Below are 56,273 nucleotides of genomic sequence, written 5' to 3' on the forward strand. Positions count from 1 at the left end.
CTGATCACGGTGGCACAGAACACCCGGCTGATGGCGAGCCTGCGGGCGACCCAGCGCGGACTGCGCTACCAGGCACTGCACGACCCACTGACCGGCCTGGCCAACCGCGTCCTGTTCACGTCCGAGATCGACCAGGCCGTCGCCGCGCACCAGGCCGACGGCCGGCCGCTGGTGGTGCTGTTCTGCGACCTCGACGACTTCAAGGCGGTCAACGACACCCTGGGCCACGGCGCCGGCGACGAGCTGCTGCGCGCGGTCGCCGGGCGGCTGCGCGGCGCCGTCCGCCAGGAGGACCTCACCGCCCGCCTCGGTGGCGACGAGTTCGCCGTCCTGATGCATGACCCGTCCGACGATCCGCGCGCGACCGGCGAGAGCACCGCGTGGCGCATCCAGGAGGCGATGCGCCCGGGGTTCCAGGTGCACGGGCGGCGACGCGACGTCCAGGCCAGCATCGGCGTCGCCGTCGCCGAGGCCGGCTCCCCGGCCACCAGCACCGAGGAGCTGCTCCACCGCGCCGACCAGGCCATGTACGCCGCCAAGAACCGCCGCCGTCGCCGCGCCCGCCGGACCGTCCGCGAGCCACGCCGATCCGCTCACCGCTGAGGCCCTGCCCGCGGGCGCCCTCCCCGCGGCCCGCCGGAGTCGCCGTGAGCAGCCGCGCGGCGGGTGACGGCAACCGGTGACGGCAACGGGTGACAATGGAGGCGTGCCAGAGCCAGTCGAGGTCCGCCGCGCCGTGACGGCCGACGCGGCCGAGATGGCCGGACTCGCGGATCGGTCATACAGGCCGTACGTCGCCCGGATGGACGGGCGACGCCCGGGCCCGATGGACGCGGACTACGCCGCCACCATCGACGACGCCGAGGTCTGGGTCGTCGACGGGCCGGCGCACCGGCTGCGTGCCTTCCTGGTGCTGGTCCCCGGACCGGACGGCCTCCTGCTCGAGAACATCGCGGTCGACCCGGTGGCGCAGGGCCGGGGGCTGGGCGGCGCGCTACTGCGCCTCGCGGAGGAACAGGCGTTGGCGCACGCCCACACGTCGATCTGGCTCTACACCCACGTCTCCATGGTGGAGAACCAACGGATCTATGCCGCCCGCGGCTACGTGGAAACCCACCGTGCCACCGACAACGGCCTCGAGCGGATCTTCTACCGCAAGACCCTCGACTGAGCCAGGGGGCACTCGGCGCCCGACAGGTGTCGCGGTGGGGGGGGGGGGGGGGGGCGCCCCCCCCCCCGCGCCCCCCCCCCCGGGGGACGTGGCGGGGGGGCCCCCCCGCCCCCCCGCGGGGGGGGGGGGGGGGGGGCCGCCCCCCCCCCCCCCCCCCCGCGGCGCCTCAGACCCGGTAGAGCTTGGCGGCGTTCCCGCCCATGACCTTCCGCTGGGTCTCCGGGCGCAGGGTGGAGATCTTCTCGCTCACCATCCCGACGGGGTCCGGGTGCAGCGAGGTCGGGTGCGGGAAGTCGGTCTCGAACATGATGTTGTCCTCGCCGACCTGGTCGACCAGGTGCTGCAGGTCCCCGCGGCCGGTCTCGAACCAGAACGTGGCGTACCAGTTGCTCTGGAAGTACTCCGAAGGGCGCTTCTGGAGCTTCTTGGCCCACTTGGGCGCGTTCTCCAGCAGTTCGTAGTCCATCGCCTCGAGCATGAACGGCACCCAGCCGATGCCGCTCTCGACGGAGACCATCTTCAGGTCGGGATTGCGGTCGAACATCCCGGAGTAGCAGCTGTTGAGCAGCAGCTGGGAGTTGTTCTGGAACAGGGACGCGCCGCCGATCGCCGGCTTGACGTAGTCGTCCTGGCTGGGCCAGTACGTCGTGCCGAAATAGCTTAGCGACGTCTGGCTCGCGCCGATGTGGAAGTGCACTGGCAGGTTCAGACCGGCGCAGACGTCCCAGAGCGCGTCCCAGGCCGGGTCGCCGAGATCGGGCGAGCCCGAGTCCTGCGGGTGGGCCGTCATGTTGATGCCGCGAGCGCCCATCGCGGCACAGCGCTGCGCCTCGCGCACGCAGCCCTGGAGGTCCCAGGCAGGCATGATCGGCATCGGCAACAGCCGGTTGCCGGACTCCGCCTGAATCTCCTGCATCGCGTCGTTGTAGATCTCGACACAGAGCCGCAGGAGGTCCGTGTCCTGGACCGAGTTCCGCAGGTTCTGGCCGCCGAGGCCGATCGCGTTCGGGTAGAGGACCTGGGTGTCAATGCCCAGCTCGTCCATCAGGCGCAGGCGCTCCGTCGGGTCCCACGCCGCCGGGTGCACGTCCTCGATGCCCCACGGGCCGCCCTGGGAGTCCCGGTGCGGGTGCTTCTTCCCGTCATGGTCGATGGTGCCGCCCGAGCCGGCCCTGCCGAACGTCTTCCCTTCGATGACCCACATGTCGAGGCCGTCGATCCGCTCGACGTGGGGCATCCGGTCCTCGTAACCCTTTGGCGCCCGCTCAGTAAAAAGATCGTGACGCTCGGTCATGTGAGCGTCCGCGTCGATCACCCGCAGACCTTCAGCCAACCTGACCACTCTGGCCTCCTTGCGCCGTTCGACCACACCGTCCCGATGCCGAGCTGAGCGTACGCTCACTTCGCGGCGCCCGCAATCTCCAATTTTTTATTTTTGATTGACGCGTGCCAGCCGTGACGGTCACGATGGCGACGTGGCGGCCCAACCATTGTTGCGACGGGCGAAGACGAGCGCGGCGGTCGTCGAGTACGTCCAACGCGAGATCTTCGAAGGCCGCCTGCGCTGCGGCGACCGCGTCGACGTCGAGCGCATCAGCTCGGCGCTCGACGTGAGCCCCACCCCGGTCCGCGAGGCCCTCGTGCTGCTCGAACGGGATGGCCTGGTCTCGACCCGGGTGCACCGCGCGACCTTCGTGCAGCACTTCGACGCCCGCACGCTGCGGGCGGACTTCCACGTCCTCGGCCTGCTCGGCGGCGTCGCGGCCGCCCGCGCCGCGACGGACCGCGACCCGGAGGTCATCGCCCAGCTCCAGAGCCTCCTGGGGGAACTCGGGAGAAGCGGGACGGCCGTCGCCCGGCGCGCCGATCTCGCCACCGAGATCGTCCGCGTCCAGCACCGGGCTGGCGCCACGCCGCGCCTGCTCGCCGAGCTGCACGGGCTCGGCGGCTTCCTGGAGTGGGCGGCCCGCCAGAGCGACCGGCGAAGCCATGAGGACATCGTCGAGGCCCACGCGCGCGTCGTCGACGCGATCGTCGCCGGGGATCCGCGCCAGGCGTCGCAAGCCCGGTTGGCGGACGCCAGGGCCGTCGCCGAAGAAGTGATCAGTGAGCTGATCCAGCGCGGCGTGTTGCGTGCCGACGGCAGCAACGCCGCGGCGGGCGGCGGGGCCAGCCCGGCCCAGGCGGCTCGCCGGCAGGTCAGCAGCGTCGCCAACGCGTAGCCCGGCGCCACGCCGCCGCGGGTCGGCATGTCCGAGCCACGATCAGCGCCCGCGCCACGTCGTCACGATCCACGTGCGCCGTCAGGGCCCTGGCCGCGCCCTGGCCACGCGGCTCGCGCCCGATCCGCGCCGCTCGCGGGCGCGGCTCTCGTTGGCGCCGCGGGTGTCTATTCGAGGTAGTCGCGCAGCGCCTCGGAGCGGGCGGGATGGCGCAGCTTCGCCAGCGTCCGCTGCTCGATCTGGCGGATGCGTTCGCGGGTCAGCCCGAACTCGCGGCCGATCTCGTCCAGCGTGCGACTGCGGCCGTCCGCCAGGCCGAACCGCAGCTGGATCACTCGTCGTTCCCTGTCCGGCAGCGCGCGCAGGACGGCCCCCAGATGGTCCGCGCGGCCCGAGATCATGGCCGCCTCCATCGGCTCGACCGCCGCGGTGTCCTCGATCAGGTCGCCGAGGTGGGTATCGGCGTCCTCACCGACCGGGCTGTCGAGGGACACCGGCTCCCTGGAGATCCGGTGGAGTTCGTCGACCCTGGCGGCGGTGACGCCGAGGGCGACGGCGATCTCCTCCCGGGTCGGCTCGCGGCCGAACTCCACCAGCAGCTCCCGGCGCAGGCGCGCCACCTGGTTGAGCAGCTCGACGAGGTGCACGGGGAGGCGGATGGTCCGGGACTGGTCGGCGAGGGCCCGGGTGATCGCCTGCCGTATCCACCAGGTCGCGTATGTGGAGAACTTGTAGCCCTTGGTGTAGTCGAACTTCTCCACTGCCCGGATGAGGCCGAGATTGCCCTCCTGCACGACGTCGAGGAAGAGCATCCCCCGCCCGGCGTAGCGCCGCGCGATCGAGACGACCAGCCGCAGGTTGGCCTCGACGAGCTGCCGGCTGGCCTGCTGCCCGTCCCACTCGACGGCCTCGAGGTCCTGGCGTTGCCTCGCGGACATCTCATCGCCGCAGGTCGTGAGCTTGTGGCCGGCGAACACCCCGGCCTCGATCCGCTTCGCGAGGTCCACCTCGCCCTCCGCGGTCAGCAGCGGGGTCTTGCCGATGCTCGACAGGTACATCCGGACCGGGTCGTGCGCGGCTGACGGCGCGACCCGCGAGTCCGCCGCCCGTCGCCGGGCGGGCGACGCCGGCGCCTCGGCCGGGTCAGCATCGCCGGGGCGGGCGTCCTCCCGCTCCTCGTCATCCCCGCCATCGACGCCCAGGCGGTCCCCGGCGGCGGCGTCCGCGCCGAGACCGTTCTCACCCGGGTCTCCGGGGTCTCCCGGGTCTCCGGCGATAAGGACATCGCCTGGCTCTCCCACGATACGAACGTCGCCCGGCTCGCCGGCGATGCGGACAGGGATCGTGGCTGTCCGCGAACCCGTCGCGCTACCGGGCCGGGTCTTGCTGCCCATGGCTAGCTCCAGCCTGTCGGAGGTTCTGAGCGGTTGGAGTCACCAAAGTCATGGGTCATGACCCTGGGGGCGCCTCATGCCCGTCGGCGCATCGGCCGCGGCGGCTCGCGACTGGCGCCGACCAGAGGGTGTAGTTGGGTGCGCCGCCGCCCGACAACGGTCGTGTCGGGCGATGGAACGTGTCGGGCGACTTGCGTCAGGCTACGCCATCATGCAGCGGCGGCCGGGAGCCGCGACCAACCACCTCATGGTTCTCGCCGCCAGGTGAACCACTCTGGCGGCCCCGGTGACGCCCAATCGGCCACGGGCGCGCTCTCCGGCCTCACACCAGCCGCGCGACCCGCGTGACCCGCGCGAACTCGCGGTGCGGGGACCTGGACGCGGTGGGATCGTCGGCGCCGGTGGCGAGTAGGGTGGTGCCGTTGCCTGTTCTCCGCTGTGTGAGCGTCATGCATCGTCGAACGGAACGGCCGGATGCGGAGCGATCCGTGGCCGGCGCGAGACCGGGAGACGAGAGACGTCTACCGGGAAAGTAGCAAGGAGAACGCTCGTGGCTCAGGGCACCGTCAAGTGGTTCAACGCGGAGAAGGGTTTCGGGTTCATCTCCGTGGACGGTGGCGGTCCGGACGTGTTCGTCCACTTCTCGGCGATTGTGGCGGATGGCTACAAGTCGCTCGACGAGGGGCAGAACGTGCAGTTCGAGATCGTGCAGGGCCAGAAGGGCCCACAGGCCGAAAACGTCCAGCCCGTCTGACGACGCTTCGACCTCACACGGAACAGCGCGCGGCCATCGGCCGCGCGCTGTTCTGCGTCACGCCATACGGCATCCCCCGGCCCCGGGAGGGCACGGGCAACCATCACGGCGACGTGATGGCGGCGGCCGGGCGACAGGCTACTTCTCCTACTGCCGCGGTATCACCGCCGTCCTGCCGCGCAGACCCAGACGGAGCGCGCGGGGACCCAGCGCCTGTGCCCGTTCACCCAGTCCCAGTGGCCGGGGTCATGACGCCAGAAACAGGCGGCCGCGGCGTTGGTGACATGGCTCGGTGCCAGTACGGCCTCGGCCGGAGCCGCGGACAGAACCGAGCCCAGCACAGCCGCGGCGATCAGCAGGGAATATTTACGACCATTTCGGTACTCCATGCCCGCTCCCCCCGGCGCATTGCGCCGTCTCATTGAGGAAGTTCCGGATGGGTTATGGGCGAAAGATACCCACGATTACCCAGAGTCAACCAGGTCGGTGACGTACGGTAATACAAGTCAGAACCATCGGACGCGTTTTCCACCGGCCCGCCGCGCGGTGCGTCGGGGAACGGCTCCTCGACGCGGGCGTGTTGCCGGACGGTGATCCGCCTTACCGCTTGTTGAGCAGGCCGGCGTCGACGGGCACGACCGTGCCGGTCACGTAGCGCGCGTCGTCGGACACCAGCCAGGCGATGGCGTTGGAGATGTCGATCGGTTCCACCAGGTCGACGGGCATCGCGTTGGTCAGCGCGCCCGCGAGCGCCGGCGACCTCTCCAGGATGGCGGCCAGGTTCCCGTCGCCGGCCATCGGCGTGCGCACCGCCGTCGGGGCGACGCTGTTCACCCGGATGCTGTACTTCGCCAGGTAGTTGGCCCACGACCGCATCAGCCCGATGACGCCGTGCTTGGCGGCGGTGTAGCCCAGGAATCCCGCCACGGGGATGCCCACGCCGATCAGCCCGCCCGTGGAGCTGGTCAGCACGATCGACCCGCCCTGGTTCCGCTTGACCATCGGTGGGATCGCGACGCGGCCGGTGTTCCAGACGCCCGTGAGATTGACGGCGACGACGTCATCCCACTCCGCCTCCTCCGACGCGCTGCCGCCGCCAGCGCCAATGCCGGCGTTCGCCACCACGATGTCGACCGGCCCCAGCTCGGCCACGCCCTCGTCGTAGGCCTTCCGCAGCGAGGCCACATCGCGCACGTCGGCCTGCCGGGCGACGATACGCCGGCCGGTCGCCTCGACCTCCTTCACCGTCTGCGCGAGCTCCTCCGCCGTGCCCATCGGGTACGTCACCGTGGCGATCTGGGCGCAGATGTCCACCGCGATGATGTCGGCGCCCTCCTGCGCCAGCCGGATCGCGTGGCTGCGGCCCTGGCCGCGCGCGGCACCGGTGATGAACGCGACCTTGCCGTCCAGTTTTCCCATTACCCATCCTTAGCTCATGGTGCGGAGGTCAGGGCCGGGCATTCCGCGATGACAAGCGGGCGCCCACGCTAGCCGACGGTGATCGGCAACGTTTCCCAACCGCGCATCGTCGACGTCGACGACAGCGCGACGTTGTTCCAGTCGACATCCCACGTCGGGAAGCGCCTCACGAACTCCTCGAGCGCGATCCTGGCCTCGAGCCGGGCGAGTGAGGCTCCGAGGCAGTAGTGGGTGCCGAACCCGAAGGTGCGCAGGTTGCTGACCTTGCGGTGAATGTCGAACCGGTCGGGCTCCGGCCAGCAGTCCTCGTCGCGGTTCGCCGACGCGACGAGCAGCATCATGGCGCTGCCGGCGGGCACGGTCTGGCCGTGCAGCTCGACGTCAGCCGTGACGTACCGGGCGACGGCATGGCCGGTCGGCTCGAACCGCAGGGTCTCCTCGATCGTGTTCGGGACGAGCCCAGGATCGGCCACCAGCTCGGCGCGCTGGTCGGGGTACCGGTCGAGCAGCGCGGCCAGCCAGCCGATCAGCCGGGCCGTGGTCTCGTTGCCGGCGCCGGCCAGGACGGTGACGTAGGTCAGGATCTCCGCTCGGGTGAGCGTGCGGGTCGTGCCGGCGGTATCCACGAACTCGGCGCGCAGCAGCTCGGTCATCAGGTCGTCTGAGGGGTGCTCGGCGCGCCAGTCGATGTAGTCGGCGAACAGGTCGGTGTCCATCAGCGCCTTCTCGGACACCTTCATCTGCTGCCCCGGCTCGGTGCGCAGTTTCGCGTCCGCGCGCTCGCGGACCGCCAGCTGGTCCGATTCCGGGATGCCGAGCAGCATCCCGATCACGCGCATCGGCACCTCGTTCGCGAACTCCGCCATGACGTCGAAGCCGTCGGCGCCGTCGAGCCGGTCGAGACAGCGCGTGCAGAAGTCCCGGATCTCCACCTCGAGCGAGGCGACCCGCCGCGGCGTGAACACCCGCGCGAGAAGACCGCGGTGGATGTCGTGGGCCGGCGGGTCCTCCATCAGCAATGTGCCTGGCGGAATCCGGATGTTCGCCTTGATGACTTCCAGGATCGGGCCCCGGGCCGACGAGAAAGTCTTCCAGTCGATCAGGCCGCGGTTGATGTCCTCGTAGCGGCTGAGGGCGTAGAAGTCGTGCTTGTCGTTGTAGTAAAGGGGCGCCTCGGCGCGCAGCCGTTGGTAGACGGGATAGGGGTCCGCGGCGATATCACGGTCGAACGGATCCCAGTAGACCGCGCCGTCACGACTCACCTGGCGGGCCTCCTTCGATGGCCGCGGCACGGCGGCTGGCAACGCCCGGTCGAACGTGCCAAGTTTTAACAGCTGTTCTAGCTGGGCGAGTGCCCAGTGTCAACCAGTACCGCCCTCCAGGAATGCGTTCACGAACCTGGCCCACGGACCTGGCACACGATGCGATCACCCGATCGCCCGCCGGAGTCACGACCCACGGCGCCGGGTAGCCGTCGGTGACCCGGGCGGATCCCGCTCGGCCCAGGCCCAGGCCGTCCGGTCGCCTGTCAGGCCATCTGTTCCGGCGTGCTGGACCGTTCGACCATCCCGACGGCCGACTCGCCGTCCCAGGTGTAGCGGGCGAGCCCCTGGTGCAGCTGCATGCCGCCGCCGACCTCGGGAGGCATCACCATGAACGTCGAGACCAGCGTCTCACCGCCGATCTCGAACGTTCCCCTCGCGGTTTCCAGCACCACCGACACGTCCTCGCCCTTCGGCTCGATGGCGCGCAGCCAGGGCGCGCGCACGACGCGGGCCGGGACGAGCTCGCCGCCGTCGACCACATAGCCCTCGTTGTAGGTGGCCTTGCCGTCTGTGCGCGGCGGGTAGATCGTGAAGCCGAAGCCGCGGCCGCTGGGGAAGAGCGCCGCCTGCCACACGTGGCCCCAGAACTTCGCCAGCCGCCGGATACCCTGCCGCCGGATCCTGTCCGCGCCGCCGTCCAGCCGGTGCACGTCGTCGCCGATGGTGAGCGTGCCGCTGGCCCGGCACAGCTGCTCGAACCGCCAGGGGTAGCCCATCAGGTCGCCCTCCTCCTGCGTCGCCAGGATGCGTCGGGCCTCCTCGCTCGTCGAGCCGTTCTCCCACGGCGGCGCGGCGGGGTAGATGTCGATCTCGGCCCTGACGGGTACCTGCTCGCCGCCGTCCCGAGGCGTCCAGCCCTCGGCCTGTGCCTGGGAGGTGGTCGCGAGCGCCGTGCCGTCGAGCTTCAGGCGCAGGTGGCGGTACGGCTCCACCAGCTCGAACGACAGCGGCCCGGCGCCCAGGATGCGCGCCCGGCCGTCGGCCGCGATGGGGTCGTGCACCGGCCACGGGCCGAACATGCTGTACACCCGTCCGTCAGCGAACGCGATGTTGACCTGGATGTCGTGCGTGTCCCACTGGTCGGCCACGGCCTCGACGCCGATGCGCGGGATGCCGAACGTCCCGCTGTCATCCCAGATCCACGCGTTGACCGACTCCCGCGCCTCGGGGTTGTCGGGCTGCTTGGCGTAGACGAACTCCCACTCCTCGGCGAGTCCACCCGTCAGGTCGATGGCCACAGTGCTGTCTCCTCTGTTCGGCGGACGCGTTCGCGGCGGGGGCGTCCGGTCGCGGTCGGATCAAAACCTGCGCCAGGCGCCTCACGCGTCGTTGTCACCTGTGGCTGGGCGGGGCCAGGAGGCCCTCTTCGCGCGAGTGAGTCAGCTGTCGGCGCGGCGACCATGGCGCGATCATGCGGTGTGTGCGTCTTCCCGGGCGGTCCACCGGGCCGCCCTGCCGACGTAGTCGGCGAACAGCGGCCGTGCCTTCTCCAGGTCGAGGCCAAAGGCTTCCGCGTCCGGATGGACGTTCTGCTCGCGGTTCTCGGCGTTCTCACGCCACCAGCGCCGCATCCCGGCTTCGAACTCGGGCGTGACGGGCTCGCCGAGCCAGGTGTAGAGGCGGCGGACCTCGCCCACGGGGTCACGTTGTACGGCGCGGAAGTCCAGGTCAAAGAAGCGGTGGTCGTGGCCCGCGTCGCGGAACGCCAGCGCGCGGCGCATCCCGACCGACCAGTGCTCGACGTTGAGAGCCGCGAGGTAGGACCGGTCGACCTCGTCGCTGTACATGGAGACCATCACCGCGTAGACGTCGGCGACGGAGACGAGCACCTCGGTCGGGTCCCGGTGCGTCATCACGAAACGCGCGTCCGGGAACGCCTCGACCAGGTGGTCGAGGAAGATCAGGTGCGTCGGGCACTTCAGCCGCCATGGTCTGGGCTCCGTCCCCCACTGGAGAAGCTTCAGCACCCGGCGCTCGTAGAGGTAGGTCGGCGTCAGGTCCGCGTCGAGCAGCCAGGACGAGTAGGACGGGATGTACGCGAACGCCTGGAAGTAGTGCGACTTGAAGTCGAGGCCCATCAGGTCGTGGCACTCGTAGGGCCCAGTCGGTGACGACGGCACCAGCGCGGCCATCCGTGGCGCCATCTCGAGCGTCATCTTCGCCCTCGCCTCGGCCCGGGCGATACGGGGATCCGGGGCGGGCACCGTCGAGGGCGGCGGGCACGGCTCCTCTGCCTGCCACCGCATCAGCGAGCGTGCCAGCGGGTCCTCCCCGAGCAGCGCCGCGAGCGCCGTCGAACCCGTGCGGGGTAAACCCAGCCCGACAAGCGGTCCCTGGATAGCCTCGTCGTCGATCTCCGGATGGCGGCGGTACCAGTCCTCGACCTGCAGGCGGCTCTTCAGGAGCTGGACAATCAGGGCGCGGATGGATAACTCGCCGAGGGCGTTCAGGCTCGCTTCCGTGCGTAACGAGTCCACCAGCCGCTCGAGGCCTTCCCTGAACGTGTTCTCGCCGAAGTCGTCCAGGCCGGTTTCCTTACGTGCCGCCGCGAGCAGGTCGTCGACGTCAGTCATGATGGTCTCCCGTGTGGCTGGGTGTGCGCGTCCGGCACCGGGCAGGCGTTCTCGGCGTCGTGGGGGCGAAGACAGAGGCGAGGGTGGCGGCCGGTTCGGCCTCGGCAAGGGGAGAGGGACGCCCGGCCTGGCTCGGCCCGGAGCGTCGGTGCCACGTTCGCGGGAGCAGACTCCCACGACAATTCGCGGCAGTAGACTCCCGCTAATATGGGACCCGAGTCAAGCTCCGCGGACACGGCCACCGCGGGCCCGACCGCGCGGCGCGCCTATGACAGCCCGGTCAGGCGCCAGCGCTCCGCGGACACCCGGGAGCGGATCGTGTCCGTGGGCGCGGACCTCGCCCACACGTTCCGGACCTGGGACTGGCGGGAGCTGACGTTCCGGGCGGTCGCCGAAGGCGCGGGCGTCAGCGAGAGCACGGTCTACCGGCACTTCGCCAACGAACGCGAGCTGCACACCGCCGTCATGCAGCGCCTGCAGGAGCAAGCCGGCGTGACCTACCAGGGGATCGCTCTCGACGAAGTCGCCGACACCGCGGGCCGCGCGTTCGCGACACTGTCCTCGTTCGCGGCGTCGGGGTATACCACCGCGGTCTCCGACCCGACGATCACGTCCGCCGGCCAGGCGCGCCGCCGCGCCCTCCTCGACGCTGTGGAGGCGGCGACGCCGCACTGGTCGCCGGATGAGCGCGCGTCCACGGCCGCCGTGCTCGACGTGCTGTGGAACCCCGATTCCTACCAGCATCTGGTCGAGCACTGGCACATGGACCACGACCAGGCGAGCAACGCGATCCAGGGAGCCATCGAGGTAATTGTCGCGAGCATTCAGGACAGCGGGCCCGCGGACGGCTCCGGCGAATCCAGGGTGTCCGCGTAGCCCTGAAAGCGGAGCGGAAGAGGCGGTCGGTAGGCTGCCCGCACGATGGTGACGGAATCACATCGTTGGTCGCGAACCGACTTCTCCGACGCCCTTGACCTGGTCGGCCTCTCCTCGGGACAGGGGTGTACAGCCAGCCGAACTCGTCCCAGTACGTTGCCGTGCCGCGCCCGTTGGTCATGAGCGACGCAACGGCACAGTGACGCGGCTACCGGGACGTCGAGGAGCTTCTCACCGAGCGTGACATTGCGGTCGATCATGGCCGGGTACGCGCGGCGCGTATCACGGGCCGAAATCCCGAGTAGGGTCATACCGGTGATAAAAACGACCTTCTGCGCCCTTTTCGCATTTTTCATGCGTAGCTGAAGAATTTTTGGATGCGAGGCGGTTGAGCAGGGTGATCGACATGGCGACGCGGATCATAGAATGAAGGTCGCGATGCTGGCGCCGGTGGCGTGGCGCACCCCGCCTCGGCATTACGGCCCGTGGGAGCAGATCGCCAGCCACCTCGCGGAGGGCCTGGTGGCGCGCGGCGTCGACGTCACCCTGTTCGCGACGCTGGACTCGCGCACGGCCGGGAAGCTGGACGGCGTGTGCCCGCACGGGTACGCCGAGGACCCAGCGCTCGACGGCCGGGTGTGGGAGGCGTTGCACGTGGCCCACGCGCTGGCCCGCTCCGGCGAGTTCGACCTCGTGCACAACCATCTTGACTGGCTGCCGCTGGCGTTCGCGGCGCATGTCCGGGCACCGATGGTCACGACGGTCCACGGATTCTCCGACCCGCGGATCGTCCCCGCCTATGCGCGGGCGGCCTCCACCTACGTCTCCATCTCCGACGCCGATCGCAGCCCGGAACTGGACTATGCCGCGACGGTGTACCACGGCGTCGATCTGGCCGCCCTTCCGTTCTCGGTCGCTGGTGGGGAGGACCTGGTCGTCCTCGGCCGGATCCATCCCGACAAGGGCACCGCGGCGGCCGTCGAGATCGCCCGCCTGGCCGGCCGGCGGCTGGTGATCTGCGGGATCGTTCAGGACGAGCGTTACTTCGTCGAACAGGTGCGGCCCCACGTCGACGGGGACGCCGTGAGCTACCTCGGGCCGGTCGGGCCGTCCAGGCGAGCGGAGGTGCTCGGTTCCGCCGCGGCGCTGTTGCATCCCATCGCGTTCGACGAACCGTTCGGCCTGGCGGTCGTCGAGGCGATGGTGTGCGGCACGCCGGTTGTCGCCTACCGCCGTGGGGCCATGCCGGAGGTCGTGGACGAGGGAGTGACCGGGTTCCTGGTGGACGATCCGGCGGCGGCCGTTGCGGCGGTGGACCGCGCCGCGGATCTCGACCGCGCCGCGTGCCGGGCCACCGCGAGCCGGCGGTTCTCGATGGCTCGTATGGTCACCGACTATCTCGCCGTCTACGAACGCATCCTGCGCTGACCTGTCCGATGGTTCGGGCCCGTCAGGCCCGTCAGGCCCGTCAGCCCTGTTCGACGGGTCGGGCGGTTGCCCGGGTCATCCGCGCGAGCAGGGCGTCGACGGGCACGCTCGCCATCCCGACCCGGGAGTCACCGATCCCGTAGGGGAGCCACAGCCGCCCGTCATGGACCAGCCCGCCGCAGGAGTACACGACGTTGGGGACATAGCCGTCGGTCTCGGTCAGGGTCGGGGTGAGCAGCGGCTCGGGCAGCGTCGCGACCACGGTGGACGGGTCCGCCAGGTCGAGCAGGATCGCTCCCACTGTGTACGTGCGCATCGGCCCGACGCCGTGGGTGAGGACGAGCCAACCCGCTGACGTCTCGATGGGTGAGCCGCAGTTGCCGACCTGAATGAGTTCGAACGGCGCCCTCGGTTCATGGACCGATCGGGACGGTTCCCAGACCAGCCCGTCATCGGACGCCGTCAGACCGGTGGTCTCCCCGTCGGATCGGCAGAGCGCGAGGTGACGGCCGCCGACAAGCCGGGGGAACAGCGCCATCCCCTTGTTCCGGGCCGCCGGGCCGGCCAGCGGAGAGGACGTGAAGATCCGCAGGTCGGGGCTGGTGAGCAGTCTCGGCAGGATGTGGGTGCCGTCATAGGCCGTGTATGTCGCTCGGTAGTCGACGGTTCCGTCCGGTGCGGTGAAGCGGACGAACCGCGCGTCTTCCATTCCCTTGCTCTCGCTGGCGACAGTGGGCCACAGCACCCGTTGCGTGAGGGCGCTGTCCACCGGGAACTCGACTCCCCGCAGCGATCCGGCGACGGACCGGATCCCGGCCAGGATGCCGGCGGCCTGCGGACGGCGCAGGAGTTCCGCGGGCATGCTGGCGAAGGCCCTTTCGAGCCCATCGCCGGCCAAACTCCTGTCGAGGGCGTCGAGGACAGAGCGTGTGACCTCATCGTCGAGGCCATGGTCGGCGAGCAGGGAGCGCAGCCGGCCGCGCTCCCACGCGACCGGTACGACCATGCCGGTGGTGAGCGGACCGGTGCGTGACTCCAGCCGTACCGTCGGGCCTGGGCCCAGCATGCCGACGGCGAAGCCGATCGAGGACATGTGCCCCTCGCCGACGGCGCGCAGGCTGAGCACCAGGCGCAGTGCGCCGGGTGGCAGCCCCGACTGGTCGGGGTGCGCGACCGCCGATGGATTGGTGACGGCCGCGCCTTCCACCGCGTACTCGGCGGTGAAGCTCGCGCCGAGCAGCAGCGTGCGCGCCGGCGAGAGCTCGGCCGGCGCCCGGACGCGGGGAGCCACGATCGCCGCGTGCCGCGCCAGGGTGCCCCGGTAGTCCCGGTGACGGGGCTCGAACCGGTCGAGCAGGGCGTCGACGAGGCCGTCGACCTCGTCGTCGGTCAGGGCGAGTACCCGGTCCACGATGCCCGCGGCCCGGGAGTGCCCCTCGGCGCCCTCCTCGCCGGGGAGGAAGAGCTTCGCGATGACCCTGCCGGGATCCGCGGCCAGCGTGAGCGGAAGCCGGGTGACCAGGTCCAACTCAAGGGTCACGGTGTACTCGGCGACAGCAGCCGGCGGGCGTGCTGCTCCGTGGAGAGCAGGGCGAGCGCGGACTCCGCCCCCTGGTTGGCGTTGCGTCCCCCGGGTTCGAGGCCGTCGTGGCAACCGCCGGTCGTGGTGTCGACCAGCGGAGTGCTGGCGTCGTTCTCGCCGAGGAACCATCCGTGCGCCTGCCGGAGACCGGTGAGCCACCGGTGCTGGCTGGTCGCCGCGTGGGCCCGCGCGCAGGCGTCCGCGATGGCCGCCGCCTCGATGGGCTGCTGGTCGAAGCCAGGCCTGGGATCGCCCCGCGGACGCCGGCCGCCGACGGGGGTCGGTGACAGCGTTCCGCCCCGGGTCTCCACGTGGAGCAGCCAGGCCAGCAGCCGCAGGCCGTCCGCGCGCGCCGTCCGGTCGGACAGGCACATGCCGGCCAGGATCAGCGCCTCCGGCACCGCCGCGTTGGCGTAACGTAGCGTGGGCTCCGGCCAGGGCCATCCGGGATCGTCGCCGATCGGGCCGATCGCGGTGACGGCGTCGGCGAGCAGAGCACGAGCCGACCCGTCGTCCGGATGGGCGAGCAGCAGCTCGCCCGCTCCGAGGGCGGCGAACGTCATGGCTCGCGGCCAGGGGGAACGGCGGGTGGCGCTGGCATGGAACCCGGCCCGGGCCAGTGCCCGCAGCCGGTGGGTGGGCGCCAGGGCCGCCGCGGTGCCCAGCCCCCACAGGGCTCGGCCCCAGCAGTCGCCGAGTTCGGGGTCGTCCCGCCACCGGCCTTCGGTGTCGCGCCGGTTGACGACCCTCCCGTCCGGCGCCTGCGCCGCCAGAACAAAGTCGAGATAGAGCTGGAGCAGCCGGATGAGGTCCAGGGGTGGCGACGGCTCGCGGGAGAGGACGACCAGCCCGCGCGCGACGTCGTCCACGCAGTACCCGTACTCCCGACGCGGGACCGAGCCGAGAGCGTGCTCGAAAAGGCCGATGTCGTCGCTGAGTCGGAAGAGATGGGCAAACGAGATCGCGGATGTCACCGGGTCGCCGTCGCCGTCGCCGTCATGGGCGTGGGCACCGGCGCGGGCGCCCGCTGGGGCGCGGGTAGGGGTGCGACGCCGAGCCTGCTCCCGGTGCGGGCGGCCAGGCCGGCGGCCAGTCGGCGGTAGCTCCGCGCCACCGCGGGCCACAGCAGCTCGGGTGCGTGGGCGGAGGCTGCGCTCGTCAGCCCGCGGGCGACGCCGTCATCGGTGACGATGCTGCGCACCGCCGCCGCGATGGCCGCCACGTCACCGTGCGGCACGAGCAGGCCGGCGCCGTCGCCGAGCAGTTCGACCGCGTGCGGGAACCGGGTGGCGACGACCGGCCGCAGCGCCGCGACCGCCTCGATGAGGATGCCCGAGGTCACCTGGTCGACGGAGTCGTAGGGCAGCAGGACGACGTCGGCGCCGCTCACGAGCTCGGCGAGCGACCCGCTGTCGAGGTAGCGGGGGTCGAAGGTGACGGAATCGGCCACGCCGAGTCGACTGGCCAGCGCGGCCAGCCTGTCCCGGTACTCCTCGCCATCCCGGGCGAGGACCTTGGGATGGGTCTGCCCCGCGACGAGGTAGCGCACAGGCGGGTCGAGGTCCGTCAGTTCCGCCATCGCCGCGATGCCCCACTCGATGCCCTTGCCTGGTCCGAGCAGGCCCCAGGTGAGGATGGTCGGCCGGGCGGACCGCGCGGGCGCGGCCCGGCGGTTGTCCGCCGCGCCGTGCGGGATGACCGAGACCCGGTACGGGTGGACGCGGTACCCGTCGACCAGCCGGGCCCGCGCGGTCTCGGTCATCACGACAACCGCGTCCGCGGACGCGACCAGCGCCTCCATGACCTCGCGCTGGTGCTGGGACGGGCTCACGAGCACGGTGTGCAGGACGACCACCACCGGCACCTCGACATTGTCGAGTACCTCGATCACCTCGTCGCCGTCCGGGCCGCCGTAGACCCCGTACTCGTGCTGCACGACCGCGATGTCGAAACCGTTCAGGAGCCGCGCGGCGCGGCGCGGGCCACCCGGGGTCCCGGCCACCAGGTCCCCCACGACGGCCCCTGGTCGCGGGCCAGGCCCCGCTGGTGCCTCGAGCAGTCGTACCACCCCGCTGGCGGCGCCGGGCGCCGCGCTGGTCAGTTCGTCGAGAAGGGCCGCCGTGAAGGTGGCGAGGCCGCACTGCGTCGGGGAATAGGTGCTCAGAAAGCCGTAACGGAGGGGCACGAAGGCCCACCTTCCGGTAGTTGCCGACACCGAGTCGGCCGGCGGTCACGCGAGCGCTGTGCTCCGTGGATGCGCGACGCGGGGCTCGTGCCCGCGGGGAGGAGCGCCGGTCACCGGCGGGGCCCAGAAACGAAAACGATAGGTCACGTAGGCCTAGGCATCCGTCACACCAGCGGTTGGCACTCGACCTTACTGAGTGCTAACCCATTTGTAGCCCTCTCACACCTCAAAAGCAAACGCGGACCGGCCCCGGGTCTCGCCACGCCACGTCATTTGGTGCACCAGATCGCTACTTCCGCCGGCCCCCGAATGGGTGGTCCCAGCGCCGTCGGGTACCCACACGCGCGCCGTCGGATTCCATGACCGTCGTCGCCCGTAAGCACCCGCAAACGTGAGATTGCATACTATTACTTTCCGTCATTGTATGAGCGCGAATTAGGAATTCTTCTTCCGGGCGAGGCCGTACCACCCGCCGCCCGCTGGTCGCCGGTGGTCTCGACGGTCCGCCGATATGTTTGGTGCCGCGCCCGCTGTCATGATCGGCTGCGGCAGCCTGGACGTATCCGAGCAGCTGCCGGACGGGAGCGTCGCCATGGATTCGAGCGACTACTGACCCAGCTCAACGCCAGCATCCAACAGCGGCTACAGACCTGGCCCCCGACCCCGAGGACATCGTCCCGGCCGACCGCCGACATCCCGGGGGCGTCGAGGGATGTCGGGGGCTGGTCGCCACTGGTAGATCACCACCACCGTGTCGCCACCGTCGTGGATCCGGCCAAATCACGACAGCGACGACACGCCCACGGTGATCATGAACGATTCTGGGCGAAACCAGACCTTGCTGCCGCAGCGCTGGGTCCCGAACCACGTGGTCTGCGAGGCTAGTGGCTGTGGGACGGATTGGTGCGCTGGTGCGAGCCTGCCATCCGGAGCCGACCGCGGCGGTGACGCTGTTCGCCGCCGCGCTGGCGGTCGCCGTTGGACGGCCGGCGGCCGGGGTCGCCGCGGTTGCGGGGGCGGTCGTCACCGGGCAGCTGTCAGTGGGCTGGAGTAACGACCTCGTCGACCGTAGCCGGGACGCGATCGGCGGACGGGCCGAGAAACCCGTCGCCGCGGGCGACATCACGCCGAGAACCGTGGCGCTCGCGGCCGCCGTCGCGCTGGTCGCCTGCGTCCCGTTGTCGTTCGCCTCCGGTTGGCGGGCGGGATGGGTCCATCTGGGCGCGGTCGCGAGCGCGTGGGCGTACAACCTCGGCCTCAAGGCGACGCCGCTGTCCGTCGTGCCCTACGCGGTGTCGTTCGCGCTGCTGCCCACCTTCGTCGTTCTCGGGCAGCCGGGGCATCCGCTGCCGCCGTGGTGGCTGCCGCTGGCGGGCGCCCTGCTCGGGTGCGGAGCGCATTTCGCGAACACGCTGCCCGATCTCGCCACCGATGCCCAAACCGGCGTACGTGGGCTGCCGCAGCGCCTCGGGGCCGTCGGCGCGCGCTGGTCGGCCGTGCTGCTGCTCGTCGCGGGCTCCGTCGTCGCCCTGCTCGGCCCCGTCGGGCCCAGCGCCTGGCGCCTCGTCGTCCTCGGCATCGTGGCCGTGCTGACGGCGTTCGGTCTCCGGCTGGGCGACCGGCACGCGTTCCGCGCTGCGATGGCGATCGCCGCGATCGACGTCGCCCTGATCATCGCCAGCGGCACCCGGCTGCGCTGACGCGGCGTCCCGGCCTGCGCAAGATCGGTCGGGCGTGGACCGGCGCGCGACCGACAGACTGGCCTCATGCCGCAACCCGGACGTGACCGCCTGCGCGAGCTGCTCGACGCGGTGCTCGCCGGCGCCGACGAGGGCGTCCCGCGTTCCCTTGGCGAGATGGCCGGTGAGGCCTTCTCCTCGCCGTTCCACTTCAGCCGGCTGCTGTCACGCGGCGCGGGCGAGCCGCCGGTGGCGATGCGGCGTCGGGTGATGCTGGAGCGCGCCGCCTGGCAGCTGCGGCGGGGATCGACGGTCACCGACGCGGCCTGGGCCGCGGGTTACGACTCCGTCGACGGCTTCACCCGCGCCTTCACCCGCGCCTTCGGCCACCCGCCGAGCCTGCCCGCGCCCAGCCACTGGCTGCCCGCGCCGAACGGCATCCACTACCACCCACCGATGTCGCTGTGGGTGCACTCCACGGAGCACACGATGAACCCCCTCACCGAACAGCTGGTCAGCCACGACCTGGACGACACCCGGGCCCTCCTGGAAATCGCCAAGGGGCTGCCCGACGCCGAGCTCCGCGCCGAGCGGCTTCCCTTCCCGACCGTGACGTCCTGGGAGGGCCCCGAGAGGTCGATCGCCGCGGTGCTGGAGCACCACATCTGGACGAAGGAGGTCTGGCTGGCGGCGGTCGAGGGCCTCGACCTGCCGCCGCGGGACGAGAACGACGGCGTCGCGCGACTGCTGGAACGCCACGACGCCACCGCCGGCCGGTGGCTGGCGGTGGTGCGCGACATCGAGGCCCGCGGGGCGTGGGACGACCGGCTCGTCGACGCGCTGTGCGACCCGCCGGAGAGCTTCGTCCTGAGCGGCGTCGTCGCGCACGTCCTCACCTACGCGGCGCACCGCCGCCAGCTGGTGCGCCACCTGCTGCGCGCCGCGGGACGCGAGGTCGACGACGGCGACCCGATCATGTGGCTGCGCGCCGTGCGCGGCGAGGCCGCCAACGGGCCGGCCGGCCAGCCGAACGACGGGCCGGCTGACGGCACGGGCGACGGCACGGGCGACGGCAGCGGCGACAACGCGGGCGAAGCGACCGACAACTACACGGCAACCGGGACGGAAGGGAACGACCGATGAGTCGCACGACCTACTACACCGCGACCACCCTCGACGGCTTCATCGCCGACGAGCACCACTCGCTGGACTGGCTGGTCACCCAGGACATCGACCCGGCCGGCCCCATGAACCACAACGAGTTCATCGAGCACGTCGGCGCGCTCGTGATGGGATCGTCGACCTACCAGTGGCTCCTCGACAACCACATCTCCACCGGCGGCACCTGGGACTACCAGCAGCCGACGTGGGTGCTGACCAGCCGCGACCTCAAGCCGGTCGACGCGGCCGACATCCGGTTCGCCCGGGGCGACATCCGGCCGGTGCACGCCGCCGCTGTGGCGGCCGCCGGGACGAAGGACGTCTGGGTGGTCGGCGGCGGCGACCTCGCCGGCCAGTTCGCCGACCACGGCCTCCTCGACGAGCTGATCGTTTCCCTCGCCCCGGTGACCCTCGGCGCGGGCAAGCCGCTGCTCCCCCGCCGGCTCGACCTGCGCCTCGTCGAGGTCACCCGCAACCGGGCCTTCGCCTGCGCCCGCTACGACGTCGTCGGGCTTCGCGCCTGACCGGTTGGCGGGCGCTGTCCCGCCAGGTGCCGTCCAGCCGGGCCAACACGACTTGTCGCGAGCAAAGGCCGCGGCTCGGGACGGCCGTCTGGGCGGCCGCGGCTACGACGGCTTGCACTGCGGGGTCGCCTCCGCCTTCGGCAGCACGAGATTTGTGGCGATCGCCGACAGCGACAGACCCGACGCGTCGGTCGACGCCTTGGTGATGTCCAGCTGGAAGGGCAGCTCGCCGACCGGGATCGGGATCGACGGGATCAGCTCGCCGAGACCGCCCAGCGGAATGTCGAGGTTGAGCAGCCCGCGCAGGGTGATCTCGGTGGGAACCAGGATGAGCTTGTTGTCGCGGACCTCGAACGTGGTGATCCCGCCGACCTGCTGGGCTCCGAGCAGCGGCACGTCCGCGGTGCCGGTGATCTCGACGCGCCGCCCGTTGTCCTTGGGGTTGATCCGGAGCCCGCCCGGCTGGCTGGCCAGGAAGGTGTTCAGGTCGTCGTAGCGGACCCGGACCGTCGCCTGCGCGCTGTCGACACGCACCTCACCGACGTTGTTGCTGATGATCTGGCTGAGCGGGACGTGGATGCCCTTGAGGTTCGCCTGGATCGAAGCGATCCGCAGCTGCGGGGTGGAGAGGTCCTCGACGGTCACGCCGATGTTCTGGAACTTCCCGAACAGCACCTGGGTGAGGAACGGGAAGCCGCCGATGCTCACGCCCTTCACCGTCGGCGGTGGGGCGCCGCAGGCCACGTTCTCAACCACACTCGTCTTGAGCTGCTTGGCCATCTCCCCTTCGGCGACCGAGACCGTGACCCGGTCGACCACCACGAACAGCAGGATCAGCACCAGCGGGAGCGCGGTGAGTATGAGGACGCGACGCCGGGGCGGGCGCCACCGCGTCGGCGGCTCCACGCCGACCCCGGACCCGGCCCCTTCTCCTGCCCCGGAAGCGTCTTCCGGCGGCCGGCCGTCGCCCGCGCCGGGCGGTGTGGCGTCGAAGCCGCCATGCGCCGCGGCCGGGTACATCACCTCGTAACCGCTGTCCTGGTAGCCGCTGTCCTGCCCGGTTGGCCGGGCCCATCCCCGGGTCTCGTCCCATGGTTCGGCGGCGGCCGTCGGCGCGGCCCACCCCGGGCGGTAGGAGCTGGCGGGCGGCGGCGGCTCGGTCGGGCCGAACGTGCCAGGTGGCTGCGCCGGCGCGGGCGTCGAGCGGGGCGGAATGGTCCGGCGAGGGATGTTCTGGGTCGCGGATCCATCGGCGTCGGAGGTCTCCGGCCATCCCTGAGAGGCTCCGGGTCGCGGGACACGGGTGACGTCTCCGGGCTCCCGCCCGTCCTCGCCACGTTCCTGGTTCACCGAATCTTCTCCCGCTCCCGCACGCCAGAATCCCTGGCGTCGCGCCAGCCGCCTCACGGCGGGCCGTGCCCGTCCGTCCCCCACGTCGCTGTCCGTGGCGGACGCCGTCCCCTGGCTCCCAGCTGGTTTCGCCAGCCCCAGCGACCACTCTCGCACCCGGCCGTCGTGTCGGCTCCGAAGCGTCGCGCTTCGTACTACGCCCGAGGCGGATGCGCGTCCTCAGCCTGGTCCGGGAGGGGCCGGTCCGGGCTCAGGCGAGCCTCCGTGTCGAGCTCGATCTGGTCCGGATCCGGGTCCGCGTTGGTCAGCGGGTGTCCGGGCAGCGGGTTTCTCGCGGTGAGCTTCAGCGCTGTGCTCGGCGCCACTGTGGTCACCACCACCAAAACGGAGGGATCTCATCCGTTTGCGTTACCGTAATCGGAAGAAGTCCCTCCAGTAGGTGGATGGGCACGCCAGCCACGCTCCCGCCCACCTCTTTGATCTTGACCCGAAGGGTGACGCATGACCGAGCTGTCCGAAAAGGCGGTGGACCGTCCCACGCAGGCGACGGCGCGCTCGGCGGAGGCGGCGATCCGCGCCCGCACGTCCCCCGGCCGCGCGAGGCTGGAGCTTCTGGCGGTCGGCCTCGCCGCGCTGATGGTGTCGATGGCGCAGGGGCTGCTGGTGCCGGTGCTGCCGATCCTGCCGGCCGAACTGCACACCAGCCAGACCAACGCCGAGTGGCTGCTGACGTCGACGCTGCTTGTCGCCGCGGTCGCCGTGCCGGTGTTCGGACGGCTGGGCGACATGTTCGGCAAGCGCCTGATGCTGCTGATCGCGGTCGCGGCGCTGACGGTCGGATCGCTGATCTGCGCGCTGACCAACGACGTCGGCCTGATGATCGCCGGCCGCGCGCTGCAGGGGGCGTCGGGAGCGGCGATTCCGCTCGGGATCAGCCTGCTCAGCTCGCTGCTGCCCCGGGAACGCGCCGGTTCGGCGATCGCGCTGATCAGCGCGATGCTCGGCGTCGGCACCGCGCTCAGCCTGCCGGTGGCCGGCGTGATCGGCGAGCATGCGGACTTCCACGTACTGTTCTGGATCACCTGCGTGGGCGGCGTGATCGCGTTCGCCAGCGTGCTCGGGCTGGTGCCCGAGGCGCCCAACCGCAGCGGCGGGCGCGTGGACCTGGTGGGAACCGCGCTGCTGAGCGCCGCCCTCGTCGCCCTCCTGCTGCCGCTGGCGGAGACCGCCAACTGGGGCTGGGGCTCCGCCCGGGTGCTCGGCCTGTTGGCGCTCGCCGTGGTGCTGCTCGTGGCGCTGGTCGTCGCCGAGCGCCGGGTCCGTGGGCCACTCGTCGACATCGCGACGCTGCGCCGCCGGCCGCTCGTCCTGACGAACCTCGCCTCGCTGCTGTTCGGGTTCGCCCTGTTCGCCTCCCTGATCGGGACGTCGTCCTACGTCCAGGCGCCCGAGGCGACCGGGTACGGCTTCGGGTCGTCGATGCTCGTCGGCGGGCTCACGCTGCTGCCCAGCGGCATCTGCATGCTCGTGCTCGCGCCGGTCTCCGCCCGGCTGGTCGCCATGCGCGGCGCCGGGCAGACCCTCGCCCTCGGCGCGATCATCGTCGCCCTCGGGTGGGGGATGCGCATCATCCTCACCGGCTCGCTCTGGGAGATCATCCTCGGCGCCTCCGTGGTCGGCATCGGCACCGGCATCGGATACGCCGCCATGCCCTCCCTCATCAACGCCTTCACCCCACCGGCGGAGATCGCCGCGGCCAACGGGATGAACACCCTGTTCCGGGCCATCGGCAGCTCGCTGGCGAGCGCCATCGGCGGCAGCATCCTCGCGGCGCAGACGATGTCCCTCGGCTCGGCCGAACTCCCCTCCCTCGCCAGCTACCGGGAGCTGTTCGCGCTCTGCGCCGGAGCCGGCATCGCGGCCGCGATCGCCGCGCTGTCCATCCAACGCCGCGGCTCAGCCGGCGATACCACCGCCTAGGTCGCCCGGCAGGTGAACAGGCTCGGATCGGCGCCCGCCCTGGTGAGCAGCGCCCGCAGGCGCAGCTGCTCGTCCGGGGCGGGCACCGACCGGTGGCTGTCGTTCTCGTCCAGGATCTCGTTCGCCGACCTCGCTGACTTCATGCTCGCCCAGCTCACCCGGGACGACCTCGTCCGCCAGGCCGTCGCCGTCACCTCGTAGTCGCCAGATCCGACGTCAGCACGCACTGGGCCGCGGCGTGGGGCCGGGCCCGGGGGGGCCCGGGCCCCCCGCGGCGGGGGGGGGGGGGGGGGGGGGGGCGCCAGTCCCGCCGTCCGCCCGCACGGGGCCGCGGCGTGGCCCGGAGCCGGGCGGCTCCGGGCCACGCGGCGCGGAGGGCTGTCGTCAGTTGCGCTCGAAATCCGCCCGGTGGGTTTCGACCCAGGAGCGAAACGGTCGGGCGGGGTGGCCGGTGATGCGTTCCACGGTGTTGTTGACGGGGGCCGCCTGGCCGATGCTCGCCGCGGCCACGTCGAGCAGGGTTTCGAGGATCGGGCGAGGCATGCGGCCCTTCGCCTGCTCGAGTGCCTGGTCGCGCGTCAGGTCATCGACGGGTATCTCGACGCCGAGCACGTCGCCGACGGTCGTGACCACGTCCCGAAGGTGGAGCGAGCGCGGTCCGGTGAGGATCTGCATCCGGGCGCGGTGGGTGCCGCGGGTGAGCAGGTCGGCGGCGACCTGCGCGACGTCGTCAGGATGGATCGGCGTGACGGTCGCGTCGCCATAGGCCATGGCCACCCGTCCGGTTGTCCGGATCTGGTCGGCCCAGTCGCGCTGGGCGTTCGTCGCCAGCCAGCTCGGGTAGAGCACAGTGTGCTCGAGACCGGCCCCGGCGACGGCCCGCTCGACCGCGCGGTGGACCAGCCCGATCGGCCGGTCGAACTCCCCGGCCTCGTAGGCCGCCGGCGAGGACAGCAGCACCAGGTAGCGCACGCCGGCCGTAGCCGCCGCCGCCAGGAACGCGTCCACCGAGCCGATGACCGGGTAGAGGAAGACCGCCTCGACGCCACGCAGCGTGTCCGCCGCGGCCGGCCCGGGGTCGGTGATGTCGAGTTCGGCCGGCTCGGCGCCGGCAGGCAGCCGTAGGGTCGTGGCGTCACGGGCCGAGCCGCGGACCGGGCAGCCGGCCGCGGCCAGCGTCGCGACCAGGCGTGACCCGAGGTTCCCGCGCGCGCCAGTGACGAGGATGGTCATAACACTCCTACGGTGAGCTACGAAGACGCGACAAATAGCGTTTGCTAGCAAAGTAGTTTTGCCGACAAAGCTAAATACGGCGAGGAGGGCGATGTCAACCGGGCCCGGGCGCGGCGGCGAGCTCGACGTGGACGAGGCGGTCCGCGCGTTGTTGCTGTTGATGCCGCAGCTGGTCGGTCGGGCCAAGCGGACACCGCCGCCGGCCGAGCTGGCCGGGCTGGCCCTCGGCCCACGGCACCTGTCGTTGCTGTCCTACCTGCTGTTCGACGGACCCATGACCGTCAATGCCCTGGCCGCGCGGTTGGAGGTGGCGCCGACGACGGTCAGCCTCATGGTCGCCGACCTCAGCCGGGGCGGAGTCGTGGAACGCCGCGAGGACCCCGACGACCGCCGACGACGGATCGTGAGCATCACCGAAGCCGGTCGCCCGGCGATCGAGGGATGGCTCGGCCGAGGCGCCACCGCATGGCGGGAGGCACTCCAGCCACTGACCCCGGCCGAGCGACGGCTGGTCGTCGACACCCTGCGTGCCTACGAACGTGCCACCGCGGGCGAGCCGCAGCCGCATGGTGAGCAGGCTCCCGCTTCCACCTCACGCTGACCGGCGACGCCCGTCCGTCGTCGTCATCAGGCCCGGCCCCGACCCCGGCCGCGGTGACCGGCGATTCCGTCGGTTGTCACCAGGCACGTCCTACGATCGGCCGTATGACCTCGCCGTTGGCCGTGCCCGCCGCCAGTGCCGTGTTGCTGCGCGACCGGCCGTCCGGGCCGGAGGTGCTGTTGCTGCGGCGCAGCCCGACGGCATCCTTCGCGCCCGGTGCGTGGGTGTTCCCCGGCGGGCGGGTCGATCCCGGCGACCTCGGCGGCGAGATTCCGGGCGGTGGGTCGGCCGAGCTGGTGGCCGCCCGCCGGGCCGCCGCGCGGGAGACGGCGGAGGAGGCGGGCATCAGCATCGACGGCGCCGAGCTGACCCCGCTGTCGCACTGGTGCCCGCCCGCCGTGGCCGCGCGTCGGTTCCTGACCTGGATGCTGCTCGGCCGGGCGCCCGAGCAGGACGTCGTCGTGGACGGCGCGGAGATCACCGAACATCGCTGGATACGCCCGGCGGACGCCCTGGCGGCGCGCGACCAGGGCATCCTCGAGCTGCTGCCACCGACCTGGGTGACGCTGTGGACGCTCGCGCCGCACGCCGGCGTCGCCGACGCCCTGACGGCCGCGGCGGGCGCACCGCCCGAGCTGTTCGAGACCCAGTTCACCCAGGTCCCCGGCGGACTACTCGCGATGTGGCACGGCGACGAGGGGTACGCCGGCCCGGCGCCCGGCGCCCGGGAGGGCGCCCGCCACCGGCTGTGGATGCTCGACACCGGCTGGCGGTACGAACGCGTGGCCTGATCCCCGGGCCGGAAACCGACAACGCAAAAAATGAGCGCGGCCGCCTGGTTCGGCGGCCGCGCTCCCGCACTTCCTGACCCTCAGCCGGACGGCGACCACGGTCCGTCTCCAGGCCGTTCGCCTTTGCTGATGCGGTGGCGCGGGTGCCGCGGCCGGCGCCGCCGTTTCGACCGGCCGAGCCAGGCTGACCAGTGCATGTTCACCCGCGCTTCATCGGTCAGTTCTACGGTTCTGGGATGACTACCGCCCATCACGTGCCCAGCTGGATCCAGCTAGCCGGGGCCCACAACGTGCGGGACCTCGGCGGGCTGCCCGCAGCCGGGGGGACCGTCCGCCCCCGCGTGCTGCTTCGCGGTGACAACCTGGACAGCCTCACCACCGAGGACATCGCGTTACTGCGTGACGACGTCGGGCTGCGTGGCGTCGTGGATCTGCGCGCGCCCTTCGAGAACCCCAAGGAGGCCGAGTGGTTCCCCCAGCTCGGCGTCACCTGGCTGCACGAGCCGCTCATGGACTTCACCGGTCTTAGCAACCAGCAGGCGATGCGCGACCGTATCGGCAACGACTACACCTCGTTCTACGGCGTCATGCTCGAGGGGTCCGGTGCCGGGTTGGCCCGTATCCTGGAGTTCCTCGTATCGGGCCCGCGCACACCCGCTCTCGTGCACTGCGCGGCCGGCAAGGACCGCACCGGCATCGTGACCTCGGTCCTGCTCGCCGTCGCCGGCGTCGAACGCGACGCGATCGTCGCGGACTACCTGGCCACGGAACAGCGGATCCAGGCGGTCCGGGAGGCGCTGGCCCAGCGGGAGGAATACCGGCACCTGCGCGAACAGGCCGCCTCGAACCAGTCCACCGGGGCCACCGGGGCCACCGGGTCCCTCGGGTCCCTCTCGCTCGACCCGCGCGCCATCATCCACGTCCTGGACACCGTCGAGGCCGCGCCCGGTGGCGTGGCCGGCTTCCTCATCGCGAACGGCGTGACCCAGGAGCAGATCGACCGCTGGCGCGAAATGATCATCGAGCCGAGCTAACCGAAGAGAACGCCGCCGTGGGTTTCCGCCCACGCCATGTGTCATCCGCGGGGCCCGGGCGGGCGCGCTGCCCGCCCGGGCCCGGCTGGACCGCGCGGGACTCGGCTGTGCGCGCACGTCGCGTGTCGCCGCCGTCGCGATTTGGCCGAATCCGCGACTGCGACGACACGGAGGTAGTGATCTGCCCGTTGACCTCAACCTCACTTGAGGTCCTACGGTGAGGGCATGATCTTCAGCGACGCCGAGCAGCGGTTTCTGCTCCGCCAGCCCCGAGGCCACCTGTCGACCATCGGACCGGACGGCGTGCCGCAGGTCAAGCCGCTCGGGTTCACCTACAACCCCGCCCTGGGAACGATTGACATCGCGGGGTACAGGATGGCCTCCAGCGCCAAGTACCGCAACGTCCAGGCCAATCCGCGGGTGGCCTTCGTCATCGACGAGGTGACCGAGGCGACCATGCAGGGCGCGCACTTCCTGGAGATCCGCGGGGTCGCCGAGATCGCGACGCTCCCGTCCGCCGACCCGCATCTCGCGGCGGAGATCATCCGGATTCACCCGCGGCGCGTGGTCGCCTACAACGTCGACCCGGACAGTCCCGGCCTGCACACGCGCGACGTCACGCACGGCGTCACGCACGACAGCGCCTGGCCGGGCCGGGTGTGAACACCATGCGCGCGATCGAGGTGGCCCGCTTCGGCGGCACGGAGGTTCTCGTTCCCACCGACCTTCCCGACCCGGTTCCCGGCCCCGGCGAGGTCCTTCTCGCCGTCACCGCCATCGACGTGATGTTCGTGGACATCCTGGTCCGGTCCGGGCTGGGCAAGGACTTCTTCCCGATCCGACCCCCTTACGTGCCAGGCAACGGCGTCGGCGGGCAGGTCGTCTCGGTGGGCGACGGCGTCGAGGACGGCTGGCTGGGACGACGGGTCATCGCCCACACGGGCGGCCCCGGCGGCTGGGGCGGCTACGCCGAGCGGGCCGTCGCCCCGGCGGACGAACTGGTCGCGGTACCCGACGGTGTCGACCCGCTCGAGGCCGTCGCGGTGCTGCACGACGGGCCCACCGCCCTGCGCATCGTCGAGCTCGCCCGCGTCGAGCCCGGGCAGCGAGTCCTGGTCCTGGGTGCCGCCGGAGCGATGGGCATCCTGCTCGTCCAGCTGCTGCGCGCCCGCGGCGCGCGGGTCGTCGGCGCGGCCCGCGGCAAGGCCAAGCTCGACGCGGTGGCGGCCGTGGGCGCCGAGGCCGTCGTCGACTACAGCCTCCCCGGCTGGACGGACCAGGTGCTGGAGGCGACGAGCGCCGCCCGCCCCGACGTGGTGCTCGACGGCGTCGGCGGCACCCTCGGCCTGGACGCCTACGGACTCGTCGCCGACGGCGGCCACTTCTCCGCCCACGGCACGCCCAGCGGATCCTTCGCCCAGGTCGATCCCGACGAGGCCCGCCGACGTGCCGTCACGATCACGGGCATCGGTGACCTGCGGATCCCGGCGGCCGAACGGACCCGGCTCGCCCGCGACCTCCTGCCCGCCCTGGGTCGTCGGCTACACCCCGTCATCGGGCAGACCTTCCCGCTCGACGAGGCGGCGCGGGCCCATGCGGCGCTGGAGAACCGGGACTCGGTCGCCAAGACCGTGCTGACCGTGGGCTGACCGTCGGCGGGACGCACACGGGCGACGCGGAAAGCCCGCGTGCCTGTCACCCGCTCGGTGGCCGCGTCACGCGGTCGGTGGCCGCGGCCCGCTCTCGCCGAGCGGGAGGACGACGGTGACCACGGCGCCGCCGTCGGGATGGTTGGCGGCGGTCACGTGGCCACCGTGGGCGGTCGCGATCGCGGCCACGATGGCGAGGCCTAGACCGGCGCCGCCGTCGACCCGGCCGCGGGCGGCGTCGGCGCGGGTGAACCGTTCGAAGGCATGCGGGAGGAAGTCCGGCGGGAAGCCCGGGCCACGATCACGAACCTCGATCATCACCGCGGGTAGCGCCGTCGCGCCGTTGGCGCTGAGGTCAGTGAGCTCGGCGCGGACGTCGATGGATGAGCCGGCGGGCGTGTGCCTGATGGCGTTGCTGAACAGGTTGTCGACGGCCTGCCGGACCCGGTCCGGGTCGGCGTGGAGGACGACGGCCTGCGTGGTGGCGAGCCGAAGCGTCGTCCCGGCGCCCTGGGCCGCGGGCATGGCGGCCTTGACGGCGCGTTCGAGAAGCGGCGTGAGAGGCATCCGCTCTCGGTAGACGAACTGGTCGGGATCGGCGTCGTAGCGGGCGAGACCGAGCAGCGTCTCGGCCAGACGGATGAGGCGGTCGGTTTCGACGGCCGCGCTGGACAGCGCCTCGGTAAGGTCCTCGCGGGTCCGACCCGGTCGCTGGGCCAGGTCCAGCTCCGCCTTGAGGTTGGTCAGCGGGGTGCGCAGCTCGTGGCCCGCGTCGGCGACAAAGGCCCGGTCGCGGGTGCGCGCGGCATGGAGGCGATCCAGCAGGTCGTTCATCGTCGCGGCCAGCGCGGCGAGCTCATCGCGGGTGGGCGGGATCTCCAGGCGGCCACCGAGGTCGGCCACGCCCAGCGCGGCGGCCTGCCGGCGCATGCGCTCGACGGGCCGCAGCGCCGCGCCGGAAAGCCACCACGCCGCCAGGGTGGACAGGGCGACCAGGGGGACGCAGGCGATCGCCATCACGTCACGGATGCGGTCCTCGGCGTCGTCGGTGATGTCCCGGGGCGCGGCGACGACAAGCACCACCGGACCGACGGACAGGACGTTGACGGGCTCCGCGAGAACTCTCGCCTTCTCCCCCTGCATTCGGACGGTGACCAGCGTCGTCCTGTGCTGGGCCGCTTGGAGGACGTCGGCGCCGACCAGCGGCCGGGTCTCGGTGCTGGGGGACGCCGCGAGCACCCGGCCGTCGGCCGTGACCAGCTGGGTGAGCGGGCTCGCGGACGCCAACGCGCGCTCGGGTGACGTGCCGGTCACGGCGATGCGGGTGCGCAGCGCCTCGGCGCGAGCCGAAAGGGTCGCGTCCAGCGACCGCCACAGACTGGCCCGCAGCTGGAGGTAGAACAGCACGCCCGCGCCGGCGAGCACGAGCGTCGTGCCCAGCCCGAACAGCGCCGCGAGCCGAATCCGAAGGGACATCGACCGACCGTTCAGGCCGCCCGGCCGCGGAGCGGTCGTTCCACGGTCCGCGTCTCGTCATCCACCAGCATGGCCGCACGATAGGACCACCGAGATGTGGATTCGATGTATGCCCGCGTCGACCCACCGTCGGCCGTTCGCTTTCCACCCTCCACCGCCGGCTTTCGGCCACGGCCGGGCCGACGTGGTCCGCCGTTGGCGCCGGTGGCGCCGGTGGCGCTCACACAGTCCTCACATCCCCGGCCCGATAACGTCCACTTCGTCATGTCAAGGCCGCGCGGCCCCTGGCGTGGGCGGCTGGCGGACGGGCTCCCGGATGCATCTCCGTACTGTGAACGGCTTCGAGGCCGTGGCCGCCTCGCCTCGCCGGCGCGGGAGCGGCGCGAGTGCGCCGGAACCAGCGGAGGATCCGATCACGTGAGTGCGATCAGTGCCGGCCAGGCCGTCGTCCTGGGGATTGTGGAAGGGCTGACGGAGTTCCTGCCGGTATCGTCCACCGGCCACCTGAAGATCACCGAAGGCCTGATGAACATACCGGTCGACGACAACTCGGTCGTCGGTTTCACGGCGGTGATCCAGGCGGGCGCGATCCTGGCCGTGCTCGTGTACTTCTTCAGCGATATCCGGCGCTTCGCCGTCGCCTGGGGGCGTGGCCTCGCCAGCGCGCCCGCCCGGCGCGACCCCGACTACTCGTTCGCCTGGTGGGTCATCCTCGCGACCATCCCGGTCGTGCTCGTCGGGCTCGCGGCCAAGTCGCTCATCGACGGCCCGCTCGGCTCGCTGTGGGTGGTGGCCGGCTCGCTGCTGGTCGGCAGCGCGTACATGTGGGCGGGTGACCGTTTCGGTCGACACAAGCGCGGCGAGGGGGACATCCGGCTACCCGACGCGATGATCGTCGGCTCGTCCCAGATCCTCGCGCTGCTGTTTCCCGGGTTCTCGCGGTCCGGCGCCACCATCACCACCGGCCTCTTCCGCGACCTTGACCGGGTCGCCGCCACCCGGCTGTCGTTCTTCCTCTCGATACCGGCGTTGACGGGCGCGGGGCTGTACGAGCTGAAGGACGCCACCAGTGGCTCGGTGTCCACCACCGCCCTCGCGGTGGGAACCCTGGTGTCCTTCGTCGTCGCCTACGCCTCGATCGCCTGGCTGCTGAGGTTCGTCGCCGGCCACACCTTCCGCGCGTTCGTCGTCTACCGCGTGGTCATCGGCGTGCTCCTGTTCGGGCTTCTCGCCACGGGCGCCCTGAACGCCTGACCGCCGCGCGGGCCGGAGCCAGCCAGGCCCGGATCCGTTCCCCCGGCGGGCCGCTCGTCGGGCTCGGGCCCCGGCCGCCGCCAACGGCGCCCGCCCAGCCGGCCCGTCGGACAGTCGCCACCGACCCCGCCCAGTCGTTGTTCCCAGGCCCACCCCTCAGCATCGTTCTCGAAGGGACATCCACCATGCCAGGCCCACTGGCCGTCAACTTTCTTGACCCAGCTTCGCTCGCCTCGACCTTTGGCCTGACCGGGCTCATCCTGATCATCTTCGCCGAGACCGGCCTGCTCATAGGGTTCTTCCTGCCCGGCGACTCGCTCCTTTTCCTCGCCGGCGCCTACAGCGCGACCGCCGCCACCGGTGACCGCCCGCATTTCAACATCGGCGCCGTGCTGGTCGGTGTCGCCGTGGCGGCGCTTCTCGGCGCGCAGACGGGCTATTTCATCGGCCGGCGGACCGGCCCCAGGCTGTTCAACCGACCGGACTCCCGGCTGTTCAAGCAGGAGAACGTCGCCCGGGCCCAGGAGTTCCTCGAGCGATACGGCTACGGAAAGTCGATCATCCTGGCACGGTTCGTCCCGATCGTCCGCACCTTCATGAACCCGGTCGCCGGTGTCATCGGCGTCCCGGCCCGCACCTTCCTGCTTTACAACATCGTCGGCGGCCTGGTGTGGTCTGTGGGCGTGACGCTGCTCGGGTACGGCCTCGGCCGGTCGGTTCCGATCGACCACTACATCATCCCCATCACCCTGGTCATCGTCCTGCTCTCGGCCATCCCGGTCCTGCGGGAGCTGGCCAGCCGGCGCTCGGCCAGCGGCAGGCACCGCTCCCCCGAGCACGCCGAGGACACCGACCCCCGGCCGACCCGCTGAGCTCGGGCGCGAAATCGCCGAAACCAGTCGGGCCACCGGGCGCGCCGCTCCCACGCGCCCAGGCGTCCGCGCCTCCAGGAGTCCATAACCTCCAGGCGCCTACGCGCCGCCGCGGTGTTCGGAGGGCTGGGGGCCGAGGGGAAGCACCCGGGGCGCGCCGAGCAGGTAGGCGAGCGCGACGGCGGCGATCGTCTCCGCCGTGAGCAGGCCCGTCAGGATGACGATCTGGAAGCGGGCCGCGTCCCCGGGGCTCGCCCCACCCAGCAGCGCCCCGACGAACGCCCCGGGCAGGGTCACCAGTCCCGTGGTGCGGGTCTGGTCCAGCGCGGGCACCAGCGCCTCACCGACCGACCTGCGGGCGATCGGCGCGCAGGCCTGCCGGGGCGTGGCACCGAGCGCGAGCCAGCCCTCGACCTCGTCACGACGTTGCGCCAGCCCGTCGGCAAGCCGGCGGCCGACCAGGGTGCAGGCCGTCATCGTGCCGCCGAAGACGCTGCCGGACAGCGCGATCAGGTGGCGCGTAGACAGGTCGAGAACCGGAACCGCGAACACGATGCCCAGCGTGACCGCGGCGCCGGCCACACACGAGCCTGCGACGGCCAGGAACGGCCGCCGGAAGGCCGTCAGCCTGCGCGTGGAGGTGATCACGGCGGCGCCCAGCATCACGGCCAACGCCGCCGCGGCGGCCGGCGGGGCCGAGAACACCCCACGCAGCGCGAGGCTGACGAGCGCGAGCTGGACGACCGCGCGCACCACCGCCGTCACCGCCGCCGCGGCCCCGTCGACCCGCGCCCACAACAGGCACCCGACCGCCACCGCGAGAAGGCACCCAAGCCCGACAATCATGCGTACGTCCACCGGCACCGACGAGATTCTCCTCGCGCTGGCGGGCAGCGAACCGGCACGCCCGGCGCCGCACTGGCCGGGTGCACATCGAATTCACATCTTGGTGGTCCTATCGTGCGGCCATGCGGGTGCTGGTTGTCGAGGACGAGACGCGCACCGCCGCGTTGCTGCGCCGGGGGCTGACCGAGGAGGGGTTCGCCGTCGACATCGTCGCGGACGGCGCCGACGCGGTGTGGCAGGCCAGCGAGGTCGCCTACGACGTGATTGTTCTCGACCTGATGCTGCCGGGGCTCGACGGGTTCGAGGTGTGCAAGCGCCTGCGGGCCGCCGGCCGCTGGGCCCCGGTGCTGATGCTCTCGGCCCGAGGTGACGTCACCGACCGGGTCCGCGGGCTGAACGTCGGCGCCGACGACTACCTGCCCAAGCCCTTCAGTTTCGACGAGCTCTCGGCCCGGGTACGGGCGCTGATCCGGCGCGGATCCCACGAACGCCCCGTCGTGCTCGACGTCAGCGGGCTGCGCCTGGACCCGGCGGGCCGGGCCGCGAGCCGCGACGGCGTCGGCCTGGACCTGTCCCCGAAGGAGTTCGCGCTCCTGGAGTACCTGATGCGCCATCCCGGCGAGGTCCTCAGCCGCACGGCCATCCTCGAACACGTCTGGGACTTCGCCTACGACGGCACCTCCAACGTGGTCGACCAGTACATCGCCTATCTCCGACGCAAGATCGACAAACCGTTCGGGGTCTCGCAGCTGGAAACAGTGCGCGGGGCCGGCTATCGGCTGAGGACGAGCGCCCAGGCCGACTGACCCACCGACACGGCGCTGGTCACAGCTTGTTCGGATGAAGTCACGGGCACGCTGTCGACGGCAGGGGAGCCCGGGTGCGGGCCGGTGCGCGACCGGGCTCGATCGTGAACATGCACTTCGGCCATCCGGGAACGGTCCGCGCGTTTCCTCGGATCGTCGCGAACCTGCGCGCGGCCGGTCTGGCTCCGGTCCTGGTGCACGACCTCCTCGCCTGACCTGCCCCCTGGCCGCACGCGGCGGCGGGCCAGGTGGGCACGGGCGTCGAGGCCCGGCGTCGGGAGCCGGCGTCGACGGCGCCGTGGCCGTCCTCACAGCTCCCGCAGCAGGGTCAGGGCGGGGCGGCGAGCGAGGTGGCTTGCCACGACGGCAACGCCGAAGAGGGTGACGACGGCGGCCGCGAGGGCGCCGAGAAGGTAGGCCCAGGGCACCGCGAGCGCCGACGGCGGCGGGTCGAAGACGCCGGTGAGGACCTTGGCCAGCATGAGGGACAGACTGGCGCCGGTCGCGACGCCGGCGACCAGCCCCCCGATGGACACGGCCGCCGCCTCGCTGAGGATCATGGCGCGCAGGTGCCGCGGACGCGCGCCGAGCGCGGTGGCCAGGGCGAAGGTGCGCCGGCGCTCGCTCAGGCCGAGCCCGAAGACCAGGCCGCCGGCGGCCGCGGCGAGCACCAGGGCGAAGGCGAGCTCGACGCGGGTCAGGCCGGCGAGGTCGACCGAGGTCAGGCTGGAGCCGACGCTCCCCCGCACGGTCGCGATGTCGGTGACGGTGGCGGCCGACCCGAGCAGGGACGCCGCCGTGTGCGCCACCGCCGTTGTGTGGTGCCCGCCGGTGTCGATCAGGAACGCTCCGGCGGCGCCGTTCCCGGTCCGCTGGGCGACGTAGTCGGCGTTGGCGACGAAGAAGCTGTCCTTCGGCGCCGTCGGGAACTCGGTCACGACGCCGACGTACCGGAACCGGACGGGAACCTGGCGGCCGGAGCCTCCCTCGAGCAGCCGCAGGGTCAGCGGGTCACCCGGCGAGAGCTGGTAGTCCTTGACCGTCTCGGCCGAGACGAGGATGGCATCCGGCTCGGTCGCGAGCCGGTGGATCAGGTCGGCGGCGGTGCCGCCGCGGAAGTAGGCGTCCCGCAGCGCCGTGGCGCGCGTGATGGTGCCCGGCCGCACGCCGTAGAGGTCCTGCAGGTCGGGGCCGATGTAGGCGAACCGGTGCTGGATCGGTTCGACGGCGCGCACGCCGTCGATGGCCGCGAGCCGGTCGGCGAGGCCCGCGGGCGGCGTCGTGCCCGGCACGGGGGTGGCGGTGACGTCGGCCCCGTTGGTGAGCTGGGCGTCGACCTCGGCCTGCTGCCGGTAGGTGGCGTTGAACACGGCGGTCGAGACCGCGAAGGACAGTGCCAGGGCGAGCAGCACGACCGCCCTGGCCAGCGGGCGGCGCTGCCGGGCCATGCCGCTGGCGATCGTCGCGTACAGCCGGCCGGTGAACGGGCGCAGCGCGGCGGCGACGACCCGGCGCCCGGGACCGAGGAGCAGGTCGCTGACCCGCCACGCCAACAGGCCCGCGCCGAGCCAGAGCAGCGCCGGGCCGGCGAACGCCCAGTACGAGACCGAGAGGGTGGGCACCCCTTCCGGGGCAACGACCAGCTGGTACCCGTTGCGGCTGGTCGCCGAGAACACCAGGCCGGCGACGAACAGCAGCACGGCGTCGAGGCCGTACCGCGCCCACAGCGGATACCGCGGCGCGGCCAGCCGCCGGCGGGACGCCGCGACGGTTAGGACCCGCGCGTCGCGCCCGGCGGGGACCAGGATCGTGAGGAGTGCGACGAGCAGTCCCGCGCCGGCCGCCGCCGCGCCCCAGGCGAGCGCGGCACCGGTGGTCGTTCCGAACCGGACGGTCCCGAAGGCGGCCACTCCGACCAGCGCGGCCGCCGCGAGACCCAGTACGGCGCCGAGCGTGGCGACCACGCCCGCCTCCGTGGCGGCCAGCCGGGTCAGCTGCCGGGCCGTCGCGCCTCGCGCCCGCAGCAGTCCCTGCTCGAGGCGGCGCCGATCGCCGCCCGCCGCGGCGATGACGGCGGTGAGCAGGGCCGCGAGGATCGCGCCGGGCAGCCCCAGGAACAGGAACAGCACCTGGGCGTAGGCGGCGTCCTGGCGGGCGGCGTCGAGCGTGGCGGCCAGGTTGTCGCCGACGATCGCGGCGCCGGCGGCGCGGGCGAGGACGTTGTTCGAGGCCCGGGTCGCGGCGGTGTAGGCCGCGGCCGGGTCGGCGGGCAGCGCGCGGGCCGTGGCGACATGGAACTGGGTCGTCACCAGGTCCGGCCGAGCCGCGGCGAGCGGTACGAAGTCCTGTTGCCACTCGTCCTGGGAAAGCAGCAGGACGTTGTCCGGTGGAGCGGCCCGCTGCGCGGTCGGGGGGGCGCCGACCACCTGGAACAGCGAGTCCGCCAGCGGCAGCTCGACCACGCCGGCGATCCGGGCCTGGACCGGGGGCAGCCCGGCCCGGCCGATGGTGACGACGTCCCCCGGCCCGGCGTGCAGGTTCGCCGCGGCCTGCTGGGCGAGCACCGGCCCGTCCAGCGTGCCGGTGAGCAGGCGCAGCTCGCCCGGGAAGGTCCGCTGGTAGCCCGCGCCGAGGCCCAGCACGACGCCCGGCCCGGTGGTCTGGGTGGAGCCCTGGGTGTCGGCTGACAGCCCGGTGCTGGTCGCGAACCCGACGGGCACGGACGCGGCGACGGTGGGTGTGTCCTGCAGGAGCCGTTCGACTTCCCCCGTGCCGGCGCCGGGCTGCACCTAGACCTGCCAGTCCACCGAGACGCCGTGCACCGCGCGGGAGGTCATCGTCGCCTTCGAGTGCGTCAGGAACGCGCCCAGCGAGGCCAGCAGCGCGACGGCGATCGCCACGCCGAGCGCGGCGGCGACGAGCCGGCCGGCGCGGCGGCGCAGCGAGCCGAGGAGCCAGAGGCGGATCATCTCGTCACCTGCCCGGCGGGATCGGCCGCCGCGCTGGCCGTGACGAGGCCGCCGTCGCGCATGACCCACTGTCGGGACAGCCGGCCGGCGATGGCCCGGTCGTGCGTGGAGATCAGCAGGGCGGCGCCGGTCTGCTCACAGGCGGCGAGCAGCGCGGTGAGGAGCGCGGTGGCGGTGGCGTGGTCCAGGTGTCCCGTCGGCTCGTCCGCGAGAATGAGGCGGGGCCGGCATGCCAACGCGCGGGCGACGGCGACCCGCTGGGCCTGTCCGCCGGAGAGCTCGTCCGGCACCCGCGCGGCGAGGAAGCCGATGTCCACGGCCCGCAGGGCGGCGTGTGCCCGCCGGGTGGCCTTGGCGGGGTCGGTGTTCGCCAGCAGCAGCGGCAGCATCACGTTCTCGACGACGTCGAGCGAGGGGATCAGGCTCGGCGCCTGGAAGATGGTGCCGACACGTCCGGAGAACCGAACGGGTGACCGCCGAGGCCGGGCCAGCTGATCGTCCCGGCCGTCGGGGGCACAAGGCCGCCGAGCAGGTGCAGCAGGGTGGACTTGCCCGAACCGGACGGTCCGGTGACGGCGATCTGGTCGCGCGGCCGGATCTGGACGCTCACGCCATGGACGGCGACGACTGCCGACGGCCCCGCGCCGAAGGTGCACGCCAGCTCGTGACAGTCCACCAGGACGGCCTGCTGGGGAACGGTCCGCTTGGGCGAGGTCTCGGCCAGCGTGGTGTCGACCAGCCCCGCCTTGACAGGCCCCGCGTCCATCGACGGCGCGGCGGTCGACGTTGGATCGGTCGACGGACCACCGGCCGACGTGACGCTCACGTCGGGTTTCATGCCTTTTCGCCCCCATCCGGCTGGTACGTCCTGGTGGGTCACGGATCGAGCCTTCCGTCGGTGAGCGACACGGTGCGGTCGGCCGCGGCCGCGACCGCTGGGCTGTGACTGGCGATGACGACCGCCAGACCGGCGCGGGCGCGGGCACGCAGCAGCTCGAGGACGGCGCGCTCGGTGGCGAGGTCGAGCTCGCCCGTCGGCTCGTCGGCGAGCAGCACGACCGGGTCGTTGGCGAGGGCGACCGCCAGTCCGGCGCGGGCCAGCTCGCCGCCGGAGAGCTCGGCGGGGTAGGCGCCGCCGCGACGGCCGATGCCGAGCTGGTCGAGGAGATCGTCCACCGGCGTGGCCACCGGGCCGTGCACAAGCCGGCGCACGAGCTGGATGTTCCGCGCGACGGTGAGGTGCGCCAGCAGGTTGGCACTCTGGAACAGCAGTCCGACGAGACTGGCGCGCAGGCGCGCCCGCTCGGCTTCGAGGCGATGGCTCAGGCGGCGGCCGGCGACGGTGACCGTGCCGCCGTCGGGTTCGTCGATGCCGGCCAGACAGGCCAGCAGCGTCGACTTCCCCGAGCCGGACGGGCCCGTCCCCGGGCGCCACGGCGAGCGACACGCCTTGCAGGGCCAGCGTCTCCTCGTCGCCGGCCCGGAAGAAGCGATACAACGACGCGGCCCGCAGCACGACGGGATCCGGGCGGGCGTCCACCGACGCGGTCACGACGGCCTCGGCTCTCAGCGCCAGCGAAACGAGTCGGTGACCTGCCGCCACGGATCGACGTTGTCCGATCCGACGGGTCCGGCGAGCGTCAGGGCCACCTCGGTTCCGGCCTGGAAGAACTCGTAGCGCTCGACGTCCTCGACCGCCACCTTCCCCGTGACCGGGTTCGGGGGCGAGTAGGCGCGGTAGGTCATCAGCACCGCCGGCCCGGCCTTGCGCCGCACAGTGCCGACGACCTTGCCGTCCGCGAAGCCCTGGCTGGCGGCCTGGACGGCGGGCAGCTCGGTCGCCTTCGCGTAGGCGACCGGGTCGCTCGGCGCGGCCTTCGCGACCGTGATGGTGATCATGTTGTACTTGTCCGTGAACGTCGCGCCGCCCGTCGCGGTGGTGCGGGCCCAGCCTTCGGGAACCTCGACGCTGTAGGGCGCGCCCGCCGGCGCGTATGTGACGAACGCCTGCGAGTCGGGGATGTCGCCGGCGGGGTTGGACTCCGTCTCGGGCGCGGCCGGTATCGAGGAGCCGGAGCCGCCGCCGGGCGTCGAGGATGCGGGCGCGACCGTTGCCGGGGTGACTGAGCCGCCTGGCGAGGGGGCTGCTGTCGGCGTGGAACCGCTGGAACTACATGCGGTCACCGCCAGCGCGGCGGTCGCCACGCACGCCGCGATCCGTGCCCGCCTGGGATGCGCCAACGCCATCGCCTGGCCCCTTTCCTCGGTCGTCGTATGCCTCGGGCAGCGACGCTAGGCAGGGCTGGGGAAGGCGACTGCTCGGCGAGGGTAAGCGGCTGGCAAACGGACGCGGCACCGGCCGCCGGTGCGCGACGCTGGCCATAGCGTCGTAGCCCTCGGCTGGCGGTTCCCGACGGAGGTGAGCGTGCGCGCACGGGTGGTCGCCCTGGCCGTACGGTCGGCGGCGGTGGCGATCGGGCTGTTCGCCGTCCCGCTCGCCGTGGCGGTCGCGCTGTATGTCGTGAGTCAGGAGCACAGCGAGCTGCAGCGGGCCGCCGACACCGCCGCGGTCGCCGTGACCGGCGACCTGACCGTCGGGTCCGCGCCGACCCTCTCGGCCGACTCCGATGCCCGGATCAGCGTGTACCGCGTCGACGGCCGCCGGGTGTACGGCGCCGGGCCGGTCCTCGCCCCGCCGATCGTCGGGGGCGCGCTCGCCGGCCACGGCGCCTCCGCCGTCCTCGACGGGAGCTACGCGGTCGCGGTCCCGGTGAGCGACGGCGACGCCGTCTCCGGGGCCGTGCTCGCCACCGTCGGCCGCGCCGACGCCTACCAGCGCATCGGGCTGGCCTGGGCCGCGATGGCGGTTCTGGGAGCGGCCGCGCTCGCCGCCGCCTGGTTCCTCGCACGACGCCTGTCCCACCGGCTCGCGGGGCCGGTGGAGGCGCTGCGCGCGGCGGCGGACGGGCTCGGCGACGGGGACTTCAGTGTCCGCGCGGCGGGCAGCGACATCGCCGAGCTCGACTCGCTGGCCGCGTCGCTGAACAAGACCGCTGGGCGCCTGGGAACCCTGCTCGAACGCGAGCGCGCCTTCGCCGCCGATCTGTCCCACCAGCTGCGCACGCCCCTGACCGGCCTGCGCCTCACGCTCGAGACCGCCGCCGCCGAGCCGGACGCCGACCGGGACCAGGCCCTCGCCACCGCCCTGGCCGCCGCGGACCGCCTGGACGTCACCATCAGCGACCTGCTCGCCCTCACCCGCGACACCGCGCGCGGCGGCGATCCGGTCGACCTCACCCGTCTGCTTGAGGAGATCCGGCAGCGATGGCACGGCCCGCTCGCGGCGCGCGGCCGGCCGCTGCGGGTGCTGCCGCTACTGGACGCGGCCCAGCCGCGCATGTCGCACGCCTGTGCCCGTCAGATCGCCGAGGTCCTGCTCGACAACGCCAGCACCCACGGCCGTGGCACGGTCACCGTCCGCCTGCGCGAGATCGCCGGTTCCGTCGCGCTGGAGGTCAGCGACGAGGGGCGAGCGCTGGCCGGCGAGACCGCCGACCTGTTCAGCCGGCGCTCGACGCGGGCCGCCGGAACCGGCATCGGCCTGGCGCTCGCCCGCAGTCTCGCGCTCGCCGAGGGCGCCCGGCTCACCGTGACCCACCGCGCGCCGCCGACCTTCACGCTGTTCATGGCCGCGGACGACGACGGCCCCTGAGCACGTCGCCTACACGGGCTCCATCCGGTACCCGCGGCCGCGCACCGTCACGATCTCGGGCGCGGGCACGGCCGCCTGCCGCGTCGCGGCGGCAAGCTTGGCGCGCAGCGCCGACACGTGCACGTCCAGCGTCTTCGTCGACCCGAACCAGTGCTCGTCCCACACGTCCCGCATCAACGCGTCGCGCGTCACGACCCGGCCCGGATCGGACGCCAGCCGCGCCAGCAGGTCGAACTCCTTCGCCCGCAACTCGATCTCGACCTCGGCCAGCCACGCGCGCCGGGCCGGCCCGTCCACGCGCAGCGCGCCGACGCTCAGCCGCCGCGCAGCCGCGACCATCGCGCTCCCGCGCCGCAGATGCGCGCGAATCCGCGCCGCGAGCTCGGCCGAGCGAAACGGTTTCGTCAGATAGTCGTCGGCCCCCGCCTCCAACCCGACGACGACATCGATCTCCTCATCCCGGGCGGTGAGGATCACGATCACCGATCCGGGCAGCCGAGCCCGGATGTCGCGGCACAGCTCGATGCCGTCCCGGTCCGGCAGCCCCAGATCGAGCAGAACGAGGTCGAAGGAGACGCGCCGAACCGCGGTCATGGCGTCGGCACCCGTCGGTGCCAGGGTGACCGAGTGGCGGTACGAGCGCAGGGCGGCCTCGAGCGCACCACCGATGGTCGCGTCGTCCTCCACCACCAGAAGCTCCGCCACCACGCACTGTCCTCCGCTTCAGCCGCCGCTCGCCGACGACAACCAGTTACCACCCCGCGGTCACCCCGCGGTCACACGGCCCCGGGCGGCCGGTTCAGGCCCAGGTCGTACGCGAAGATCACAGCCTGGATGCGGTCACGCGCGCCGATCTTCGCCAGCACCCGGCCGACGTGGGTCTTGACGGTCGACTCCGACAGCACCAGGCGCTCGGCGATCTCGCCGTTGGTCTGGCCACGCCCGATCGCGACCAGGATCTCCCGCTCGCGATCGGTCAGGGCCTGCCAACGGGGATCGTCCTGGCTGCGCGGCGCGGCCGGGTTCGCCGGCAGGTGGTGGGCGTAGGCGTCGAGCAGACGCCGGGTGAGGGCGGGCGCGATGACGGCATCGCCGCAGGCGACGGCGCGGATCCCGGCCAGCAGCTCCTCCGGATGGGCGTCCTTGAGCAGAAAGCCGCTGGCCCCCGCGCGCAGTGCCGCGTAGGCGTATTCGTCCAGGTCGAACGTGGTCAGGACGAGGACGCGGGAACGGCCGCCGGTCGCGATGATGCGCCGGGTTGCCTCGATGCCGTCCATCCCTGGCATGCGGATGTCCATGAGGACGACGTCGGGCCGCAGTTCGGCCGCCCGGCGCACGGCTTCGGCTCCGTGCGCGGCCTCGCCGATCACCTCCGTGTCGGGCGCCGCCTCCAACAGCATCCGAAAGCCATAGCGCTGCAGGGGCTGGTCGTCCGCGATGAGAACGGTGGTCATGCCAGGCCGCCTGCCCCGCCCGGGAGCGATGTTACGTCGAGGACCGCCTGGACGGTCCAGCCACCGTCGACGGCCGCGCCCGCGGTGACGGTGCCGCCGTACAGGGCTGCTCGTTCCCGCATGCCGGCGATGCCGTGTCCTTCCTCGGGCGCCGGCCCTGGTTGCCCGGCGCCATCGGGCGGCCCCGTGTTGTGGACACGTATCCGCAACCGCGTCCCTTCCACCGCAAGCGTCACCTGGGCCCGGGCGCTGGGATCGGCGTGCTTGAGGGTGTTGGTGAGGGCCTCCTGAACGATGCGGTACGCCATCAGCTGCACCCCGCGGTCCAGCGCGTCCAGGTCGCCACCGGACCGGTACACGACGTCCGGCCCGGCCTCCCGGACACGGGCGCACAGCGCCTCGATGTCGGCGATCCGGGGCTGGGGGCTCAGTTCGGGCGCGTCGGACCGCTCGCGCAGGACGCCGAGCAGGCGGCGCAGTTCACCCAGCGCCTGGCGGCCGGTATCCCCGACGAGCCGCAGCGCCTCGGTGCCTCGTTCGGGGCGGGTCTCGGCCGCGTACGCGCCGGCGTCGGCGAGGGTGACGATGACGGACAGGCTGTGGCCGATGATGTCGTGCATCTCGCGGGCCACCCGGGTACGTTCGGTGGCGGCGGCCAGCTTGCTGCGCTGGTCGCGTTCGAGCTCGAGGCTGGCCGCGCGCTCGCGCAGGCCGGCGAGCTGGGCGCGGCGGATCCGCACCGTGAGTCCCAGGGCGATCGCGGCCGTGGCGGTGCTGAGCAGGAAGAACAGCACCTCCCACACGGATGCCGCGGCGGACACCCGGATGGCCACCAGCACCAGCACGCCCACCGCGGCCGCGCACGCCCAGGGCAGCTGCCGGAAGCGTCCGTGCAGGGCCACGCTGTACAGCGCGACGAATAGCGCCACGTCGGCGCGCAGGAACGCTCCGAGGAACCAGTGCAGCAGGAACACCACCGCGATCGCCGCGAACGCCGCGAACGGTGCCCGGCGGCGCCACAGCAGGGGCAGCAGCAGAGCGGCCTGCAACGCCAGCGTGGCCGCCACCGGAAGGTGCCTGAAGGTGATCGCCAGCTCGCCTGGCTCGTCGGAGGGGTGCGGGCCGTCCCCGTCGTGCACGAGACCCGGTAGGCCGAACACCAGGAAGACCGCGGCCATCACCGACGTGTCGAGGACCCACGGATGGTTTCGGTCCATCCGCCGAAGGCGGTGGCCGGCGCGGACCAGCCACGCGATCAGCGGGTGCCCTGGCAGGGGGTGGGTCGCGGCAAGCGGCCGGGCCGACGATACCTCCACCCCCGCGAGGCTTTCGCTGCTCATGGATATCACCTGCCCTGTCGACGGCACGTGCCGGCACGGCGCCGGGCACCGCGCCGGGCACCGCGCCGGGCACCGCGCCGACCGTACGCGAGGACGCTGTGCCCGCCGGTAGGCCGTGAACCCGCGAGGCTCGCCAGCGCCTGCCGGCAGGCGCCCGAAGGATCCGCGGACGCGGATCCTTCGGGAAACCCCGCGACGAGGTCAGGCGTCGGTGCGGACCAGCCGATAGGCGGCTCCGGCCAGCGCGAGCACCGTCCAGCCGACGAAGGCGACGAGCCCAGCCGTGGGCGACAGGCTCGTGGCGTCATGGGTCAGCGCGAACATCGACTGGCCGGCGTTGCTCGGCAGGTACGGGCCGATGTTGTCCTGCCAGCTCGACGGCAGCAGCGAGATCAGGCCGGGGACCAGCATCAGCGCGCCGACCAGCACCGCGATGCCGCCCGCCACCGACCGCAGCACCGCGCCCAGCGCGACGCCGATGACACCGACCAGGCCGAGGTAGAGGCCCGCCCCGAGCAGGCAGCGCACCACGCCCGGATCCGAGATCGTCATCGCCGCGCGCGTACCGGAGACGATGCCGCTGGCGATCAGGAAGGTCACCACCACGCTGACGGTGGCGGCCACGAGCGCGATCAGGCCGAACACAGCGGACTTGGACCACAGCACGGGCAGCCGACGCGGTACGGCCGCCAGTGTGGAGCGGACCATGCCGGTGGTGTACTCACCGGCGCTGACCAGGACGCCCAGCACGCCCAGTGCCAACTGGGCCGGGCCGGTGCCGAACAGCGAGAGGCTCACGGCGGTCGAGTCGGCCCAGTCCGGGTCCAGGCGCTGCCCGGAGGTGATCACCGACTTGTACCGGGCCGCGGCGATCAGGCCGAACGCCACCAGGAACAGCACGCCGAGGCCGAGCGCGATCCAGGTGGAGCGCAGTGACCACAGCTTCGCCCATTCCGAGCGCAGCACCCGTGGCCCGGTCACCTTGTAGGCCGGGCGGGTGGGCCGGGCGGGAGTCGACGCCGAGGCCGGGGCCGAGGTGATGGTGGTCATGCCGCCCGCTCGATCGTCGCGCCGGCGGCGGTGGTGGTGCCGTGGTACTCCACGGCGTCCCGCGTCAGGTCCATGAACGCCTCCTCCAGCGAGACCGTCCTCGCGGTGAGCTCGAACAGGGCGATGCCGTGCTCGGCGGCCCGCAGCCCGATGGCGCGGGCGGACATGCCCGTCACCCGCAGTTCCTCGGAGCCCGCTCGGCCGGTGATCTCGATGCCGGGGCCGGCCAGGATCTCGCGCAGGCGGCCGGGGTCGGCCGAGGCCACCTGCACCGTGTCGCCGCCGGCGTCGCGGACCAGGTCCTGCACGGTGGTGTCCGCGAGCAGCCGGCCGCGTCCGACGACGATGAGGTGGGTGGCGACCAGCGCCATCTCGCTCATGAGGTGCGAGGACACGAAGACCGTGCGTCCCTCGGCGGCCAGCCCGGTGAGCAGGTTGCGGATCCACAGGACGCCCTCGGGGTCCAGGCCGTTCACCGGCTCGTCGAGCATCACGGTCGCCGGGTCGCCGAGCAGTGCCGCGGCGATGCCCAGCCGCTGTCCCATGCCGAGTGAGAACTTGCCGGCCCGCTTCGTCGCCACCGCCTGCAGCCCGGTCAGCTCGATCACCTCGTCCACGCGCCGGCGCGGGATCCCGTGGGTGTACGCCTGCGCCAGCAGGTGGTTGTAGGCGGAACGGCCGGGATGGACCGACTTAGCCTCCAGCAGCGTCCCGACCTCCTGCAACGGGGCGCCGTGCTGGGCGTAGCGGCGGCCGTTGACGCTCACGGTGCCACTGGTCGGGGCGTCCAGCCCAATGATCATCCGCATCGTCGTGGACTTGCCCGAGCCGTTGGGTCCCAGGAAGCCGGTGACGGTCCCGGGCCGGACGGCGAAGTCCAGCCGGTCCACCGCCATCTTCTCGCCATACCGTTTCGTCAGCTGGTGTGCCTCGATCATCGCCCATCCCCCGCTCCGGACCGTGCCGGTCCGTCCGGCGCGTCTATCCGCGACGCTAGAAGCGGGACCCGCGCGGTCCGTGGTACCGCGGGGGGAAATCCGACCGGCGGGTAGTACCGTCGTACCACCCGGCGAGACACCGTCGACTTCTCCCGCGGCCGGTACAGCTCACTCATCGGCGATAAGGAGTCAGCCATCCTGGCCTCGCAGGGCGCGCCATTCCCGGTCGAGGATCGCGAAGTCGATCTCAGTGCTCCACCGGCCCTTGAACCACTCGTTCTCCACCAGCACCGCCTCCCGCCGCATTCCGAGCTTCGTGAGCACCGCCGCCGAGGCGGGGTTCTCGGCGTCGATGCGGGCGGTCACCCGGTGCAGCCGGAACTCGTCGAAAAGCAGCGCCAGCAGTGCCCGTGCCGCCTCCGTCGCGTAACCGTTGCCGTGGTGATCAGGGTTGATGACATACCCGATCTCACCGCCGCGGTGTTCAGTGCTGCGCCAGAAAATGACCACATCGCCGATCAGCTCCCCCGTCTCCTTGAGGACGACGGCGAGCGTGAGCGCCTGCCCCTCCCGGTCGAGCTCCGCCCGGGAGAAGTCCGGGTTGGCGAGCCGTTCGGCGATCTGCGCCCGGTCCATCGGCTCCGGCGGGATGTAGCGGCAGACATCCGCTCGGGAGCGGTAGGCGTGCATCCCGTCGACATCCCCGACGGGGTCGATGGGGCGCAGCAGCAGCCGCTCGGTCTCCACCGGGTAGCTCGGCCGGAGCGGCCCGAGCGCTGGGCCGGGAAACGCGGGGCTGGGGAACGCGGCGCCGGGTGAGGTCATGGCGGCGACCCTAAGGAGCGTCGCCGCCGCGGCGGCGGCCGGGTTTCCGGACACTCCGCGGGCGGAGCCGCGGCGGCCGGTGGCTGCCCAGGACCCAAGCCGTCGGCCTCGGCCTCATGGTCGGGCACCGGGCCGCCCGGGTGGTCGGGTCAGTTGGGTACCGATGCCGCCGCGGCGGCTGGCGTACCCGTCGTCGGCGCGCCGGCGGGGGTGCCGTCGTTCGCCGGCTGTCGCGCATACCAGCAGACGGTCGCCCAGTCGGGGCCGCGACTACCACCGAAGTACCAGCCGCCCGGCAGGAACGTCCCCCAGTCGACCGCCACAGCCGTCGAGAGGTCCGTCGGTAGCTCGCTTGGGATCTGCAGCGGCAGCGCGCCCTGGTGGCAGCCGGTACCGCCCGGGCGCACGACCGGATGGCCCGCCTTGAACGAGGTGCGGCAGGCTATCAGCGTGCTTGGTGGCCAGAAGAACCCGCTCAGCGCGTAGAAGCCGGTGTCGACGTGCACGGCCGGGTGAACCGGCGCGCCCGCCTCAGGGATGGTGATGTTCACCCGGGTACCGCTCGGGCAGGTCGCGCTCGGCACGCCGCCGGCCTGAGCGGCACCGCCCCCGCTCGCGATGAGCGCGAACGACGCCGTGAGCAGCGCCGGGACCAATGCCCAGCGCGCCTTTCTCGTCCTTACTGCTGCCAGCATCCTCGGATACCTCCTCATCCCGTGCCCCTGGGCACGGACGACGAATAGCGACGCTCGCGTCGAATCAGGCCAGCGGGCCGACGTCGCCACCGCGCCGGCTTTCCGCTCGGATCGGCGGGACGCCGGACGGCAGAATAGGCCCGACGAATATGTGGGCAAGGAATCCGGGCCGGACCTCACCATGTCAGGAACCCGACACGGCCGGCGCGCGCCCGGTGAGCCGCGCGGCGCTCGCTCCATGTGGGGCCGCGCGAATTGTCTCATTCCTGGGCGATACTGTCGATGCGGAAGCGGCGGTGAGCCTCCCGCGGTTCGCGCGAAGGTTTCACCGGCGCGACGGACCGCCACACCAGATGGCGAGACCGGCGGCTCCGGGCGATTTCGAACACGGTTCCCGCGTCGCTTACTCGCACAGGCGAGTAGCAGTATTCCCGTGTCTTCGGACGCCTTGCGCTGGTCGTGGCCGGGTGGGGCCGGCCACGCGTCAGCCACCTGGCTGGCAGGTCACCGCGGCAGGCGTGGTCCCGTAATGAGGAACTCGACTTCCCGAATGGGAGAGGCTCTCAGTCCGAGCGGGCCTGCTCGACCGCCGCGGCGCCGATCAGAACGGCGGTGAGGGCTCCCACGGCCGTCAGGCTGGCGACGCCGGCGACGAGCGGCGCGCAGCCGAGTATGACCACCGCCACCGCCAGCGGCCACCAGGCCCGGCGGCGGCCGACCCGCGCGCAGCAGGCCGCGAGGCCGGCGAGGAGAAGGGCGGGGCCTCCACAGGTCGCCAGGGCGCCCGCCAGGTGCAGCTCGTCGTGAGGGTGGGCGATCACCAGCTCGAGACCGACGGCCGAAAGCACGATGCCGGCGACGATCGGCAGATGCAGGTAGGTGTAGACGTCCCGACCGAGCCGGCCGGCCTCGGTCGGCGCACTGCGGCCGATCCGCCGCGCCACGGCTTCGGAGACCTGGCCGAAGTACAGCCACCACAGCGCCGTCGACAGGAGGAACGCGACGCCGAGCGCGACGACGACCGCGGCGGTGAGATCCGACTCGGACGCGGTCGCCCCGGCCAGCACGATGCTCTCCCCGAGCGCGATGATGACGAACAGCTGGAAGCGCTCGGCGAAGTGGTTGCCGTCGACCTGCCACTGGCTGGTGGGTGTCGACCCCATCCGGGGAACCCAGTACAGGACGAGCGGCGCGACCAGGTCCACCAGCAGCGCGGCTCCCCACGGCGCCCAGCGCGCGCCGCCGTCGACGAACCCGCCCACGATCCACAGCGGCGCCGACAGCACACTCCAGGCGAGGATCTGCTCGAAGTTACGGTGGAACGCGCCGGCGGGGGTGACGGCGACGACGAAGACGTTGCGGCCGATCTGCAGCGCCACGTAGCTGGCCGCGAACAGGAGCCCGCGCTCACCGAACGCCTCCGGAACCGCGACCGCCATCAGCAGGCTCGCCAGCATGACGAACACCAGCACCAGGCGGACGGCGACCGTGCTCGGGTCGAACCAGTTCGCCATCCAGGTCGTGTAGTTCCACGCCCAGTAGACGACGACCAGCAGGAAGGTGGCCCGGCCGGCGCCCGCCCAGCTCAGGTCCGCGAGCAGGTAGTGCGAGAGTTGCGTGACCGCGAAGACGTAGACGAGGTCGAAGAACAGCTCGAAGAACGTCGCGCGCTGCTCCCCGCCGGTCCGCTTGCGGATCAGCCGGATATCCGGGATGACCAGCTCGGAGGTCCCCACCGGAACCCTCGGCCCCGGGACCGCCACGTCGCCGACGGGATCCCCGCCACTCCCCGGGCCGGGCGCCAGCCGGGCGTCCGCCTCGCCCGGCCCGGCCGGCCCCGCCCACGACGGGAACGGTGGCCGCGACTCTGGATCCGCCGAGGACGGTGCCCGCGAAGCCGGGTCTTGACCCATGCGGCCGAGCATACCCAGCCAGCGATCTTCGCCGCGCTCCGTAGGCGAGAAGCCAGATTGATCACGGTCTGCGCATGCACAAAACAGACTCGGGAGCCGTCGGCTCTGAGGGATCCGTCACCGGTCTCCGGCGGCGGCGCGCGTCGCGCGCTCGGCGACGGCGTGCTGGTCGGTACGCGCGTCGTAGGACCGGAAGTCGCGCAGCCAGGCCGCCGTCGCGCCGACGCCGACGACGCAGGCCAGGCCGCCGGAGGTGATGCTCCCGCGGACGCTCCACAGATCGGCGGTGACACCGGCGCGCACCTGCCCGCCGAGCGGGCCGAGAGAGTAGGAGAGCAGCTCGATGCCGGCCAGCCGGCCGCGCATCGTCTCGGGGATGGTCTGGTTCCAGATGGTCGAGCGGAAGACGCCGGAGATCATGTCGGCGGCGCCGGCCGCGGCCAGGGCGCAGGCCACCAGCCACAGCGTGGGCATCACACCCGCGAGCGCGATGCACAGCCCGTACACCGCCGCGGCCGCCGCGATCGCGCGGCCGTGGTGGTGCACCCGGCTGGTCCAGCCGGACAGCGCCGTCGCGACCAGCGCCCCGACCGTCTCGGCCGAATAGAGCAGGCCGAGCAGCTGCGGCTGGTGGAACGTCCGCTCAGCCAGCGCGGGGAAGAGCACCACCGGCATCGCGAGCAGCATCGCGGCGACGTCGACCAGATAGGTGCCGACCAGGTCCCGACGGGACAGGGCGTAACGCAGACCCTCGGCGACCGCGGCCAGGCTCGGGGGTGTCGTCTCGACCCGATGCGGGTAGCGGCGCATCAGCGTGTACAGCAGGCTGGCGATGAGCAGGCCACACACGTCGATCACGAAACACCAGCCGATGCCCGCATACGCCACCAGGAGGCCGCCGAGGGCCGGGCCGGCGAGCATGCCGGCCTGCAGGCCCATACTGTCGAGCGCGCTCGCCGCGGGCAGTTCCTCGTGGGCGACGGTGCGCGGGAACAGCGCCTCGCGGGAGGGCCGCTGCAGGCTGCTGGTGCTCGCCAGCGCCGCGGCCGCCACAAAGATCACCCAGGTGCTTGGATGGCCCCGGAAGGCGTTGGCCGCGAGCACCGCCGTGACGGCCGCCTGCGCGAGGCCGCTGCGCACCAGGAGGCGGCGACGGTCGACATGGTCGGCCAGCGCCCCGCCGTACAGGCCGAAGACGAGCAGGGGAAGGAGCTCCACCGCGCCGACGGCGCCGACCATGGCGTTGGAGTGGGTCAGGGCGTAGAGCTGGTAGGGAACGGCGACGTAGGTGACCATGCCACCGAGGTAGAAGACGGTGCCGGCCGTCAACAGCAGGCGGAAGTCACGCGAGGTGCGCAGCGGCGTCGTGTCGACGCGCAGCGCCTCGAACCGATCGAACCAGGCCACGGGAGGACATCCTCGCAGCGTGCCGCCCGGCTGGGCCGACCCAGCCGGGCGGCACGGATTCGGGCGGCCGTCGCGGGATCCCGTGGCTCGGCCGCCAGCGGGGACCGGACTCCTCCAGGATCCAGGTGATCTGTCCGGCTAGAGGGCCAAAGGGTGTGCGAAAATGATCTTCCTTCGCACACCCGGCGGCCGTTGTCCCCAGGATCACTGATGGGTTCGTCTCGGTCGCGGGTTTCCGGTCGGCGCCTGGCGCGCTTCAACTCGCTGGTTCGGCCGGAGATCTCGGGCGAGGATGGGCGACGTGCTGGAGGTACGCCTGCTCGGCGCGTTCGAGGTCCGCTCGGGCGGGACGCCCGTCGTGATGACGTCGTTGCGGGCGCAGTCGCTGCTGGCATATCTGGCGCTGCGGCGGGGCGCCCCGCAGCGACGTGAGCAGGTCGCGTTTCTCCTCTGGCCCGATTCCACCGAGCAACAGGCCCGCACGAACCTCAGGCATGTGCTGCACACGCTGCGCGCCCTGCTTCCCGCCGCGGACCGCCACGTGGAGGTGACCGCGCAGACGCTCTCACTTCGCGAGTTCTCCGCGGACATCACGGCGTTTGACGCGGCTGTGGCGGCGTCCAGCGAGACCGCACTGTCCAGCGAGACCGCTCAGCCCGACGAAGCCGCCCAGCCGGGCGAGAACATCCAGTTCGGCGAGAACGCCAAGCCCGGCGAGAACGATGCCAACGCGCTGGAAAGGCTGCGACTGGCGGCCGACCTGTACGCGGGCGACCTGCTGGACGGCTGGTACGACGAGTGGCTGATCGCGGACCGGGAGCAGTACCGCCAGCGGGTCATGGCGGTACTCGCCCGGTTGGTGCCGCTGCTCACGAGGCGCGGCGAGATCGACGCCGCGGTCGGCTACGCGGAACGCGCCCGCCGTTACGACCGGCTCGCCGAGCCGCCCTACCGGTGGCTGATGCGGCTGTACGACGCGCAGGGCGACCGGGCCAGGGCGGTGAACGCCTACCACGAATGCGTGGCCACGCTGGAGGACGAACTTGGCGTCCAGCCGTCCGACAAGACCCGGGCGTTGTACGAGACGCTGCTACCGAAGGGCGACGACGCGCCGAGAACGAGCGGCGCGGCGGCCTTCGTGGGACGCCAGGCGCAGCGGCAACACCTGACCGAGCTGTGGCGCGACGCCGGCTCCGGAGTGCCCCATCTCGTCGCGGTCACCGGCGAGGCCGGCGTGGGCAAGACCCGCCTGGTCGAGGAGTTCCGGCACTGGGCCGCGCGGCGCGGCGCGGCCACCGCGCACGCCCGGTCGTACGAGGCGGAGGGGGCGCTGGCGTACGCCCCCGTGGCGGCCTGGCTGCGCGACCTCGGCGTGGCCCGCTGGCGCGGGCACCTCACCCCCGCGCAGCTCGCGGCCCTCGCCCCGCTGCTGCCGGAGCTGTCGGTCCAGCGGGCCCCGGCGGAGCCAGGCTCGCGCCTGCGGCTGTTCGACGCGGCCGCGCAGGCGCTGCGCGCGGGCGCCGGCCAGGGACCGGTGCTGCTGGTCGCGGACGACCTGCACGCCGCCGACGCCCCGACGCTGCAGTTCCTGCACTACCTGGTGCGCGCCGACCCACCGGCGCCGCTGCTCGTGGCCGCCACGGCTCGCCTAGTCGACACGGACCCCGGGCACCCGCTGCACGGGCTGCTCGGTGGCCTGCGGGCACTCGGCCGCCACACCGAGCTGGCCCTGGGCCGGCTGGAGCGGGCGGAGTCAGCCGCGCTCGCCCGAGGGCTCGGGCATGACCTGGACCGCGCGGACGCCGACCGGCTCCATGACGAGACGGCGGGCAATCCGTTGTTCCTCGTCGAGGCGCTGCGGGCGGGCTGGCGCGGTGCCGAGCCGCGAGTGCTCACGCCGCGGGTGCAGGCCGTTCTGGAGGCACGGCTGCTGCCGTTGACGGACAGCGCCCGGGACCTGATCGGCGTGGCGGCCGCGGCGGGATCATCGGTCTCGGTCGATCTGCTCGTCAGGATCCACCCAGGTGGCGAGAACGAGGCCGCCCGGGACCTCGACGAGGTGTGGCGGCGGCAGCTGCTGCTGACCAGCGGCGGCGACACCTACGACTTCAGCCACGGCAAGCTGCGCGAGGTCGCCTACCGCCTGATGTCGCCGGCGCGCCGCCGCCACAGCCACACGCAGCTCGCCCGGGCGCTCCAGGACATCCACGCCGGCCGGTGGGACGAGGTCGCCGGGCAGATCGCCGCCCACCTGCACCAGGCCGGCGCCCGCGACGAGGCGGTCGACTGGTACGCACGCGCCGCCCAGGCGGCGGGGCGGCGCCACGCCGACGCGGAGGCCGCCGACCTGCTGGACCGGGCCTGGACGCTCCTGCGGTCGGGGCCGGAGTCCCGGAACCGCGACGAGCACGAGCTGGCCCTGTTGACCGCGCTGCCCGGGCCGCTGAGCGCCGCCGCCGGGTACGCGTCGCCTCGGCTGCGCACGGCGTTGGACCGGGCGTTCGCCCTCGCCGAGCGCCTCGGCGTCGAACCGGCGGCACCGCTGATGCGGGCGCGCGCGATGGCCGTGCTGTCGCGTGGGGAGTTCGACGCGGCCCTCGAATATGGCGGACAGCTGTGTGCTCTGGGTGAGAGTGACGACGTGCTCGCCGTCGAGGGCAACTTCGTCCAAGGCGTCGCGGCGGCCTGGCGGGGCGACGCGACGTCGGCTCGCGATCATCTGCGCGCCGCCATCGACCGCTACCGACCAGAGAACCGGCCGGCGCATCTGCTGGCCTACGGCCAGGACCCGCAGGCGCTCTGCCTCGCCCGCCTCGCGCACGTGCATTTCTGCCTCGGCGACATGCCCGAGGCACACCGGTTGCGGCACCGCTCGCTCGAGCTCGCCCGGGCGGTCAACCACCCGTTCACGCTCGCCGGGGCCCTGCTGTTCGCCGCGCTGCTCGACCTGGACCTGGCGGACCTGCCGTCGCTGCGGCAACATGTCGCGGAGCTTGCGGCGATGCGCCAGCGTGTCGAGGCGCCGCCGATCCGGCTCGTCACCGACGCGATGACCGGCTACCTCGACGTCCTGGACGGCGCGGCGGGTTCGGGACTGGCGGTCATCGACGCCGCGCTGGCCGATCCGGGCTGTGACACCGCCCCGGGCGTGCCCGCGATGCTGCTGCGTTTCCGCCTGGCCGCCGCGCGGGCCGCCGGGCTCGACGGCGAGCGCCGCGAGACGGCCAGGCGACTGCTGGCCGACGACGTGCGGGTCTGGGACGCCGCGGCGCGGGCGGAGCTGGACACCTGACGGCCTGACACCGGCGAACCGGGCGCCAAACGCTGAGCCCGGCGTCGAGGAACGCTCGCGGAACGCCCGCCCGCGCACCCTGCCCGCATGACCACGACAACCTTGCGCCGCGATCCGCCGGACGCGCTGCGCCGCAACTTCCGCGGAACGGTGCTGCGACCGGGCGAAGAGGGCTATGCCGAGGCCCGTCAGGTCTGGAACGGCGCCGTCGACCGCCATCCCGCCCTGATAGCCCGCTGCGCCGGCACCGACGACGTCCAGGCGGCGATCCGGTTCGCCCGCGAACGTGACCTGCCGGTCGCGGTCCGCGGCGGCGGCCACTCCGTACTCGGGTACGGCGTGTGCGACGACGGCATCGTGATCGACCTGTCGCAGCTGAAGGCGGTGTCGGTCGACCCCGCCGGCCGCACCGCGCGCGCGGCGGGCGGCCTGACCTGGGCCGAGTTCGACCTCGCGACCGGGCGGCACGGCCTGGCCACCACTGGCGGCTCGGTCAGCTCCACCGGGATCGGCGGGGTGACGCTCGGCGGCGGGTTCGGGCACCTGATGCGCCGGCACGGGCTGACCGTCGACAACCTGCTGGCCGCCGACCTGGTCACCGCCGACGGCGACCGGCTGCGGGTCGACGCCATGACCGAGCCGGAGCTGCTGTGGGGGCTGCGCGGCGGCGGCGGCAACTTCGGCGTCGTCACCGCGTTCGAGTACGGCCTGCACCCGGTCGGGCCCGTCGTCCTCGGCGGACCGGTCTTCTGGCCGCTGGACCAGGCGCCACAGGTGCTGCGCTTCCTGCGGGAGTTCGCGCCCATGGCTCCCGACGAGCTCGGCGTCGCCCTCGTCGCCATGCTGGCTCCCCCGATGCCCTTCCTGCCGGCCGAGCGGTACGGCACCCCGGTGCTCGGGTTGCTGCCCGTCTGGTGCGGCGATCTCGCCGAGGGCGCCGCGGTGTTGGCGCCGCTGCGCGGGGTGGGAACACCGATCGGCGACCTCGTCCGCCCGGTCCCCTACCGCGCCCTGCAGTCGCTGCTCGACATCAGCGCCTCGCCAGGGAACTGCTCCTACTGGCGCTCCCACCGGCTGCCGGACCTGTCCGACACGGCCATCGACGCCGTCGTCGACGCCATCGCCTCGATCACGTCACCGCTGTCGCTGCTCAACGGGTGGATGATCGGCGGCGCGGCCAGCCGGGTGGCGCCGGACGCCACCGCCGTCGGCCCTCGCGAGCCCGGCTTCGAGCTGCGCCTGATCGCGAACTGGCGCCCGGGCGACCCGGGCCACGAGCGGCACCTGGCCTGGGCGCGCGACGGGTGGCAGCGCCTGCGGCCCGAGAGCGCCGGCCAGTTCGCCACCTTCCTGTCCGACGAGGGCCCCGCCGGCGTCCGGGCCGCGTACGGCGACCGGCTCGGCCGGCTGACCGCCCTCAAGGACCGCTTGGACCCGTCGAACGTCTTCCGTCTCAACCCGAACATCCCCACGAGCGAGGGAGTCTCCCGATGAAGATCCTGGTGACCGGCGCGACCGGTACCGTCGGCCGGCACGTCGTGCGCGGCCTCGCCGGCCGCGGCGTCCCGGTGCGGGCGTTCGTCCGCGACGCCGACGCCGCGGCCCGCGTCCTCGGCCCCGGCGTGGAGCTCGCGGTCGGCGACTTCTCCGACCGCGAAACGCTCGCCCGCGCCCTGTCCGGCGTCGACCGGCTCTTCCTGGCCTGCGGCAACGTCCCCGGGCAGGTCGGGCACGAGCGCGCGGCGATCGACGCGGCGGCGGCCGCCGGCGTCGGCCGCGTCGTCAAGCTGTCGGGCCCCGACCCGTACCCCGCCTCGCCACTGGTCTTCGACAGCTGGCACGGCGCCATCGAGCGGCATCTGGCCGCGTCCGGGCTGCCCATGGTGCTGCTGCGCCCCCGGACCTACCTGACCAACCTGCTGGCCCACGCCCAGGCCATCGCGAGCACCGGGATGCTGTTCGCCCCGGCCGGCGCCGCCGAGATCTCCTTCGTCGACCCGCGGGACGTGGCCGACGTGGCCGTCGAGTGCCTGACCGGCGAGGGGCATGAGGGCCGGGCCTACACGCTGACGGGACCGGAGGCGATCACCTTCGAGCGCGTCGCCCGGGAGCTGGGCACGGCCATCGGCCAGCCCGTCCGCTACGTCCATGTCGGCGACGAGGACGCCCGGCAGGCCATGACCGCGGACGGGCTGCCGCCGATGGTCGCGGACGCCATCGTCGCGATCTTCGTCGCGCAGCGGGAGGGGTGGATGGCGACGACCACCACCGACGTGCGGGACGTCACCGGTCGGGCGCCACGGTCGGTCACCGACTTCGCGCGCGACCACGCCCACCTGTTCCAGCCGGCCAGCCCGGCGCAAGGCGACGGCGGCGAGGACGGCCGCGCCGAAAATGCCTTGGCAAAGGCGGGCGACCTGGCGTAGAGGTTCCACCGATGAATCTCTCCAGGGACGTCTCCGCCCGAGTCTGACGGCGTAGCGACGTAGTGCC

55 protein-coding genes are annotated in these 56,273 nt (G+C 72.5%); 23 read left to right on the top strand and 32 right to left on the bottom strand.

The window, feature by feature from the left end; genetic code table 11:
* Together QOZ89_RS33955 and QOZ89_RS33960 are read left to right on the top strand one after the other, a co-directional pair.
* The coding region (locus tag QOZ89_RS33955; RefSeq protein ID WP_312627859.1) for a diguanylate cyclase domain-containing protein at positions 1-603 on the top strand (603 nt) is incomplete at its 5' end.
* 103 nt (positions 604-706) lie between these two features.
* Positions 707-1,171 (top strand): GNAT family N-acetyltransferase, encoded by a 465-nt coding sequence (locus tag QOZ89_RS33960; protein ID WP_071051953.1) that lies wholly within the window; start codon positions 707-709, stop codon positions 1,169-1,171.
* Positions 1,172-1,337: 166 nt separating this feature from the next.
* Here the strand turns inward: QOZ89_RS33960 and QOZ89_RS33965 are convergent, their stop codons facing one another.
* Complete coding sequence (locus QOZ89_RS33965) at positions 1,338-2,513, bottom strand: amidohydrolase family protein (protein ID WP_071051952.1); 1,176 nt, start codon at positions 2,511-2,513, stop codon at positions 1,338-1,340.
* Positions 2,514-2,646: 133 nt separating this feature from the next.
* Here QOZ89_RS33965 and QOZ89_RS33970 point away from each other — a divergent pair, with 133 nt between their 5' ends.
* Entirely contained in the window at positions 2,647-3,393 is a 747-nt protein-coding gene (locus tag QOZ89_RS33970; protein WP_071051951.1) for a GntR family transcriptional regulator, read from the top strand.
* Between the two features lie 167 nt (positions 3,394-3,560).
* Here the strand turns inward: QOZ89_RS33970 and QOZ89_RS33975 are convergent, their stop codons facing one another.
* Positions 3,561-4,787 carry an RNA polymerase sigma factor gene (locus QOZ89_RS33975; protein ID WP_071051950.1) on the bottom strand — a complete coding sequence of 409 codons (1,227 nt, stop codon included), beginning with the start codon at positions 4,785-4,787 and terminating at the stop codon, positions 3,561-3,563.
* 322 nt (positions 4,788-5,109) lie between these two features.
* On the bottom strand, positions 5,110-5,238 hold the full coding sequence (locus tag QOZ89_RS33980; RefSeq protein ID WP_312627860.1) for a hypothetical protein: 129 nt from the start codon (positions 5,236-5,238) through the stop codon (positions 5,110-5,112).
* 99 nt (positions 5,239-5,337) lie between these two features.
* Between QOZ89_RS33980 and QOZ89_RS33985 the strand changes: the two genes are divergently transcribed.
* On the top strand, positions 5,338-5,541 hold the full coding sequence (locus QOZ89_RS33985) for a cold-shock protein (protein ID WP_071051949.1): 204 nt from the start codon (positions 5,338-5,340) through the stop codon (positions 5,539-5,541).
* Positions 5,542-5,702: 161 nt separating this feature from the next.
* On the opposite strand, the gene QOZ89_RS33990 is transcribed toward QOZ89_RS33985, so the two are convergent.
* The 5 genes from QOZ89_RS33990 to QOZ89_RS34010 form a co-directional block, all read right to left on the bottom strand.
* The gene (locus QOZ89_RS33990) at positions 5,703-5,930 is read right to left on the bottom strand and encodes a hypothetical protein (protein WP_083419467.1); all 228 of its coding nucleotides are present in this window, start codon (positions 5,928-5,930) and stop codon (positions 5,703-5,705) included.
* A 211-nt stretch (positions 5,931-6,141) separates the two neighbouring features.
* A complete protein-coding gene (locus QOZ89_RS33995) occupies positions 6,142-6,960 on the bottom strand; it encodes a mycofactocin-coupled SDR family oxidoreductase (protein ID WP_071051948.1) in 819 nt (272 codons plus the stop codon).
* Between the two features lie 68 nt (positions 6,961-7,028).
* Entirely contained in the window at positions 7,029-8,222 is a 1,194-nt protein-coding gene (locus QOZ89_RS34000) for a cytochrome P450 (RefSeq protein WP_071051947.1), read from the bottom strand.
* A gap of 266 nt (positions 8,223-8,488) precedes the next feature.
* Complete coding sequence (locus QOZ89_RS34005) at positions 8,489-9,523, bottom strand: DUF7064 domain-containing protein (protein ID WP_312627865.1); 1,035 nt, start codon at positions 9,521-9,523, stop codon at positions 8,489-8,491.
* A 171-nt stretch (positions 9,524-9,694) separates the two neighbouring features.
* Positions 9,695-10,858 carry a sulfotransferase family protein gene (locus QOZ89_RS34010; protein WP_312627867.1) on the bottom strand — a complete coding sequence of 388 codons (1,164 nt, stop codon included), beginning with the start codon at positions 10,856-10,858 and terminating at the stop codon, positions 9,695-9,697.
* A gap of 207 nt (positions 10,859-11,065) precedes the next feature.
* Between QOZ89_RS34010 and QOZ89_RS34015 the strand changes: the two genes are divergently transcribed.
* Both QOZ89_RS34015 and QOZ89_RS34020 read left to right on the top strand, forming a co-directional pair.
* The gene (locus tag QOZ89_RS34015) at positions 11,066-11,734 is read left to right on the top strand and encodes a TetR/AcrR family transcriptional regulator (RefSeq protein ID WP_312627871.1); all 669 of its coding nucleotides are present in this window, start codon (positions 11,066-11,068) and stop codon (positions 11,732-11,734) included.
* Between the two features lie 426 nt (positions 11,735-12,160).
* Positions 12,161-13,162, top strand: a complete 1,002-nt coding sequence (locus tag QOZ89_RS34020) for a glycosyltransferase family 4 protein (RefSeq protein ID WP_312627873.1) — start codon at positions 12,161-12,163, stop codon at positions 13,160-13,162.
* Positions 13,163-13,202: 40 nt separating this feature from the next.
* On the opposite strand, the gene QOZ89_RS34025 is transcribed toward QOZ89_RS34020, so the two are convergent.
* From QOZ89_RS34025 to QOZ89_RS34035, 3 genes are read right to left on the bottom strand one after another with little or no spacing between them, the layout of a single operon-like run.
* Entirely contained in the window at positions 13,203-14,702 is a 1,500-nt protein-coding gene (locus QOZ89_RS34025) for a glycoside hydrolase family 130 protein (RefSeq protein ID WP_312627876.1), read from the bottom strand.
* Positions 14,699-15,718: a glycosyltransferase gene (locus tag QOZ89_RS34030; RefSeq protein WP_312627878.1), complete on the bottom strand. Its 1,020-nt coding sequence runs from the start codon at positions 15,716-15,718 to the stop codon at positions 14,699-14,701. The genes QOZ89_RS34025 and QOZ89_RS34030 overlap by 4 nt, the downstream gene beginning before the upstream one ends.
* Positions 15,715-16,929, bottom strand: coding sequence for a glycosyltransferase (locus QOZ89_RS34035; RefSeq protein WP_071051941.1), 1,215 nt, complete (start codon positions 16,927-16,929; stop codon positions 15,715-15,717). Before QOZ89_RS34035 ends, QOZ89_RS34030 begins: the two co-directional genes overlap by 4 nt.
* Before the next feature lie 890 nt (positions 16,930-17,819).
* On the opposite strand from QOZ89_RS34035, the gene QOZ89_RS34040 reads away from it, so the two are divergent.
* The 3 genes from QOZ89_RS34040 (at position 17,820) to QOZ89_RS34050 (ending at position 20,293) form a co-directional block, all read left to right on the top strand.
* On the top strand, positions 17,820-18,629 hold the full coding sequence (locus QOZ89_RS34040) for a UbiA family prenyltransferase (RefSeq protein WP_312627880.1): 810 nt from the start codon (positions 17,820-17,822) through the stop codon (positions 18,627-18,629).
* Positions 18,630-18,695: 66 nt separating this feature from the next.
* Positions 18,696-19,751 (top strand): helix-turn-helix domain-containing protein, encoded by a 1,056-nt coding sequence (locus QOZ89_RS34045; protein ID WP_312627882.1) that lies wholly within the window; start codon positions 18,696-18,698, stop codon positions 19,749-19,751.
* Positions 19,748-20,293 carry a dihydrofolate reductase family protein gene (locus QOZ89_RS34050; RefSeq protein ID WP_071051939.1) on the top strand — a complete coding sequence of 182 codons (546 nt, stop codon included), beginning with the start codon at positions 19,748-19,750 and terminating at the stop codon, positions 20,291-20,293. Before QOZ89_RS34045 ends, QOZ89_RS34050 begins: the two co-directional genes overlap by 4 nt.
* Positions 20,294-20,395: 102 nt before the next feature.
* Here the strand turns inward: QOZ89_RS34050 and QOZ89_RS34055 are convergent, their stop codons facing one another.
* Positions 20,396-21,643: an LmeA family phospholipid-binding protein gene (locus QOZ89_RS34055; RefSeq protein ID WP_312627884.1), complete on the bottom strand. Its 1,248-nt coding sequence runs from the start codon at positions 21,641-21,643 to the stop codon at positions 20,396-20,398.
* 194 nt (positions 21,644-21,837) lie between these two features.
* Complete coding sequence (locus tag QOZ89_RS34060) at positions 21,838-22,008, bottom strand: hypothetical protein (protein ID WP_312627886.1); 171 nt, start codon at positions 22,006-22,008, stop codon at positions 21,838-21,840.
* Positions 22,009-22,144: 136 nt separating this feature from the next.
* Here QOZ89_RS34060 and QOZ89_RS34065 point away from each other — a divergent pair, with 136 nt between their 5' ends.
* A complete protein-coding gene (locus tag QOZ89_RS34065; protein ID WP_312627888.1) occupies positions 22,145-23,623 on the top strand; it encodes an MFS transporter in 1,479 nt (492 codons plus the stop codon).
* Here the strand turns inward: QOZ89_RS34065 and QOZ89_RS34070 are convergent.
* Positions 23,620-23,766 (bottom strand): hypothetical protein, encoded by a 147-nt coding sequence (locus QOZ89_RS34070; RefSeq protein ID WP_198543463.1) that lies wholly within the window; start codon positions 23,764-23,766, stop codon positions 23,620-23,622. The two genes, QOZ89_RS34065 and QOZ89_RS34070, sit on opposite strands and share 4 nt — an antisense overlap.
* Positions 23,767-24,007: 241 nt before the next feature.
* The gene (locus tag QOZ89_RS34075) at positions 24,008-24,856 is read right to left on the bottom strand and encodes an NAD(P)H-binding protein (RefSeq protein WP_071051936.1); all 849 of its coding nucleotides are present in this window, start codon (positions 24,854-24,856) and stop codon (positions 24,008-24,010) included.
* A 91-nt stretch (positions 24,857-24,947) separates the two neighbouring features.
* On the opposite strand from QOZ89_RS34075, the gene QOZ89_RS34080 reads away from it, so the two are divergent.
* From QOZ89_RS34080 to QOZ89_RS34100, 5 genes are all read left to right on the top strand, one after another.
* Complete coding sequence (locus QOZ89_RS34080; RefSeq protein ID WP_071051935.1) at positions 24,948-25,457, top strand: MarR family winged helix-turn-helix transcriptional regulator; 510 nt, start codon at positions 24,948-24,950, stop codon at positions 25,455-25,457.
* Positions 25,458-25,561: 104 nt separating this feature from the next.
* A complete protein-coding gene (locus QOZ89_RS34085; RefSeq protein WP_071051934.1) occupies positions 25,562-26,248 on the top strand; it encodes an NUDIX hydrolase in 687 nt (228 codons plus the stop codon).
* A gap of 236 nt (positions 26,249-26,484) precedes the next feature.
* On the top strand, positions 26,485-27,282 hold the full coding sequence (locus QOZ89_RS34090) for a tyrosine-protein phosphatase (protein WP_312627892.1): 798 nt from the start codon (positions 26,485-26,487) through the stop codon (positions 27,280-27,282).
* A gap of 225 nt (positions 27,283-27,507) precedes the next feature.
* Positions 27,508-27,945 carry a PPOX class F420-dependent oxidoreductase gene (locus QOZ89_RS34095; protein ID WP_071051933.1) on the top strand — a complete coding sequence of 146 codons (438 nt, stop codon included), beginning with the start codon at positions 27,508-27,510 and terminating at the stop codon, positions 27,943-27,945.
* Positions 27,946-27,950: 5 nt separating this feature from the next.
* Positions 27,951-28,931: a zinc-binding dehydrogenase gene (locus QOZ89_RS34100; protein ID WP_312627897.1), complete on the top strand. Its 981-nt coding sequence runs from the start codon at positions 27,951-27,953 to the stop codon at positions 28,929-28,931.
* A 66-nt stretch (positions 28,932-28,997) separates the two neighbouring features.
* Here QOZ89_RS34100 and QOZ89_RS34105 read toward each other — a convergent pair whose 3' ends face one another.
* Positions 28,998-30,407, bottom strand: coding sequence for a sensor histidine kinase (locus QOZ89_RS34105; RefSeq protein ID WP_071051932.1), 1,410 nt, complete (start codon positions 30,405-30,407; stop codon positions 28,998-29,000).
* A 417-nt stretch (positions 30,408-30,824) separates the two neighbouring features.
* On the opposite strand from QOZ89_RS34105, the gene QOZ89_RS34110 reads away from it, so the two are divergent.
* The gene (locus QOZ89_RS34110) at positions 30,825-31,661 is read left to right on the top strand and encodes an undecaprenyl-diphosphate phosphatase (RefSeq protein WP_071051930.1); all 837 of its coding nucleotides are present in this window, start codon (positions 30,825-30,827) and stop codon (positions 31,659-31,661) included.
* Positions 31,662-31,846: 185 nt separating this feature from the next.
* Complete coding sequence (locus QOZ89_RS34115) at positions 31,847-32,533, top strand: DedA family protein (RefSeq protein ID WP_071051929.1); 687 nt, start codon at positions 31,847-31,849, stop codon at positions 32,531-32,533.
* Positions 32,534-32,632: 99 nt separating this feature from the next.
* Here the strand turns inward: QOZ89_RS34115 and QOZ89_RS34120 are convergent, their stop codons facing one another.
* On the bottom strand, positions 32,633-33,397 hold the full coding sequence (locus QOZ89_RS34120) for an ABC transporter permease (RefSeq protein WP_312627901.1): 765 nt from the start codon (positions 33,395-33,397) through the stop codon (positions 32,633-32,635).
* 104 nt (positions 33,398-33,501) lie between these two features.
* Between QOZ89_RS34120 and QOZ89_RS34125 the strand changes: the two genes are divergently transcribed.
* Positions 33,502-34,185 (top strand): response regulator transcription factor, encoded by a 684-nt coding sequence (locus QOZ89_RS34125; RefSeq protein ID WP_071051927.1) that lies wholly within the window; start codon positions 33,502-33,504, stop codon positions 34,183-34,185.
* 74 nt (positions 34,186-34,259) lie between these two features.
* Positions 34,260-34,400, top strand: a complete 141-nt coding sequence (locus tag QOZ89_RS34130) for a polysaccharide deacetylase family protein (protein ID WP_241842131.1) — start codon at positions 34,260-34,262, stop codon at positions 34,398-34,400.
* A 93-nt stretch (positions 34,401-34,493) separates the two neighbouring features.
* Here QOZ89_RS34130 and QOZ89_RS34135 read toward each other — a convergent pair whose 3' ends face one another.
* Genes QOZ89_RS34135 through QOZ89_RS34160 form a run of 6 tightly spaced genes read right to left on the bottom strand, consistent with a single transcriptional unit; the run spans position 34,494 to position 39,401 of the window.
* Positions 34,494-36,974: an FtsX-like permease family protein gene (locus tag QOZ89_RS34135; protein ID WP_312627903.1), complete on the bottom strand. Its 2,481-nt coding sequence runs from the start codon at positions 36,972-36,974 to the stop codon at positions 34,494-34,496.
* Entirely contained in the window at positions 36,975-37,154 is a 180-nt protein-coding gene (locus QOZ89_RS34140; protein WP_312627904.1) for a hypothetical protein, read from the bottom strand.
* Positions 37,151-37,645, bottom strand: a complete 495-nt coding sequence (locus QOZ89_RS34145) for an ATP-binding cassette domain-containing protein (RefSeq protein WP_312627941.1) — start codon at positions 37,643-37,645, stop codon at positions 37,151-37,153. Before QOZ89_RS34145 ends, QOZ89_RS34140 begins: the two co-directional genes overlap by 4 nt.
* A complete protein-coding gene (locus QOZ89_RS34150; RefSeq protein WP_312627907.1) occupies positions 37,573-37,980 on the bottom strand; it encodes an ATP-binding cassette domain-containing protein in 408 nt (135 codons plus the stop codon). Before QOZ89_RS34150 ends, QOZ89_RS34145 begins: the two co-directional genes overlap by 73 nt.
* Before the next feature lie 50 nt (positions 37,981-38,030).
* Positions 38,031-38,678: an ABC transporter ATP-binding protein gene (locus QOZ89_RS34155; RefSeq protein ID WP_312627942.1), complete on the bottom strand. Its 648-nt coding sequence runs from the start codon at positions 38,676-38,678 to the stop codon at positions 38,031-38,033.
* Between the two features lie 42 nt (positions 38,679-38,720).
* Complete coding sequence (locus QOZ89_RS34160; RefSeq protein ID WP_071051925.1) at positions 38,721-39,401, bottom strand: hypothetical protein; 681 nt, start codon at positions 39,399-39,401, stop codon at positions 38,721-38,723.
* A gap of 178 nt (positions 39,402-39,579) precedes the next feature.
* Between QOZ89_RS34160 and QOZ89_RS34165 the strand changes: the two genes are divergently transcribed.
* The gene (locus tag QOZ89_RS34165) at positions 39,580-40,866 is read left to right on the top strand and encodes a HAMP domain-containing sensor histidine kinase (RefSeq protein ID WP_071051924.1); all 1,287 of its coding nucleotides are present in this window, start codon (positions 39,580-39,582) and stop codon (positions 40,864-40,866) included.
* Between the two features lie 9 nt (positions 40,867-40,875).
* On the opposite strand, the gene QOZ89_RS34170 is transcribed toward QOZ89_RS34165, so the two are convergent.
* The 9 genes from QOZ89_RS34170 to QOZ89_RS34210 form a co-directional block, all read right to left on the bottom strand.
* Positions 40,876-41,574, bottom strand: coding sequence for a response regulator transcription factor (locus QOZ89_RS34170; protein ID WP_241842128.1), 699 nt, complete (start codon positions 41,572-41,574; stop codon positions 40,876-40,878).
* Between the two features lie 68 nt (positions 41,575-41,642).
* Positions 41,643-42,320: a response regulator gene (locus QOZ89_RS34175; protein ID WP_071051922.1), complete on the bottom strand. Its 678-nt coding sequence runs from the start codon at positions 42,318-42,320 to the stop codon at positions 41,643-41,645.
* Positions 42,317-43,660 (bottom strand): sensor histidine kinase, encoded by a 1,344-nt coding sequence (locus tag QOZ89_RS34180; RefSeq protein ID WP_312627914.1) that lies wholly within the window; start codon positions 43,658-43,660, stop codon positions 42,317-42,319. Before QOZ89_RS34180 ends, QOZ89_RS34175 begins: the two co-directional genes overlap by 4 nt.
* A gap of 201 nt (positions 43,661-43,861) precedes the next feature.
* Entirely contained in the window at positions 43,862-44,710 is an 849-nt protein-coding gene (locus QOZ89_RS34185; RefSeq protein ID WP_071051920.1) for a hypothetical protein, read from the bottom strand.
* Positions 44,707-45,648, bottom strand: a complete 942-nt coding sequence (locus tag QOZ89_RS34190; protein ID WP_312627916.1) for an ABC transporter ATP-binding protein — start codon at positions 45,646-45,648, stop codon at positions 44,707-44,709. Before QOZ89_RS34190 ends, QOZ89_RS34185 begins: the two co-directional genes overlap by 4 nt.
* Positions 45,649-45,837: 189 nt before the next feature.
* A complete protein-coding gene (locus QOZ89_RS34195) occupies positions 45,838-46,473 on the bottom strand; it encodes a GNAT family N-acetyltransferase (protein WP_071051967.1) in 636 nt (211 codons plus the stop codon).
* 149 nt (positions 46,474-46,622) lie between these two features.
* The gene (locus QOZ89_RS34200) at positions 46,623-47,168 is read right to left on the bottom strand and encodes a hypothetical protein (RefSeq protein ID WP_312627917.1); all 546 of its coding nucleotides are present in this window, start codon (positions 47,166-47,168) and stop codon (positions 46,623-46,625) included.
* Positions 47,169-47,731: 563 nt separating this feature from the next.
* On the bottom strand, positions 47,732-48,904 hold the full coding sequence (locus tag QOZ89_RS34205; protein WP_312627918.1) for a low temperature requirement protein A: 1,173 nt from the start codon (positions 48,902-48,904) through the stop codon (positions 47,732-47,734).
* 294 nt (positions 48,905-49,198) lie between these two features.
* Positions 49,199-50,488 (bottom strand): MFS transporter, encoded by a 1,290-nt coding sequence (locus QOZ89_RS34210; RefSeq protein WP_071051917.1) that lies wholly within the window; start codon positions 50,486-50,488, stop codon positions 49,199-49,201.
* A 301-nt stretch (positions 50,489-50,789) separates the two neighbouring features.
* Here QOZ89_RS34210 and QOZ89_RS34215 point away from each other — a divergent pair, with 301 nt between their 5' ends.
* From QOZ89_RS34215 to QOZ89_RS34225, 3 genes are all read left to right on the top strand, one after another.
* Entirely contained in the window at positions 50,790-53,780 is a 2,991-nt protein-coding gene (locus QOZ89_RS34215; protein ID WP_198543462.1) for an ATP-binding protein, read from the top strand.
* Positions 53,781-53,867: 87 nt separating this feature from the next.
* A complete protein-coding gene (locus tag QOZ89_RS34220) occupies positions 53,868-55,274 on the top strand; it encodes an FAD-binding oxidoreductase (protein WP_071051915.1) in 1,407 nt (468 codons plus the stop codon).
* On the top strand, positions 55,271-56,206 hold the full coding sequence (locus QOZ89_RS34225; protein WP_312627920.1) for an SDR family oxidoreductase: 936 nt from the start codon (positions 55,271-55,273) through the stop codon (positions 56,204-56,206). The genes QOZ89_RS34220 and QOZ89_RS34225 overlap by 4 nt, the downstream gene beginning before the upstream one ends.
* The last annotated feature ends 67 nt before the right edge of the window (positions 56,207-56,273 follow it).

This window comes from Pseudofrankia coriaricola (assembly GCF_032027725.1).
In the GTDB taxonomy this organism is placed as follows: Bacteria; Actinomycetota; Actinomycetes; order Frankiales; family Frankiaceae; genus Pseudofrankia.

Coding starts and splice junctions, on each gene's coding strand:
- QOZ89_RS33975 (WP_071051950.1), bottom strand. CDS start 4,787: ATGGGCAGCAAGACCCGGCCCGGTAGCGCGACGGGTTCGCGGACAGCC.
- QOZ89_RS33980 (WP_312627860.1), bottom strand. CDS start 5,238: ATGACGCTCACACAGCGGAGAACAGGCAACGGCACCACCCTACTCGCC.
- QOZ89_RS33990 (WP_083419467.1), bottom strand. CDS start 5,930: ATGGAGTACCGAAATGGTCGTAAATATTCCCTGCTGATCGCCGCGGCT.
- QOZ89_RS33995 (WP_071051948.1), bottom strand. CDS start 6,960: ATGGGAAAACTGGACGGCAAGGTCGCGTTCATCACCGGTGCCGCGCGC.
- QOZ89_RS34010 (WP_312627867.1), bottom strand. CDS start 10,858: ATGACTGACGTCGACGACCTGCTCGCGGCGGCACGTAAGGAAACCGGC.
- QOZ89_RS34015 (WP_312627871.1), top strand. CDS start 11,066: ATGGGACCCGAGTCAAGCTCCGCGGACACGGCCACCGCGGGCCCGACC.
- QOZ89_RS34020 (WP_312627873.1), top strand. CDS start 12,161: ATGAAGGTCGCGATGCTGGCGCCGGTGGCGTGGCGCACCCCGCCTCGG.
- QOZ89_RS34045 (WP_312627882.1), top strand. CDS start 18,696: ATGCCGCAACCCGGACGTGACCGCCTGCGCGAGCTGCTCGACGCGGTG.
- QOZ89_RS34050 (WP_071051939.1), top strand. CDS start 19,748: ATGAGTCGCACGACCTACTACACCGCGACCACCCTCGACGGCTTCATC.
- QOZ89_RS34065 (WP_312627888.1), top strand. CDS start 22,145: ATGACCGAGCTGTCCGAAAAGGCGGTGGACCGTCCCACGCAGGCGACG.
- QOZ89_RS34070 (WP_198543463.1), bottom strand. CDS start 23,766: ATGAAGTCAGCGAGGTCGGCGAACGAGATCCTGGACGAGAACGACAGC.
- QOZ89_RS34075 (WP_071051936.1), bottom strand. CDS start 24,856: ATGACCATCCTCGTCACTGGCGCGCGCGGGAACCTCGGGTCACGCCTG.
- QOZ89_RS34080 (WP_071051935.1), top strand. CDS start 24,948: ATGTCAACCGGGCCCGGGCGCGGCGGCGAGCTCGACGTGGACGAGGCG.
- QOZ89_RS34085 (WP_071051934.1), top strand. CDS start 25,562: ATGACCTCGCCGTTGGCCGTGCCCGCCGCCAGTGCCGTGTTGCTGCGC.
- QOZ89_RS34090 (WP_312627892.1), top strand. CDS start 26,485: ATGACTACCGCCCATCACGTGCCCAGCTGGATCCAGCTAGCCGGGGCC.
- QOZ89_RS34095 (WP_071051933.1), top strand. CDS start 27,508: ATGATCTTCAGCGACGCCGAGCAGCGGTTTCTGCTCCGCCAGCCCCGA.
- QOZ89_RS34100 (WP_312627897.1), top strand. CDS start 27,951: ATGCGCGCGATCGAGGTGGCCCGCTTCGGCGGCACGGAGGTTCTCGTT.
- QOZ89_RS34105 (WP_071051932.1), bottom strand. CDS start 30,407: ATGTCCCTTCGGATTCGGCTCGCGGCGCTGTTCGGGCTGGGCACGACG.
- QOZ89_RS34115 (WP_071051929.1), top strand. CDS start 31,847: ATGCCAGGCCCACTGGCCGTCAACTTTCTTGACCCAGCTTCGCTCGCC.
- QOZ89_RS34125 (WP_071051927.1), top strand. CDS start 33,502: ATGCGGGTGCTGGTTGTCGAGGACGAGACGCGCACCGCCGCGTTGCTG.
- QOZ89_RS34140 (WP_312627904.1), bottom strand. CDS start 37,154: ATGATCCGCCTCTGGCTCCTCGGCTCGCTGCGCCGCCGCGCCGGCCGG.
- QOZ89_RS34160 (WP_071051925.1), bottom strand. CDS start 39,401: ATGGCGTTGGCGCATCCCAGGCGGGCACGGATCGCGGCGTGCGTGGCG.
- QOZ89_RS34175 (WP_071051922.1), bottom strand. CDS start 42,320: ATGACCACCGTTCTCATCGCGGACGACCAGCCCCTGCAGCGCTATGGC.
- QOZ89_RS34180 (WP_312627914.1), bottom strand. CDS start 43,660: ATGAGCAGCGAAAGCCTCGCGGGGGTGGAGGTATCGTCGGCCCGGCCG.
- QOZ89_RS34185 (WP_071051920.1), bottom strand. CDS start 44,710: ATGACCACCATCACCTCGGCCCCGGCCTCGGCGTCGACTCCCGCCCGG.
- QOZ89_RS34190 (WP_312627916.1), bottom strand. CDS start 45,648: ATGATCGAGGCACACCAGCTGACGAAACGGTATGGCGAGAAGATGGCG.
- QOZ89_RS34195 (WP_071051967.1), bottom strand. CDS start 46,473: ATGACCTCACCCGGCGCCGCGTTCCCCAGCCCCGCGTTTCCCGGCCCA.
- QOZ89_RS34200 (WP_312627917.1), bottom strand. CDS start 47,168: ATGCTGGCAGCAGTAAGGACGAGAAAGGCGCGCTGGGCATTGGTCCCG.
- QOZ89_RS34220 (WP_071051915.1), top strand. CDS start 53,868: ATGACCACGACAACCTTGCGCCGCGATCCGCCGGACGCGCTGCGCCGC.
- QOZ89_RS34225 (WP_312627920.1), top strand. CDS start 55,271: ATGAAGATCCTGGTGACCGGCGCGACCGGTACCGTCGGCCGGCACGTC.